This window comes from Streptomyces sp. NPDC002520 (genome assembly GCF_053595235.1).
In genome coordinates this window covers 62,658-104,941 of the sequence record NZ_JBSFXG010000031.1, presented here as the reverse complement: position 1 = coordinate 104,941, position 42,284 = coordinate 62,658, and the positions used below count along the sequence as shown (strand labels likewise).

The following is a 42,284-nucleotide window of genomic DNA, read 5'->3' as shown; positions in this document are numbered from 1 at the left end:
GTCTTGCATCCAGGGGCCAGTCCCACCTGCACATCACGCAACGTGACGAACAGTCAGCGTGCTTGACGAGACGCACCGCTCAAGTTCGAAGACCCGGTTTCGGTCGGGAGTGGGACGCGGGGCACCCGCCGGATGTGCACCCGCCGGGTGTGCGGCTCAGTCGCCCGCGGCCGCCAGCGCGGCACGCAGGTGGCCGCCGGACTCCTCCAGCAGGCGGGCGGCCGTCGGGCCGTCGACCTCGGCGAGGATGGCCAGGATCGCGTTCTTCACCTCGCCGCCCGACCCGGTGAGCGCCCTCTCGATCTCCGCGTCGGACGCCCCGGTGGCGAGGGCCACGATGCGGCGCGAACGGGCCCGCAGTTTCTCGTTGGAGGCGCGGACGTCGACCATCAGGTTCCCGTACGTCTTGCCGAGCCGGATCATCGTGATCGTCGACAGCATGTTCAGGACCAGCTTCTGGGCCGTGCCCGCCTTCAGCCGGGTGGAGCCGGTGAGCAGTTCGGGGCCGACGACGACCTCGATGCCGTGCTCGGCGGCGGCCGCGAGCGCGCTGTGCTCGTTGCAGGCCAGCCCGATGGTCAGGGCGCCCAGGGCGCGGGCGTGCTCGACCGCGCCGACGGCGTACGGGGTGCGGCCGGACGCGGAGACGCCGACGACGCTGTCGTCCGGGCCGAGCCCGAGCACGTCGAGGTCCGCGCGGGCCAGCTCCGCGGAGTCCTCCGCGCCCTCCACGGAGGTCACCATGGCCTCCCGTCCGCCCGCGATCAGGCCGACGACCTGCCCGGGGTCCGTGTTGAACGTGGGCGGACACTCGGAGGCGTCCAGCACACCGAGCCGGCCGGCGGTGCCCGCACCGGCGTAGATCAGGCGCCCGCCTCGCTCCATCCGCTCGGCGACGGCGTCGACGGCGGCGGCGATCCGGGGGAGCTGGGCGGCGACGGCGGCGGGCACGCCCGCGTCCTCGCCGTTCATCAGGCGGGCGATGTCGAGGGTGGGCAGCCGGTCGATGTCGGCGAGTTCGGGACGGAAGGCCTCGGTGGTCAGGGAGGCCAACTGGTCGCGCAGGTCTTGGGAGGTCATGGGGGGCGGCTCTCTCGGGTTCGGGTACCGGTTCGCGTGCTGTCGCTCGCCTGGAGAGGTCGGTGCGACGCCGGTGGTCACCTGGAGGTCGGTGCGATGCCGGGCGTCACCTGGGGCTGGTGCGGTGCCGGTGGGCCAGCGCCTCGTACGAAGCGGCCAGCGCGGGGGCGGCCGTCTCGTACGTCCGCTGCGCCACTCCCACGAACAGGCAGTCCACCACGAGCAGTTGACTGGTCCGCGAGGACATCGCGGCCGGGCGCAGCTCGGTCTCCCGTGAGGTGGACGTGGTCAGCACGTGGTCGGCGTACTGGGTGACCGGCGAGTCGGGCCGGCCCGTGATGGCCACGGTCGTGGCCCCGTGCTCGAAGGCGACCCGGAGCGGTTCGATGACGTCCCCCGTCGACCCGGAGTGCGTGATCGCGATCGCCACATCACCCGAACGGAGCTGCACCGCGTTGGTCACCGCGAGATGCGGATCGCTGTGCGCGTGGGCTATGAGGCCTATCCGGAGCAGCTTCTGGGTGAGGTCCTGGGCGACGAGCCCGGACGCCCCTATGCCGTACACATCGGTACGGCGGGCTCCGGCCAGCGCGGCGACGGCCGCGCCCAGTTGGGCGGTGTCGAGTCCGGCGGCCGTGTCCGCGAGCGTCTGCTGCTCCTCGTAGGCCAGCTTCGTGACGACGTCGGCGATCGGGTCGTCCACCGCGATGTCCGTCGTGATCGCGGGCGCGCGGCCCGACTCCTGCCGGGCGGCGAGGCCCGCGAGGGCGAGGCGCAGATCGCGGTAGCCGGGGTAGCCGAGCAGGCGGGCGGTGCGGACGACCGTCGCCTCGCTGGTGCCGGTGAGCTCGGCGAGGCCGGTGACCGTGAGGGCGGCGCAGCCGGCCGGGTCGTTCGCGACGGCTTCGGCGACGCGCTGCATGGACCGGGTCATGGACGGGGCGAGGGTGCGCACCTTGGCGGCGAGCGACCCGCCCGGCGTGCCGAAAATTTCCTTCACGTCCTGGGTCACATGTGAAAGATATTTTCGGTTCGGTGTCGTGGTCAAGAGTGCGCACAATGGGGGCATGGATCCCATCAGCCCTCTTGAACAGGCGTTGCACGCGGCCCGCGCCCTGGTGCTCGCCGATCTGGTCGCCGGACAGGTCGCCGAAGCCGACGTCGTCTCCCTGGTGGAGGACTCCCTCTCGCAGCGGCGCTGGTGGGTCGAACAGTGGCCGGAGGGCGTCGACTACGTGGCCGGGCTCGTCGCCCAGGACGTGCAGGACGCCCTGCTGGAGCGGTACGGCCGCTGGCCGCTGTGCCCGGTGTGCGGCTCCGGCGACCCGCACGCGCTGGACGTGGAACCGGAGCTGGGCCCCGACCCGTACTGGGTGTGCCACAAGACGGGCGTGAAGGTCGCCTCCGTGGGCGGGCTCGGGCAGGCCGCCGGCGGGATGTCGTCCTCGTGAGGCGCCCGTGACCGTGTACATCGACCCGCCCGCCTGGCCGGGCCACGGGCGCATGTGGTCGCACCTGGTCAGCGACGTGTCGTACGACGAACTGCACGCGTTCGCCGAGGGGTTGGGGGTGCCCCGTCGGGCCTTCGAACGCGACCACTACGACGTCCCGTCCCACCGGTACGCGGACGCGGTGGCCGCCGGTGCGGTGGAGGTCGGCAGCCGCGAGGTGGTGCGGCTGCTGACGGCCGCCGGCCTGCGCAGAAGGAAGGGGAGTCAGGCCCGGCGGTAGAAGAGCCGGAGCCCGCCCTCCATGCCGTGCTCCTCGTGCGCCGTGCGCTCCTCCTCCACGGTCGCCCGGGTGAATCCCGCCCGGCCGAGGACGTGCTGCGAGGGGAGGTTGGCCGACTCGACGGTCGCGATCACCGTGTCGACGTCGTCCCGGGCCAGCGCCCACTGTGTGAGGGTGCGGACGGCCTCGGTGGCATAGCCCTGGCCGCGAGCGCCCTCGACGAGGTCGTAGCCGATCTCCACGCGGCGCTCGTCGTCCGGGGCGCCGTGGAAGCCGATGCCGCCGATCGCCCGGCCGTCCTCGTGCCGGACGAGGGCGAAGACCCCGAACTCGGGCCGGTGCACGCCCGCTTCGTAGGCCTTCACCAGGAAGCCGGCGGCCTCCCGCGTCCCCTCGTACGGCCCGCCCTCGATCCAGGTGAAGCCGCCGTCGCCGCCCAGGCGCAGGTCGCGGGCGGCGGCCGGGCGGACCCCGGTGAGGGTGAAGCGTTCGGCGGGGAGGACCAGGTTGTTGGACCAGCGCCACTCGGTGACCGGGGCGCGGCCGGGCAGCTCGCCGCGGCCGGTCGCCCACAGCAGGGTCGGCCAGGGCGCGGGGCCGGGCTGGACGTGCGGGAAGAGCCAGGTCAGGACGGCCTCGGCGAGTTCCTCCGACGGCGTGTGGTCGACCCCGAGCCCCTCGGCGATGTCGTGCGTGTGCAGCAGGACCTCGGCGATCCCCATCGCCGCGAAGCCCTCGCGGTCGGCGCTGCGGAACGGGTACGGGTGGAAGGCGCGGACACCGGGCGGCGCGGTGCGCACGGCCGCGGCGAGCAGCGCGCCGGTCGTCTCGATGACGTGCACGAGGGCCGCGTTGTCGGAGCCGTCGTCGAGGGTGATGTCGAACGGAACGTACGCGTCCCGCGCACGCCCGGCCAGGTTGGCGGCGTACGCGATGAGATCCTCCGCGATGTGGAACGCCGTGGTCCGGCAGTCCCAGTCCAGCCGGCCGGCCTTGACCGCCCCCCAGTCCCGGCCCGTCACGGCCCCCAGCATCGCCGTACAACCCGCCACGGCCTCGGTCACATGGTCCCCGTCTATCGCTCGCATGGAGCGAACCCTAGGGGTGCGGGCCCTTCAGGGCGACAGCATTTCCAGCTCGGAGGCCAGGTTGTAGCGAGCCGTCGCCTCCCAGTGTTTGTGGCCGTAGGGGGTCCGGAACAGGGCCGGCAGGTCGAGGAGTTGACGCAGGATCGCGGATCGGCCTTCGCGGAAGGCCTCGTTCGGGACGAAGTGGTACTCCGCGCGGACCTCGTCGGCGTAGACGGCGTACGCCGAGGGGGGCGACGCGAGGATGGCCAGGTCGGCGTCGCAGAGGACCTGGCCGTCGGGGTCGTCGGCGGCGGGGGCGTGGGTGGTGGTGAGGCGGACCAGGCGGGCGACCTCGGCCGTCCTGGCCGCCGGGACGCCCGCCTCGGGCAGGGCGCGCTCGGCGAGGTGGGCCGAGCGTTCCTCGTTCTCGGAGCGCTCGGGGAGGTAGACCGCGTCGTGGAACCAGGCGGCCAGGCGTACGACGTCCGGGTCGGCGGCGTACGTCTCGAGGGTGTCGATGTGGTCGAGGACCGCGGTGAGGTGGGTCAGCGTGTGGTAGCGGCGCTGCGGTTCCTGCCAGCGGGTGAGGAGGCTCTCGGCGTAGGGGGCCGGGTCGGGGCCGGCGCCCGGGGCGCGGGCGCCTTCCAGGGCGCGGGCGAAGCGGAGGCGCAGGGCGTCGAGGTCGGCCGTGGGCTGCAGCATGTGCCCATTCTTCCGTGACGGGCGGAGGTGGACGAGCCGTCGCGGCCGGGCGCCGTGCGGGCCGGTGGTCCGCCCGCCCGGTACATCGGCGACGCCGCCACGCTCGTACGGCTCCACGCCGGACGGCCGCTGAACGGGGACGGGCATGAGCCGGCGGGGGTGACGGAGGGAGAGCTGAGCATCTTCGGGTGAGTGGGACCCGGGCGGGCGGGGTGCGGGCGTACTCTAAAATTGGACTAGACCTGTAGTCGCCGACGAATGCCGATGAATGCCGACGAATGGGGTGCCATGAGCAAGCGTGCAGTCCTGGAGGTGATCGCCCTCGACGCCGAGGACGCGGTCGCCGCCCAGGCCGGAGGCGCGGACCGCCTGGAGCTGGTCACCGAGATGGCGGCCGACGGGCTCACCCCGGCGCCCGCGACGGTCGCCGCGATCCGGGCCGCCGTCGACATCGACCTGCGCGTGATGCTGCGGCTGGCGGACGGATTCGCGGCCGGTGACGTGGAGCGGCTGGTGGAGGTCGCCGGCGAGCTGCGGGGCGCGGGCGCGGACCAGTTCGTGCTCGGGTTCCTCGACGCCCATGGGGGTGTCGACCTGGCCGCGGTGGAGCACGTCGTCGGCGCGCTCGGCGGCTGCCGCTGGACCTTCCACCGGGCGATCGACCGGGCCGCCGACCGCGACGCCCTGCGCAAGCAGCTGGCCGACCTGCCCGGCCTGGACACCTACCTGACCGCCGGCTCCGCCACCGGTGTGGACGAGGGCCTGTGCACCCTGGCCGCCGAGGCGGGCCGCCGGGGCGAGCCCGGCTACGGCCAGACGCTGCTGGTCGGCGGCGGCCTCCGCCTCGACCACGTCCCCGCCCTGCGCCGCGCCGGCATCGACGCCTTCCACATCGGCGGCGCGGCCCGGCCCGGGGGCTGGGAGGGGCCGGTCTCGGCGGAGGCGGTCGCGCGGTGGCGGGCGGTACTGGACGGCGGGACAGAGTAGAGCCCGCCGCGCCTTACCGCGCGAGCTGCGCGGGCAACGGCGCCGCGTGCGTGACGATCAGGCCCGACACCGCTCGGGTCAGGGCGACGTACAGGCGGCGCAGGCCCGTCCGTTCGTCGGGTTCGCCGTCGACCACCGCCTGCGGCTCGTCCAGGACCACGTAGTCGTACTCCAGACCCTTGGCGAGGGAGGCCGGGACCAGGGTCAGCCGGGTCTCGCGGGTGGTCTCCTCGCCCGGGGCCAGGTAGGGGATCCCGGCCGCGGTCAGCGCCTCGGTGAGGGCCGGAATGCGCGCGTCGGCCGCGATCAGACCGGTCGAGCCCTCGTTGTCCAGCAACTCCTCGCAGGCGGCGATCACTTCGGCCGTCTGTGTCGCGGTACGGACGTCGAAGAAGCCGGGGTTCTCACGGACGGAGGCGACCGGGGTGAGGCCGGGTGCGATGTGGGGGAGGAGACGGGAGGCGTACGTGATCACGTCCGTGGGGACGCGGAAACCGGCCGTCAGCTCCTCGACGACCCCGTCGCGCTTGCCGAGATGGGCCAGCGCCTCGTCCCAACTCCGCGTCGCCCAGGGCGTGGTGCCCTGCGCGAGGTCGCCGAGGACGGTGGCGCTTCCGGTGGTGCAGCGGCGGCCGACGGCCCGGTACTGCATGGGGGACAGGTCCTGAGCCTCGTCCAGGACGACATGGCCGAGCGAGTGCGTGCGCTGGATCAGGTCGGCCGCCTCGTCGATCAGCACCGCGTCCGCCGCCGACCACTTGGCCGACTTCACGCTGCGCACGGGCTTCGCCCACAGGATCGTCTTCTGCTCGTCCTCGTCCAGGATCCCTCCGGCGTGCTCGGCGAGGAAGTCCGCGTCGGTCAGCAGCCGCAGCACCAGCTTCGCCGGGTCGACCGCCGGCCAGCACACCTTGACGGCCGCCTTCACCGCGGTGTTGCGGGCGACGGCGTCCTGCACGCGGTCGTCCGGCGCCTCGCCCGCCCGCTCCATCTGCACCAGCACCGCGTGCGCGATCCGCTGCGGCAGGGCCTCGCGGGCGGCGCCGTAACGGATGTCCCGCTCCAGCAACTCGCTGACGAGCTCCTCCAGTTCGTAAGCGGGCACTCGCCAGCGCCGCGAGCCGCGCACCACGACGACCGGCTCGGTGGGCGGGGCCACGTGGGAGTACAGGGCCCGGCGCAGCACCTCGGCCATCCGGGCGTCGCCCTTGACGATCGCGGCGGCCGCGTCGTCCGCGCCGCGCGCCTCCACGTGGGCGACCAGGTCGTCCACCGTCGCCTGCCGCACGCTCAACTCGCCGAGCGCAGGGAGGACCTGCTCGATGTAGTGGAGGAAGGACCGGTTCGGCCCGATGACGAGCGTGCCGGTGCGGGCGAGCCGTTCCCGGTGGGCGTACAGCAGATAGGCGACCCGGTGCAGGCCTACGGCGGTCTTGCCGGTGCCGGGGCCTCCCTGGACGCAGACCGTGCCGGAGAGCCCGGAGCGGACGATCTCGTCCTGCTCGGGCTGGATGGTGGCGACGATGTCCCGCATGGGGCCGACGCGCGGCCGCTCGATCTCCTGCTGGAGCAGCTTGCTCGTGGCCGCCGCCCCCGACGAGTCAGCGGGGTCGGAGAGGTGCTCGTCCTCGTACGCGGTCAGGTCTCCGCCGGTGTAGCCGAACCGGCGGCGCAGCCCGACGTCCATCGGGTCCTTCTTCGAGGCCCGGTAGAACGGCTGGGAGACCGGGGCGCGCCAGTCGATGACCATGGGGTCGCCGTCCGCGTCGTGCACGTGCCGTCGCCCGATGTAGAACTGCTCGCCCTCGGCCCCTTCGGCCCGCTCGGCGCCCGGGGCGTGCAGGTAGTCGAGCCGCCCGAAGAAGAGGGGGGTGTCGCTGAGGTCGGCCAGCGCCTTGATGCGCTCGTCGATCTGGTGGGCGAGCGCGGCGGCGTTGACCCAGTTCGCGGTGACGTCCTTGATGTCCAGCGCCTCGACGTCCTCGCGCATCGCGCGCAGGGCGGCGCGGGAGCCGGCGAGGTGGGAGCGCTCTCGCGCGAGCGGGTCGCTCACGGGGGCGTCGGATCGGTCGCCGAGGGGGTCGCTCGCGGGGACGTCGAGTGGGTCGCCGAGAGGGTCGCCGAGGGGGTCGCGGGCGGGCGTGGACAAGGGAGTGCCTCCGGGTGGGCCTGATACGTGCGATACGCGGCTACGACGAGCGCCGTCCGTTTCCGGTACGACGCGTGCCGCCCGGTTTCCGGCCGGACGACGGCACTCCGCGAGGGAGGCGGGCAAGAGCGGAGATTCTAGGCGGGCGACGGTCACAGGGCCAATGGATTTTCCTGCCGCCTTTTCCACCCCGGATTTCCCCGCCCGCGTCTTTGCCCGCCCCCCGGGGCTTTCCGCGCCTTTCCGCGTCCTTCCGGCCCCTAGGGGACGGAACCCGTCCGGCGTAGGGGCGGCGTCCACCCGGGGGGCTACGAGGAGGCCTCCGGGATTGGACCCGGAGACCGATGCCGGATCGATGCGCGAAGTTCCACTATGGAGACATGAGCGCAGCAACCATCTCTCCAGCCCCATCCCGACCACCGACCGGTGCCACGGCCATGGACGGCCCTCGGCACCACCCGCTGGGCAACGCCCTGCGTGCGATCAAGGTCTACGCGGAAGCCGCGTTCGGTGTCGTGATCCTCGGCGAGTACGGCGAGGAGGCGGGCATACATCACAAGTGACCGCATAGGGTCGTCTCCGTGCCGAAACGGTCGGTGGTGTCCCTCCTCTTCCTCGCGGTCTCCCTCTGTTCCTTCGCCGCCCTGTGCGTGCTGCAGCGGGCCCCGATGGCCGACCTGCTGGTCTACCGGGCCGAGGGCACCGCGGTGTCCCACGGCGACGACCTGTACGGCTTCACGGTCACCGAGTGGCGACTGCCGGCGACCTACCCGCCCTTCGCGGCGGCTTTGTTCGTTCCCACGACCTGGATCCCGGTCCCGGCCCTGAAAGCGGCGTTCCTCGCGGTCAACGCACTCCTGCTCACCGGCCTCGTCGCCCTCTCCGCGCGCCTGGCCTCCCGCGCCGCCCCGCCCCTCCCCCTCCCCGCGCCCCTCCCCCTGCCCGTCCTCTGCACGGCCACGGCCCTCGCCGTCTGGCTCGAGCCGGTCTTCCAGACGCTCCTGTTCGGCCAGATCAATCTCGCCGTCACCTGCCTGGTCCTGTGGGACCTGACCCGGCCGCCCCGCACCCGCGCGACAGATCCGGCGATGGGCCGCGCCACGGGCCTGGCCCTCGGCCTGGCGACGGGGATCAAGCTCACGCCGGCGGTCTTCATCGCCTACCTGTTCCTGCGCGGACGCGGAAGGGAGGCGGCCACCGCGACGGCCGCCTTCATCGGCACGGTCCTGCTCGGCGCCGTGCTGCTGCCCTCCGCCAGCGCCGAGTTCTGGACCCGACGCCTCTACGACACCGGAAGGGTGGGCAAGGCATGGATCGTGGACAACCAGTCCCTGCAGGGCATGATCGCCCGTGCGCTGCACGACCCGTCACCGGGCCTCGCCTGGGCGTTGCCGGCGGCGGCCGTGGGCACGGCGGGCCTGTGGCTGGCGGTCCGCGTGGGCGCCCGCGAGGAACGGTACGGCGTCCTCCTGGCCGCCCTCACCGCCCTGCTGATCTCCCCGATCAGCTGGTCCCACCACTGGGTGTGGTGCGTGCCGCTGCTCGCCGTGCTTCTGGCCGAGGGCCGCGTCCGCCTCGCGGTCCTGACGGCGGTCCTCTTCACCGCCCGCACCCTGTGGCTGGTCCCGCACGCGGGCGACCGGGACCTGCGGCTGCCCTGGTGGGAGCAGCCCCTGGCGGCGCCCTACCCGCTGCTGGGCCTGGCCCTGCTCGGCGCGGCCTTCGCCGCCCGGCTCTCCAAGAGGACCGCTCAGCCCTCGGCGAGGATCTCGTCCGCGTCCACGATCCGGTAGGCGTAGCCCTGCTCGGCCAGGAAGCGCTGACGGTGCGCGGCGAAGTCCTGGTCGATGGTGTCGCGGGCGACGACCGAGTAGAAGTGGGCCTGGTGGCCGTCGGCCTTCGGGCGCAGCACGCGGCCGAGGCGCTGGGCCTCCTCCTGGCGGGAGCCGAAGGTGCCGGAGACCTGGACGGCGACCGTGGCCTCGGGCAGGTCGATGGAGAAGTTGGCGACCTTGGAGACGACCAGCACGCTGATCTCGCCCTCGCGGAAGGCGTCGAAGAGCTTCTCGCGCTGGGCGTTGGAGGTCTCGCCCTTGATGACGGGGGCGTTCAGATGCTCGCCCAGCTCGTCCAGCTGGTCGATGTACTGGCCGATGACCAGGATCTGCTGCCCCGCGAACCGGCGGACGATCGCCTCCGTGACCTTCCGCTTGGTGTCGGTGGTGGCGCAGAAGCGGTACTTCTCCTCCGTCTCGGCGGTGGCGTACGCCAGCCGCTCGGAGTCCGTGAGGTTGACGCGGACCTCGACGCAGTCCGCGGGCGCGATGTAGCCCTGCGCCTCGATCTCCTTCCAGGGCGCGTCGAACCGCTTCGGCCCGATCAGCGAGAACACGTCCGACTCGCGGCCGTCCTCGCGAACCAGGGTCGCGGTCAGCCCCAGCCGGCGCCGCGCCTGGAGATCGGCCGTGAACTTGAAGACGGGGGCCGGCAGCAGGTGCACCTCGTCGTAGACGATCAGGCCCCAGTCCCGGGAGTCGAAGAGTTCGAGGTGCGGGTAGACGCCCTTCCGCCTGGTCGTCAGCACCTGGTAGGTGGCGATCGTGACCGGGCGGATCTCCTTCCGCGTGCCGCTGTACTCGCCGATCTCGTCCTCGGTCAGCGAGGTCCGCTTCACCAGCTCGTGCTTCCACTGCCGGGCCGAGACGGTGTTGGTGACGAGGATCAGGGTGGTGGACTTGGCCTGCGCCATGGACCCGGCGCCGACCAGCGTCTTGCCCGCACCGCACGGCAGGACGACGACACCGCTGCCGCCGTGCCAGAAGTTCTCGACGGCCTGCTTCTGGTACGGGCGCAGCGTCCAGCCGTCCTCGAGCAGCTCGATCGGGTGCGCCTCGCCGTCCACGTACCCGGCGAGGTCCTCGGCCGGCCAGCCCAGCTTCAGCAGGGTCTGCTTGATCTGCCCGCGCTCGGAGGGGTGCACGACCACGGTGTCCTGGTCGATGCGCGCCCCGACCAGCGGGGCGATCCGCTTGGACTTCAGCACCTCCTCCAGCACGGGCCGGTCGGTGGTGGTGAGGACGAGCCCGTGCGCCGGGTGCTTGCTGAGGGTCAGCCGCCCGTAGCGGTCCATCGTCTCGGCGATGTCGACCAGCAGCGCGTGCGGCACCGGATACCGGCTGTACTGCACCAGCGCGTCGACGACCTGCTCGGCGTCGTGCCCCGCCGCCCGCGCGTTCCACAGGCCGAGCGGGGTGACCCGGTAGGTGTGGATGTGCTCGGGCGCCCGCTCCAGCTCGGCGAAGGGCGCGATGGCCCGACGGCAGTCGTCCGCCTGCTCGTGGTCCACCTCGAGCAGCAGAGTCTTGTCGGATTGGACGATCAGCGGTCCGTTCACCTACGTACTTCCCTTCCGCACGGCCAAACATCCAGTGTGCCCCACCGGCGGATGATCAGGGCGGGGCGCGACAGCCGGCCGGGCCGTGACCGACGGGCCATGCGGGTCCGGCTAGCCCTCCGCCAGTTCGGCGACTCCGGTGATCCGGTGCAGGGGGTAGGTGCGCACCTCGTCGGCGGTGTGGTCGTACGCCGTCACGAAGCCGCCCTCGACGCGGATCGGGGCGATGACGCGCTGGCTGGCGGAGCCCTCGGCGTTGACGTAGCCGACCCACAGGGACTCGCCGGTCAGGACGGCGGTCTGCACGGTGGCCAGGGTCTCGGCGGAACTGGTGCGGGGCAGCTCGCCGCCGGCCGGCGCGGTGCCGGCGGACTTGCGCGGGGTGGTGGCGGCCAGGTCGCCGGCCCGGATCGCGCGGATCGCGGCGGCGAGAAGCGTGGCGTCGGGCGGCGGCGGGCCGTCCGGCACCGGCTCGGGTGCGGTGCGCGGCAGGGTGCGGTGGGCGTCGGGGCGGGTGATCAGGACGTCGCCCTCGGCGGACTCCGCGGCCGGCGCGTAACCCATCGCGCGCAGGCCCTCCAGCAGGGTGCCCGGGTCGGCCTGGGCGGCCAGCACCGTCGGGGCGAGGCGGCGCAGGCGCAGAGCGGCCGCGCGCTTGTCGGCGAGGATCTCGTTCAGCAGGGCGTCGTCGTCGCAGCGCACGTACGCCGAGGCGGCGCCGACCCGCAGATGGCCGTGCTTACGGGCCACGTCGTCGATCAGATAGGCGAGCGGCTGCGGGACCGGGGTGCGGGAGTGCGAGGTGAGGAAGGCGTGCAGGTCGGCGGCGGTCCGGCCGGCGTCCAGGGCACGCCGGACGGAAGCCGGTGTGAAGCGGTACACGGTCGCGCCGCCCTTGGACTCGACGTCCGCGAGCACCCCGAGCATCTCCGCGAGCGGCCGTTGCAGCGGGCCGGGGGCGACCGCGGTCAGGTCGGCCTGGAGGAGGACGTGGTCCAGGGGCGCGGGCAGCAGCGGAGCCAGCAGCCGCACCGCCGCGGCGGTGGCCGTGGCCTGTGCGGCGGGCGCGAGGGGTTCCACGGGGGCGGGGTGGTGGTGATGGTGGACGGGCAGCTTGTCGCCGGGACCGGAGGGCGGCGGGGTGTCGGCGGGGGCCGGTGCGGGTGCGGGGGCGCCCAGCAGCTCCCTGCCCTGCGCGGACAGCGCCCCGCGCCCGGTGACACCCAGCAGCTCCGCCTCCGACAGGGTCCAGCGGGCCAGACGCGAGCGCAGATCCTCCTCGCCCTCGGGCCGCGGGCCGCGCAGCGGCCGCTCCCAGCGCAGCCGGGCCAGCACCGACTCGGCCGTGGGCGCGGCGCCCGCCGGGAGCCCCGCGAGCAGGGTCAGCACCCGGCGCCGGACCTCCGGCGCGGCCGACCGGTCGAGTCCCGGGCCCAGCGCGGACAGCGAGCGGTCCTTCGCGTCCCGCCCACCGACCACCCCCGAAGTGCGGGTGGCCGTCAGCCAGGCCTCGACGAGGTGGCCCCAGCGTTCGGCGGCGGGCCGCTCCAGCCACGCGTCGTAGGCGGGGGTCGCCGCGTACCGCTCGTCGGCCTCGCCGTCGGAGGCGAGCAGGCCGGCCGCGTAGGCCAGCTCGACCCAGAACGCGGCGACCGGTTCGGACACGTCCAGGGCGACGGCGGTCCGCTTCAGGTCCCGCACGCTCAGGCCGCCGGCCCGCAGCACGGCCGGCCCGCCCTCGTCCCAGTCCTTCAGCAGCTCCTCGACGGTGGCGAGGGCGGTGTAGGCCTGCCCGGCCGCCGTCGCGTCCACCATCCGCGCCCCGTGCACCGCGGCCGGCTCGACGGCGGGCGGCAGCGGCTCGGGCGTCCGGTGCGCGCGGCCCTCGCGCAGGTGCAGGGCGACCTCGCGGGGCAGGACGACGGTGCCCGGCGCGGTCGGCAGCAGCAGGCCGCGGTCCAGCAGCCAGCGCAGATGGGCCGCCGGTTCCGCGGTGACCTGCCCGTACGGCGGCCCCCACACCAGCCGGGACAGCACCTCCCGGGAGGCCTCCGGGGCCTTGGCGAGCAGGGCCGCCATCCGCTTGCGGTCGGTGAACAGCCCGGTGAGCGCGGCCACGGCGGAGACCGAGTCGTGGGTCGAGGGCAGCCCGGCGGTGGCGACGATCTCCTGCATCCGTCCCGGGGACATGCCCGAGGTGGCCTCCTGCACGCTCGGTCCCAGGCCGGTCGGGGAGGGGTGCTGCGGGGACGGCGCGAGCAGTTCGCGTGCGGTGCGCACCAGCCGCAGCCGGTCGTCGTCGCCCCACACCAGCGCCTGTTCGCGCAGGGTGGCGACGGCGCGGGGCAGCGCGGCGGTGACGGTCTCGTCCCGGGCGTCCCCGGCCAGCAGGCCGAGCACGGTGTCGTACGACGCCGGGTCCGGGGCGACGGCCAGGGTCTCCGCCGTCTGCAGGGCGAACCGGTCCAGCCGTTCCAGGGCGCGCAGGACGGAGGCGCGGGTGCCGGCCCGGGTGGCCAGTTGGGTGAGGTCGGTGGGGACCGGGGTGATGAGATCGGGTCGGCTGCGCAGGAGCGCGGCCAGCGAGGCGTCGTCCCGTGCGCGGAGTGCTTCCGCGAGGGACCGGGGGGCCGCCGGCTTCTCCTCGGTGCTCATCTGACTCACGTTAGCGGTTGCCGTCCGCGAGGGCTGCGCCCGCGCACCCTTCACCCGCGCCGCACTCGCCGCGCGCGGTTCGGCGGCGCCGGACTGCGCTACCTTCCTCACGGGGTTGTGCCGCCGTCGCCCCGGAGGGGTTCCGTTGGGGATCGAAAGCGACCAGGTCGTCTACGAGTATCTGAGCCGTGTCGGGGACATCGCTCAGCAGCGGCAGTTGCCGTCGGCCACGCGGATGCGGCTGGTGTCGGAGCTGCGGAACGAGATCGACCGGCACCGGGCCAAGGCGACCGTGGACAGTCCCGCCGCCGTCCGCCGCATCCTGGACCGCCTGGGCTCCCCGGACGAGGTGGTGGAGGCCGCGGGTGGCTCAGCCGGCGGCACCGGTGCCACGCGGGTGCCTCAGCCGCCGTCCGCCGCGGTGCCTGCGCAGCCGGTGCCGCGAGAGCGGGAGCCGAAAGCGGCGCGGAAGTCCGGGTCGATGTCCGCGGCGGAGTCGGATTCGGAGGCTGATCTGGGGGAGAAGCGCAAGGGGCTGCGCAGGGTGGTCCCGCGTCCCCGCCCCGCCGAGCCGGCGCCGCCCGCCCCGGCCGGCGGCGCGTCCCCGCCGCATCTCGCCCCGGCGCACGAACTCGGGGACAGCGTCACCGAGCCCGACTGGTGGCGGGTGGAGAACAGCCCGTTCGGTTCGGCGGGCGGCGACCATGTGCCGGGGTTCGTCGGCGGTGTGGAGATCCCGGACCTGCTCAAGCGTCCACCGACGGAGGAGGAGAAGGCGGCCGAGAAGGAGAAGGAGGCGGAACCGGAGCCCGGTGCGGCGAAGCGGGCGGCCCCCGACCCCGCCGCCCCCCGCCGTGCCCGCCTTCTGCTGCCCCGCCCCGCGGCCGGCTGGACCAACCCCCTCCTGCTGCTGGCCGCCGCCGCGCTGGTCGTCGGTGCCGTGCTCGGCAACTGGTTCGCGCTGATCCTCGGCTGGCTGATCGCGTACGGCTCCCGCCGGCTGTCCCCCGCCGAGTCCAAGTGGGCCGTCATGGTCATCCCCGGCCTCTCCGTCGCCTCCGGCTTCCTCTGGCTGTGGGGCCGCGACAGCGGCCGCTGGGGCGCCCCGATCGCGCAGGGCCACATGAGTGACGCTCTCGCTGAGACGTGGCCGTGGGTGGTCCGGGGAGCGGCGGTGGCGTCGGCACTGTTCCTCTTGTGGCGCTCCCAGCGAAAGAAGTAACCGATGGGGCCCCGCCGTTGGGGTTCCTGTTCGTCTCCCGGGTGCGGGTCCGTCGTGGTCGTTCGCGCAGTTCCCCGCGCCCCTGGGCAGGTGCGCCCAAGCGAGCCGCAGGGGCGCCGGTGCCGATCGCGCCCGACGGCCCCGCAACTCCCTGGGGGCGCCGGTGTCCCTCGCGACCGACGGTCCTGCAACTCCCCAGGGGCGCGGGGAACTGCGCGACCAGCCCCCGCGCACCCGCACCCGGCACTCCACAGGCACCCCCCTCCACGCATCCCCGTCGGCCGAGCCCCCGGAGGGAACCGGCACAATGGCGGGCATGACCCTTACCGTCGGCTTCGATCTGGACATGACCCTCATTGACTCTCGCCCGGGGATCAGAGCGTGCTACCTCGCGTTGGCGGAGCGCACGGGGACGTACATCGACGCCGATCTCGCGGTGACCCGGCTGGGGCCGCCGCTGGCGGAGGAGTTGGTGAACTGGTTCCCGGAGCACGAGGTCCCGGCGGTGGCGGACCTGTACCGGGAGATGTACCCGTCGATCGCCATAGCCGCGACCCCCGCCATGCAGGGCGCCCGGGAGGCGGTGGGCGCCGTGCGTGAGGCCGGTGGCCGGACGATGGTGGTCACGGCGAAGTACGAGCCGAACGCGAAGCTGCACCTGGACCACCTCGGCATCGAGCCCGACGTGGTCGTGGGCGACCTGTGGGCCGAGCAGAAGGCGGCGGCGCTGCGCGAGCACGGCGCGGCCGTGTACGTCGGCGACCACGTCGGCGACGTGCGCGGAGCGCGCATGGCGGGGGCGCTCTCGGTCGCCGTGGTGACGGGGCCGTGCGACGCAGACGAACTGCGCGCCGCCGGAGCGGACGTCGTGCTCGACGACCTCTCCGCGTTCCCGGCCTGGCTGGCGGGCTACCGCGTGGCGCCCCGCGCCTGACGCCGGCCGGCCGCGACCGACCGCAGCACACCCGCACCGGCGACGAGGAAGCCGACGGCCATGAGCATGCTCATACCGAACATGTAGGTCGGAAAAGGCTTCGCGCCGAGGAGCAGCGGGGCCACTGTGACGAGTGTGGCCACGGCCCCGACGAAGAAGACGATGACTCCGGCGCGGATCAGTCGGTCACCGGGCCCGGCGGAATTCGTTTGGGTTTTGTCACGCACCGGACCAGGGTAGTTCCCAGCCCGAGAGAACGACCGGGGGACGTCTTGTCACCCGCCCGAAGAGCATTAGCCTTGACAGCGCTTGGTATCGGCGGGTCGTGGTCGACCCGCTCTCGTGCTATCAAGAGCCGTTTCCGAAGTAGTTTTCCCGACGAGTACGAGGACGAGGACAGACGGTGCCCACCGGCAAGGTCAAGTGGTTCAACAGTGAGAAGGGCTTCGGCTTTCTCTCCCGCGACGACGGCGGTGACGTCTTCGTCCATTCCTCGGTTCTCCCCGACGGAGTCGATGTGCTCAAGCCGGGACAGCGCGTGGAGTTCGGCGTCGTCGCCGGTCAGCGCGGTGACCAGGCGCTCTCCGTGACCGTGCTCGAGCCCGCGCCCTCGGTCGCGGCCGCACAGCGCAAGAAGCCGGACGAGCTGGCCTCGATCGTGCAGGACCTGACGACCCTTCTCGAGAACATCACGCCGCAGCTGGAGAGGGGCCGGTACCCGGAGAAGGCCGCCGGAAAGAAGATCGCCGGCCTTCTGCGAGCCGTCGCCGACCAGCTGGACGTCTGAGAAGCGTCAGGGAAAAGCGAGCGCATCCGGGCCGAGGGGCAGGAAAAGCCCCTCGGCCACCGGGCGCGTCAGGGGAACAGGAGCGCCTCGGGTCCGAGCGCGGGTACCAGCCCCTCGGCCGCCGCGCGCGTGAGCAGGCCGCGGATCGCGGCGTAGCCGTCCTCGCCGAGGGCGGAGGTGAACTCGTTGACGTACAGGCCGATGTGCTGGTCGGCGACCGCGGGGTCCATCTCCTGCGCGTGTTCCATGACGTAGGGGCGGGAGGCCTCGGGGTCGTCCCAGGCCGCGTGCACCGACGTGTGGATGGCCTCGGCCAGCCGCTTCAGCGTGTCCGCGCCCAGCGAGCGCTTGGCGATGATCGCGCCCAGCGGGATCGGCAGCCCGGTCGTGCGCTCCCAGTGCTCGCCCATGTCGGCGAGCTTGTGCAGCCCGTAGTTCTGGTAGGTGAAGCGGGCCTCGTGGATGACGAGTCCGGCGTCCACCTTGCCGTCCCGCACGGCCGGCATGATCTCGTGGAACGGCATGACGACGATCTCGCCGACCCCGCCGGGCAGGGTGTCGGCGGCCCACAGGCGGAACAGCAGGTACGCGGTCGACTTCTCGCTCGGCACCGCCACCGTGCGCCCCGTGAGGTCGGCCCCCGGCTCGCGCGTGAGCACGAGCGGCCCGCAGCCGCGGCCCAGCGCCCCGCCGCACGGCAGCAGCGCGTACTCGTCCAGGACGTACGGCAGGACGGCGTACGACACCTTCAGCACGTCGAACTCGCCGCGCTCGGCCATCCCGTTGGTGATGTCGATGTCGGCGAAGGTCACGTCCAGCTTCGGGGCGCCGGGGACGCGGCCGTGGGCGAGGGCGTCGAAGACGAAGGTGTCGTTGGGGCAGGGCGAGTAAGCGATCTGCAGGGACTGCTGCGGGGACTGGTCAGGGGACTGGTCAGTGGTCGTCATGCGGGTTCCAACTCTCCAATGCGGGCGCGAGCTTCCCGAAGCCCTCGGTGAGGGCGGCGAGAGCGTCGCCGATGCGCCAGGCGGCGCGGTCGCGCGGTCCGACCGGGTTGGACACCGCGCGGATCTCCAGCACGGGCACCCCGTGCGCGGCGGCCGCCTCGGCGACCCCGAACCCCTCCATGCCCTCGGCGAGGGCTCTCGGGTGGCGGGCGCGCAGTGCGGCGGCGCGTTCGGCGGTGCCGGTCACGGTGGAGACGGTCAGGACGGTGCCGGGGCGCGCTCCGACGGCCTCGGACACACCTCGTACGAGTGATTCCGGCGCCGTATGGGTGATGGTTCCGAAGCCGAGGTCGGTGACCGGGAGGAACCCTTCGGCGGTCTCGGCGCCCAGATCGGCCGCGGTGATCGTGTCGGCGACGACGAGCGAGCCGAGCGGTGCCTCGGGCTGGAAGCCGCCACCGATGCCGGCCGAGACGACGAGGCCGTACGGGGTGCCGGCGAGCGCGGCGGCGGTGAGGGCGGCCGCGGTGGAGGCGGCGGCCAGGGCGGGGCCCACACCGGCGGCCAGGAGGTCGTACCGGGTGTGCCCGGCGGCCGTGCGGTGCAGGGACGCGCCCGGCAGCCGTATCTCCTCGGCCGGCGCCGAGAACGCCCGTGCCACCGCGTCCCGTTCGGCGGGGACCGCGGTGGCCACGAGGATGTTCATGCGGACGTCAGCCGTGTTCAGGCCTTCTTGAGCTTGAAGGTCCACAGGCCCTTGGCCACCTTCTCACCCATCTGGATCGAGACCGTGTTGGTGTCGCCCTGGGTGCCGTACTGGGCGTTGAAGAAGGCGCTGCCGGGGATCGTGCGGTACGTCTTCTTGCTGGCGTCGGTGAACTGACGGCCGTTCACCAGGAGGACCCAGCCCTCGTCGGCGATCTTCGGGTCGACGCCGAAGCGGACCGTCTCGTCCTGGTCCACCTTGAGCGACTTGATGTCGCCGGTCTTCTTGACGCACTTGGCCAGCGACGCGGCGTCCAGGGCGTTGCCGTCGTTGTAGCAGAGGGCCTCGGAGTTGACCGAGCTATCCCCGATGGTGACCGTCGCGACGGGCGACGGCTTCTCACAGGCGGACAGGAGGAGCAGTCCGGCGGAAACGGCGCCGGCGACAGCGACGGCGCGGCGGCGTCGCGAGGCGGATTGCAGCGAGGTCATGGCGGAAGGCTATCGGGCACCCGGAGGCGTCCGCCCATGTGGGGTGCGGCGTGCCCGGTTCGTTACGCCACTCGCGCCCGTGGCCTGCCGCCCTGCCGGGCGGAGGCGAGCAGCCCACGCAGGGTGGTCAGCCAGCCGGCGGCCACGAGGGCGGCGGCGACCACGAGGCCGAGGGTGCCGTTGAGCGGCATCACGATGCCGATCGCGCCGCCGAACACCCACGCCATCTGCAGGAGCGTCTCGGACCGCGCGAACGCCGAGGTGCGCACCGCTTCCGGCACGTCCCGCTGGATCAGGGCGTCCAGGGACAGCTTGGCCAGCGCCTGCGCGAAGCCCGCGACCGCGGCGAGACATGCCACGAGCAGGGCGCCGAAGAACAGGGCGGCCACGATCGCCGTACCGAGCACCACGGCGACGACCGTCACGATGATGATCTCCGGCGCCCTCGACTTCAGCCAGGCGCCCACGGCCGTGCCGAGGGCGTTGCCCGTGCCCGCCGCCACGCCGACTATCCCCAGCGACACGGCCGCGCTCTGTCCGGTCAGCGGCTGCTCGCGCAGCAGGAAGGCGAGGAAGAAGATCAGGAAGCCGGACAGGCAGCGCAGGGCGGCGTTGGCGCCGAGCGCGTGGGTCACGGCGGGCCCGACCGTCCCCAGCCCGGGGCGCCGGCCGTTCAGCCGCTTGAGCTGCGGCCCGTGCAGGTGCTGCTCGTCGGCGGCGAGCAGGGCCACGTACTCGCCCTTGGCGGAGTCCACCTTCGGCGGCAGCGAGAAGGACAGGAACATCCCCGCGATGAAGATCACGAAGGCGCCGTACAGCGGCCAGGGATCCCCGACGGCGTGCAGCCCCGCCGCGATCGGCGCGGCGACACCGGTGGCCAGGAGCCCGGCCAGGGTGACCCGGGAGTTGGCCTTGACCAGCGAGAACGCGGGCGGCAGCAGCCGCGGTACGACGGCACTGCGCACCACGCCGTAGGCCTTGGAGGCGACCAGCACCCCCAGGGCCGCGGGATACAGCTGGAGACTCCCGCTCGCCACGGCTCCCGAGATGACCAGCGCGAGCAGCGCGCGGGCCAGCATGGCCGCGGCCATGGCGGCGCGGCGGCCGTGCGGCAGCCGGTCGAGCAGGGGGCCGATGACGGGGGCGAGGACGGTGAAGGGCGCCATGGTGATGGCGAGGTACAGGGCGACCCGCCCGCGCGCCTCGTCCGTGGGCACGGCGAAGAACACGGTCGCCGCCAGCGCGACGGTGATCATGACGTCGCCGGCGCCGTTGACCGCGTGCAGCTCGATCAGCTTGCCGAGACCCGATTCGCCCGCGCCGTGCGCGTGCGTCGCCTTCCGGATCCCGCGCACCGTCCCGGTCACCGGGAGGTGCAGGGCACGCCCGACCGAGCGGACGGCACCGCCGACCCGGCCCGAACCGCCTCCGCTCCCCCTGTCCGCGGCTGCCACGTCGTTCATAGTGCCCCGAGGAACCGCCCAATAGTGCGGTTTGCGTCCACGCGAGTCGGCCCACCACCGACACCGGTCCCTGTGAACCGCCCCGCCCCACGCTGTCTTCCCGCCCACCCGAGTCACGCTCGAGGCCCGGCTTCCCGCCCACCTGAGCCCCCGGAACACGCTCGCCCGGCACCTGCCGGAGACGGTCCGGAGGGCGGGAAGGGGCGCCGGACTGTCCCCCACCACCGCCAACGGGGTAGCGTTCGTATCTCAGCCATAAAGCAGAATGGATGGCAGAGGTGCGCCCGAGCGCGATCGGACGCGGACGTCGATGCGGCCCACAGGTCCGCTCCGTCCGCTGAGCCGCTTCACCGCCGGAGGCATCCGCACTTTGAGACGGCGTAGGAGAGAAGCGATACCTGTGAGCGCAGCGACAACGCGAAGCCGCACCCCCGACCGTCTGTGCGCCGAGGCCGTCGACCTCGCCCGCGCCGCAGCCGAGGAGGTCGCCGCGCCCGGAGTGGTCGGAGAGCATGTCGGCCTGGTGTCCGAGGGCGACCGTGTTGTCACGCACTTCTTCGAGTGCAAGGAGCTCGGCTACCGGGGCTGGCGCTGGGCGGCGACGGTGGCCCGCGCCAGCCGCGCCAAGATCGTGACCCTGGACGAGGTCGTACTGCTCCCCGGCTCCGACGCCCTCCTCGCCCCCGAGTGGGTCCCGTGGAGCGAGCGACTGCGCCCCGGCGACCTCGGCCCCGGCGACCTGCTCCCCACCGACCAGGAGGACCTGCGCCTGGAGCCCGGCTACTCGGGCGAGGAGGAGCCGGCGCCGAACTCCGTCGTCTCCGAGGGCATGGCCGAGCTGGCGGAGGCGGAGGACGCCGACGTCACCCCCGGCGCGCCCGCCGTCCAGCCGACGGCCCCCGCCCGTGGTTCGATCGCGGCGGTCGCCGAGGAGCTCGGCATGCGCCGCGCCCGCGTCCTGTCCCGCTACGGCCTGCACGTGGCGGCCGACCGCTGGGAGGAGGCCTTCGGTCCCAAGACGGCGATGGCCCAGGCTGCCCCCGCCACTTGTTCGACCTGTGGTTTCCTCAACCCCATCGGCGGCTCGCTCGGCCAGGCCTTCGGCGTGTGCGCGAACGAGTTCTCCCCGGCCGACGGCCGCGTGGTCTCCTTCGCCTACGGCTGCGGCGCCCACTCCGAGGCCGCCGTCATGCCCAAGCCGCCCCAGCCGGCCGCGCCGGTCATCGACGAGATGAAGGTCGACGTCTTCCCCCTCCGCCCCGCCCGCGACTCGGGCTCGGTCCCGGAGGCGGGCGACGAGGAGACGGCGGAGCTCGGTCACTCGTAGAGCGGCAGCCCGTCCGTCGGGATCGTCCAGTCGCCGATGGTGACGTCCTCGCCGTACACGAAGTCCTTGGCCCGGTACCGATGAGACGCGCCCTGCGAGTCGTCCATGCTAGGCGGCCTCCAAGAGATCCGTTCGGCAGTCGCGGCAGTGTCCTGGCGTCGGTGAGCGGAAGGCTCGGTCGCAGGATTCGCAGGTCTGGAGGGGGTGCCGGACCGGCGGTGGCGGCTCCCGGGCCCGGAACGGGGGCGGTGGGGGCAGCTGGGCGGCAAGTCGGTGGGCCAGCAGCGCCGCCGGGCGGCACAGGGGCTCAGGTGGCAGACCTACGGTCAGCGCGTCCCGTACGGCCGTTGGACTCACGTCCCGTTCCAGCCAGGCGGCGACGCCGGGGGCCAGGTGTTCCGTGTCGCGCTCGGAGAGCAGCAGGCGCCGGTCGACCCGGTGCAGGTCCGCGACGAGGTCCACCGCCCGCTGGACGAGCGCGGGGGAGGGGCAGGCAGGGCGTGGCACGGGCGGCAGCGCTTTGCGCGGTGCCTGCTTCTTACGGGGCGGGGCCGCCTTGGGCGGTGCGTGGTCGTGGCTGTCCTCACGGCGCCCCGGCTGCTGGTCGTCCTTACGGCGCCCCGGCTGGTTGCAGAAGACCGTCACGGTGACGATACGGCCGTCCGGCAGGCGTACCCGCTTGCGCCGCAGATACCGCTCGGCCTCCAGCTCCCGCAGCGCGCGGGCGACGCGGATGGCCCCCTCGGGGAAGCGGACGGCGAGAGTCTTGATGTCGACCTGAGACCCGGTCGGGAGCGACTGGATGTGGATGCCGATGCCGATGGCCAGCCCCGAGAGGGTCGGATGCTGGGCCAAGTGGTTCCCGACCACCGTGAAGTTGGCGGTGTGACGCGTGTTCTCGTGGATCAGCCCACCGGCCCGGTGCCGCTGAATCGGGTGCTTCTTGGCGCCAACGCGGGACTGGGCATGCGGGGGCGCGCTAGGGTTTTCGGTATCCATCGGGAAGCGTTCTCTTCCTTGGTGGTCAGGCCCTCGATCGGGATCGCTAGTCCCGGCCGGGGGCCGACGTATTTCTGTGGTGGCAGTGCTCTTGCGCTGAGAGTAGGGCGCACAACGGTGCGCCACGCCAGCCCAGTTGGTGATGTTCACCCTCCTGAGTGAGTTTGCGCCGTGGGCGGGAGGGGTGGGGCTTGGTGGGGTCCTTTCACCCTGGTTGTTCCTTGGGAAGAGCGCCCCTCGCACCGGAGCACGGGTTCCCGTGTCACGGCTCCCCGGGCGGTCGTGGGCGTACGGCGACTGTCCGGAGTTTGTCCGGTCGTGTCCGGGGTGTCCGGTGGCGCGCCAAGGGTAGGGCGAGGTCGGCTAGACGGCTGTACGACACGGAGGGGCGCGGAATGACAGCGGAAGCGGCAGCGGTACGACTCAAGACCGAGGAAGACGAGCCGGGTTGGGAGGTGGACCCGGACGACGACTGGGGCGTGGCCGTCATCGCGACCGTCGGCCGACAGCTGAGGCTGCGCCGCGAGGCGGTGGGTATGCGCGCCGCGGATTTCGGCCGGGCGGTCGGCTATGGCGAGGACATGGTCTACAAGATCGAGGCGGGCAAGCGGATCCCCCGCCCCGAGTACCTGGACAAGGCGGACGCGGTGCTGGACGCGGGCGGGTTACTCGCCGCGATGAAGGAGGACGTGGCGAAGGTCCGGTACCCCAAGAAGGTGCGGGACTTGGCGCAGATGGAGGCCAGGGCGGTCGAGCTTCAGCTCTACGACCCGTTGAACATCCATGGACTTCTGCAGACGCCGGAGTACGCGCGGGCGTTGCTGCAGATGCGTCGGCCTGCCTATACGGAGGACGTAGTGGAGCGGGGTGTCGCCGCCCGAGTCGCCCGGAAGGCCATCTTCGAGCGGGATGCCGTGCCGGAGATCAGCTTCATCCAGGACGAGTGGTCGCTCCGGCGCCCCCTCGGAGGCAGGGCGGTGCTGCGCCGACAGCTCGAACACCTGCTGGAGGTCAGTACGTTGCGGAACATCGAGCTCCAGGTGATGCCGATGGACCGCGAGGAGCACGCAGGGGTGGACGGCGGCATTGAGGTGCTGAAGTTCGACGACGGCTCGGCGGTGGGGCGTTCGCCCGCCGTGGCCAGCGGGCGGCCGGTATCGGACCCGAGGCAACTCCGTATCCTGGAACTGCGGTATGGCATCATCCGCGCCCAGGCTCTCACCCCACGTGAGTCGACGGCCTACATCGAGCACCTGCTGGGGGACACATGATCCGCACTTCCGACCTGGCGTGGTTCAAGAGCAGCTACAGCAGCGGGGCCGAAGCCGACTCCTGCGTCGAAGTCGCCCTCGACTGGTTCAAGAGCAGCTACAGCAGCGGCAGCGAAGGCGACTCCTGCGTCGAGATCGCCCCCACCCCCGACACCATCCACATCCGCGACTCCAAGCAGACCGACGGCCCCCTCCTCACGGTCGCCCCCACCACCTGGGCGAGCTTCGTCTCGTACGCCTCCGAGGGCTGACCTCGCGGCCGTACCCGCCTGGAGCGGTACCTTCTCCTCACGCCCGAGAGGTCAGAGGAGAGCGAACGTGAGCAAGTACGTGCGGCCGGCAGTCGAGGGGGCAGACCCGTTCGGGACGGCCCGGCTGCGGCGCGGTGTCCTCGACGCCTGGGCGACCAGCCCCGCCCGGTTCCGGGAGGACGCCAACGCCGAGGAGGACCTGGTCCTCGGCGGGTACCGGGACCGGCTCGTCGTGGAGCTGGCGCAGAACGCCGCCGACGCCGCCGCGCGCGCGGCCACGCCGGGGCGGCTGCGGCTCACCCTCCGCGACAACGTGCTCGTCGCCGCGAACACCGGCGCCCCGCTGGACGCGACCGGTGTCGAGTCGCTGTCCACGCTGCGGGCCTCGGCCAAGCGGGGCGAGCAGGACACCCAGGGCGCGGTCGGGCGGTTCGGTGTCGGCTTCGCGGCCGTACTCTCCGTCACGGACGAGCCCGCGATCGTCGGGCGTCACGGCGGGGTCCGCTGGTCGCTGGCCGAGGCGCGCGAGCTGGCCGCCGACACCGCCCGGCACAGCCCGGGGCTGGGGGACGAGGTCCGCCGGCGTGACGGGCACGTGCCGCTGCTGCGGCTGCCCTTCGCCGCCGAGGGCACCGCTCCCGATCCGTACGACACCGCCGTCATCCTGCCGCTGCGCGACAGCGCCGCCGCCGATCTCGCCGAGCGGCTCCTGGACGCCGTGGACGACGCGCTGCTCCTCGCCCTGCCGGGTCTTGAGGAGGTCGTGATCGAGGTGGGTGACGCGGCTCCCCGTACGCTGCGCCGCCGTACCGAGGGCGCATTCACGGTCGTGGAGGACTCGCGGGAGGGGGCGACCCGCTGGCGCACCGTGTCCGCGCACGGGCCGCTCACCCCGGACCTGCTCGCCGACCGCCCGGTGGAGGAGCGGCTGCGCCCGCACTGGTCGGTGACCTGGGCCGTACCGGCCGACGACGAGGGGCGGCCGGTGCGCCCCCGCACCAGCCCCGTCGTGCACGCCCCGACCCCCAGTGACGAGGCCCTCGGCGTGCCCGCCCTGCTCATCGCCTCGTTCCCGCTGGACACCACTCGGCGGCACGCGGCCCCGGGCCCGCTGACCGATTTTTTGGTGGAGCGGGCGGCGGACGCGTACGCCGAGCTGCTCGCGGACTGGCGCCCGGTGACCGAGGGCGCCATCGATCTCGTGCCCGGTCCGCTGGGCAAGGGCGAGCTGGACGGCGCGCTGCGCCAGGCCGTCCTGGAGCGGCTGCCGCGCACGGCGTTCCTGCCCCCGGCCGTCGCGCCGGAGGGCGAGGGCGCGGACGAGCTGCCGGAGGCCCTGCGGCCGCGTGACGCCGAGGTCGTGGAGGGCGCGGGCGCGGAGACCGTACGGGTGCTCGCAGAGGTGCTGCCCACCCTGCTCCCGGGCGGTCTTGAACGCCGTGCCGAGCTGCGGACGCTCGGCGTCGCCCGGATCCCGCTCGCCGACGCCGTCGACCGGCTCGCCGGGCTGGAGAAGGACCCGGAGTGGTGGTGGCGGCTGTACGACAGCCTCGCCGGGGTGGATCCCGACCGGCTCTCCGGGCTGCCGGTGCCGCTCGCGGACGGCAGGACGACGATCGGGCCCCGGCAGGTGCTGCTGCCCACCGCCGACGCCACCGTCCTCGACCCGGACATCCTGGGCCGGCTGGGGCTCAAGGTCGCCCACGAGGACGCCTCGCACCCGCTGCTGGAGAAGCTGGGCGCGCTGCCCGCGACCCCGCGCGCGGTGCTGACCACCCCGCAGGTGCGGGCCGCCGTGGCCAACTCCCTGGAGGACGACGGCGGGGCGCTGTGGGAGGAGGACGCGCCGGACGCCGAGGAGCTGGCCGACACCGTTCTCGCGCTGGTGCGCGACGCGGGGCTTGAGCCCGGGGACGAGCCGTGGCTGGGCGCGCTGGCCCTGCCCGACGAGGACGGGGAACTCGCCCCGGCGGGCGAACTGGTCTTCCCCGGCAGCGACTTCGCCCGTGTGATCCGCGAGGGCGAACTCGCGGCCGTGGACGCCGAGCTGGCGGGCAAGTGGGGCGAGCAGCCGCTGACCGCCTGCGGGGTGCTCGCGGACTTCGCGCTGGTCCGCGCCACCGACGTCGTCCTCGACCCGGACGAACTGGAGCCCCGCGAGGGCGACTTCGCCGAGCCCGACGACGCCGGGCTGCTCGACGCGGTGGACGTGTGGTGCGAGGACATCCTCGACCGCTTCCCCGACAGCCCCGTACCCCCGGTCGCCACCGAGCTGGTCGCCGTGCGCGACCTGGACCTCGTGGACGAGGACCACTGGCCCGAGGCCCTCGCCCTGCTCGCCCGGCCGCCGCTGCGCGACGCCCTCACCCAGCCGGTGCGCGTCCTGCTGCCCGACGGCACGCACGAGGTCGTACGGCCGTACACGGCCTGGTGGCTGCGCGGGAACCCGGTGCTCGACGGCCGCCGTCCGGCGGGCCTGCTCGCGGCCGGCGGCGACCCGCTGCTGCGCGGTCTGTACGACGAGGCCGACGCCACCGGGTTCGAGGACGAGCAGGTGCTGCGCGCCCTCGGGGTGCGGACCTCGGTGGCCTCCCTGCTGGACGAGCCCGGCGGCGCGGCCGAGCTGCTGGACCGGCTCGCCGACCCGGAGCGGACCGTCACCCCGGCCCAACTGCACGGTCTGTACGGTGCGTTGGCGGAGCTGGATCCGGAGCAGGTGACGCTGCCGGACGAGCTGCGGGCCGTGGTGGACGGGCGGGTGGAGGTCGTGGACGCCGCCGACGCGGTGGTCGTCGACTCGCCCGACCTGCTGCCGTTCACCTCCGGGGTCCCGCTGCTGCCGGTGCGCCCGTCCCGGGCCGCCGAGCTGGCCGAGCTGTTCCAGGTGCGGCGGCTGAGCGAGTCCGTCACCGGCGAGGTGCACTCGCAGGGCGCCGAGCACGATGTGCCGGATCCGGTGCGGGTGCTGCTCGGACCGCGGACGCCCGGCACCTACGTCGAGCACGAGGAACTCGTCGTGGACGGCGTCGAGATCGACTGGTGGCTGACCGACGACGGCGTGCTGCACGCGGCCACCCTGGAGGGCGTCGCCGCGGGCCTCGCCTGGGCGGCCGGTCAGTGGCCGCGCCGCTTCGAGGTCGCCGCCCTGCTGGAGGACCCGTCCCGGACGGCGGAGTTGGCGCGGGACCGCTGGTTCGACTGACTCCGACAATTTCCACGCGAAATTGCCATCGGCAGTACAACCTCTCGTGATTCTCGCGGGTCTGGTCGGTTGAGTCCGGGCAACGGGCTCAACCGATCATCTGGACCTCGGTCCAGGCTGCTCCACAACAGGGGAACGCATGCGCATTCGTGCCACCGTGGCCGCCGTCACCGGCGCCCTGGCCCTTTCCGCCTTCGTCGTGCCGGCCGCGCACGCCGCCGGGACGGCGAAGGTGCCCGCGGATACCGCCGCCGCGAGCAAGGCCGCCCACTCCGCCCACTCCGCCACGGGCAAGTCGGCCTTCGCCGCCACCGCGGACGGGACGCCGTACGTCCTGAACGCGACCTTCTCCAACGTCAAGGTGAACAGCGGCAAGAACATCGCCGTCGGCACCACCAACGTCGTCAAGGTGCCCGTCTCCTTCACGCTGACGCACGGCGCGGACGTGAACATCCACGCCGCCGACTTCGTCTCGGGCGTCGAGCTGTACCGCGGTACCTCCTTCGACGAGGCGATCTTCTTCTTCGACAGCAACCCGGCGGCCTGCACGGACACCTCCGCCACCGTCGCGAGCTGCAAGGCCACCGTCGCGATCGACCCGTACGAGCTGCTGAACGAGGACGCGGGCTCCTGGAAGGCCGCCGCCTTCGCCGTCGCCTTCAACGGCCAGGACCCGGAGAATCCGGCCGACCCGAGCCAGATCGGTGTTGCCGTCAAGGACAACGCCGCGGCCTTCAAGCTGCAGCGCTACTCCAAGCTGACGGTCAACGCCGCGCCGGAGCCGGTGAAGAAGGGCAAGACCGTCACGGTCACCGGCAAGCTGTCCCGCGCCAACTGGGACGACGGCCTGTACCACGGCTACACCAACCAGTACGTGAAGCTCCAGTTCCGCAAGAAGACCTCCACCACCTACACCACGCTGAAGACCATCAAGTCGGACTCCACGGGCAACCTGAAGACGACGACGACCGCCACGGTCGACGGCTACTACCGCTACTCCTTCGCGGGCACCACGACCACCCCGGCGGTCAACGCCACGGGTGACTTCGTCGACGTGCAGTAAGCGGTCCTGACGTAAGCAGGACGATGTCCGGCCCCGGAGGCAGCCTGCTTCCGGGGCCGGAACGTTTTCTTTCGCTTGCTTCATGGGCCGGCAATCAGCCGACAAAGAATGGCCGGGAAGCGTTCTTGGAGTACAACCTTCCGGTTCCCCCGCGGATCTGATCGCGCGAGTCGACCGACTCCTCGCAAACTTCTCCCACCGGGGAAACTCCATGCGCATTCGTGCCACCCTGGCCGCCGTCACCGGCGCCCTGGCCCTGTCCGCCCTCGCCCTGCCGACCGCGCAGGCGGCTGAGACCAGCGGCACGCCCTACACGCTGAACGTCAGCTTCTCGAACGTCACGATCGCCAAGGCGATCAAGGTCGGCACCACCAACAAGGTCTCCACCAAGTACACCTACACCCTGACCCACGGCGCGGACGTCAACGTCAAGGCGAGCGACTTCTACACGGACGCCTACCTGTACAAGGGCACCTTCGGCGGCGACACGACCCCCGAGCTGTACGGCGACAACCCGGCGACCTGCACCACCGTCTCGTCGACCACCGAGTCCTGCACCGGCACCGTCGACATCTACCCGGCCTACGGCGACCTGAAGAACGCCTGGGCGGGCAGCTGGAGCGTGGGCGTCGAGGCCTTCGCCTTCAACGGCCAGTCCGAGTCCAACCCCGACCTGAGCAAGGTCGGCTTCGCGGACAAGGGCGGCGCCGGCACCACCCTGGTGCAGCGCTACTCCAAGCTCACCGCCGACGCCACGCCCGAGCCCGTCAAGAAGGGCGCCACGCTCACCGTCACCGGCAAGCTGACGCGCGCCGACTGGGAGCACGGCACCTACAACGCCGTGGGCGGCTGGTCCGTCAACCTCCAGTACCGCAAGGCGGGCTCCACCACCTACACCACGGTCAAGACCGTCAAGACGTCCTCCACGGGCGCCCTGAAGACCACGGTGACGGCCTCCGCCGACGGTTACTACCGCTACAGCTTCCCGGGCAGCTCGACCACCGCGGCGGTCAGCGCCACGGGTGACTACGTCGACGTGCGCTGACGGCCTGCGGTCCCCGCGCCCCGAAAGGGGCGCGGGGAACCGCGTGCTCAGTGGCTAGGCCGGGAAACGGCGGTCGACCCATCCCCACAGCAGCTCCAGGGCGGCCGCCGCCAACACCGCCACCCCCACCGCCGTCCACGGCATCGCCAGGCCCACCAGCTTCAGCGCGAAGAAGCCCTGCAGGGCCGGTACCGCGAGGACGAACAGGAACGCCACCCCCATCGCGGCCACCAGGGCGACCCGCCACCAGGTGTAGGGACGGGCGATGATCGCCAGGACCCACATGGAGATCAGGAACAGGGTCAGCGTGGCCGCGCTCGTCTCGGCGCCCAGCGCGTCCGTGCCCGAGTAGTGGTGCCGGGCGACCAGGTACGTCACGAACGTCGCCGCCCCGGCCACCACCCCGCCGGGGATCGCGTAGCGCATGACCCGCCGTACGAAGTGCGGGCGCGCGCGTTCCTTGTTGGGCGCCAGGGCCAGGAAGAACGCCGGGACACCGATGGTGAGGGTGGACAGCAGGGTCAGATGCCGGGGCAGGAACGGGTACTCGACCTGCCAGCACACCACCAGCACCGCGAGCAGCACCGAGTACACGGTCTTGACCAGGAACAGGGTCGCCACCCGCGTGATGTTGCCGATGACCCGGCGCCCCTCGGCGACCACCGAGGGCAGCGTGGCGAAGCTGTTGTCGAGCAGCACGATCTGCGCGACCGCCCGGGTCGCCTCCGAACCCGAGCCCATCGAGACACCGATGTCGGCGTCCTTCAGCGCGAGCACGTCGTTCACGCCGTCACCGGTCATGGCGACCGTGTGCCCCTGGGACTGGAGCGCGCCGACCATGTCCCGCTTCTGCTGCGGGGTGACCCGCCCGAACACGGTCCCCTCGTCCAGCGCCTCGGCCATCTCCCGCCGCTCGCCGGGCAGCCGCCGGGCGTCCACGGCCGTACCGGACAGCCCCAGCTTGGCCGCGACCGCGCCGACGGACACCGCGTTGTCACCGGAGATGACCTTGGCGCGGACGTTCTGCTCGGCGAAGTAGCGCAGGGTGTCGGCGGCGTCGGGGCGCAGCCGCTGCTCCAGGACGACCAGCGCGGTGGGACGGGCGCCCTTGGCCGGTTCGGTGCCGTCCAGGTCGCTGGTGGCGCGGGCGAGCAGCAGGACCCGCAGACCCTGCTCGTTCAGCCGGGCGGTCTCGGCCAGGGCGGGGTCGTCGGCGCCCAGCAGGACGTCGGGGGCGCCGAGCAGCCAGGTGCTGGTCTCGCCGTCGCCCTCGCTGAACGCGGCGCCGCTGTACTTGCGGGCGGAGGAGAACGGCAGCGACTCCACGCAGCGCCAGTCCTCGCTGTCGGGGTAGGCGTCGATGATCGCCTGGAGGGAGGGGTTGGGCCGCGGGTCCGACTCGCCGAGGGCGCCGAGCACCTTGCGCACGTAACTCTCGTCGGCCCCGTCCAGCATCCTGAGGCCGGTGACGTCCATGCCGCCCTCGGTCAGCGTGCCGGTCTTGTCCAGGCAGACGGTGTCGACGCGGGCGAGGCCCTCGATGGCGGGCAGCTCCTGCACCAGGCACTGCTTGCGGCCCAGCCGGATGACGCCTATCGCGAAGGCCACGGAGGTCAGCAGCACCAGCCCCTCCGGGACCATCGGGACGATCCCGCCGACCGTGCGCGAGACGGCGTCCTTGAGGTCGTTGTTCTTCACCACGAGCTGGGTGACGACCAGGCCGATCGCGGCCGGGACCATCATCCAGGTCACGTACTTGAGGATGGTGGAGATGCCGGTGCGCAGCTCGGAGTGGACGAGGGTGAAGCGGGAGGCCTCCTCGGCGAGCTGGGCGGCGTAGGCCTCGCGGCCCACCTTGGCCGCCTGGAACGCGCCGCCGCCGGCGACCACGAAGCTGCCGGACATCACCGGGTCCCCGGCGTGCTTGACGACCGGGTCGGCCTCACCGGTGAGCAGGGACTCGTCGATCTCCAGCCCGTCCGCCTCGGCGCACACCCCGTCCACGACGATCTTGTCGCCGGGCCCGATCTCGATCAGGTCGCCGAGGACGATCTGGTTCGTGGGGACCTCGGTGGTTCTGCCGTCCCGGCGGACCGTCGGCCGGGACTCCCCGATCACCGCGAGCGAGTCCAGGGTCTGCTTGGCCCGCCACTCCTGGACGATGCCGATTCCGGTGTTGGCGATGATCACGAAGCCGAAGAGGCTGTCCTGGATCGGCGCGACGAACAGCGTGACCAGCCACAGCACGCCGATGATCGCGTTGAACCGGGTGAAGACGTTGGCGCGGACGATCTCGCCCAGGGAGCGGCTGCTGCGCACCGGCACGTCGTTGACCTGCCCCCGTGCGACGCGCTCGGCGACCTGCGCACTGCTCAGGCCGGGCGAGGCCGTCGCGGGGACGGTGACCGGATGGACGGGGTCGAGCATATGGCTCATGCATCCGACGGTACGTGCGGATCTGTCCACCCGCCCACCGATGTGCCAGGTCCGGAGGCCGGAAATGGACCAGGGGCCGGAAATCGGCCATGTGCCCTCCTGGCCCGACAGCACGTCCGCGGCACGTCCGACGGCGCTCCCCCGTCCGACGGCGCTCCCCCGGCCGGCGGTGCCGTCCGGCCGGCCGAGCTACTCGGCCGGTGCCGACTCCGGCGCCGCGGCCCGCTTGATCGCCGCGTCCCGCCTGCGGACGTACCAGATGCCGATCAGCCCGAGCCCGCCCCCGGCCAGGCAGGTCCACAGCCACCACAGGTGACCGTGGTCGTGGAACCAGCCGTAGAACGGCAGCTGGACCAGGAAGAGGACGAACCACACGATCGTGCCGCCGGTGATGGTGGCGACCACGGGGCCTTCCAGGGGCTCCGGCGCCTCGTGCTTGGGGGTCCACTTCGTCATGCGGGACAGCTTACGAGGCGACCGCCACCGAGCGGCAGGCCCGTCCCCTCAGGGGTCTACGCGCGGAGATAGCGGGATCCGACTCATACGTTCATACTGAAACCGTTTGTCTTTGACCACTTCTGCTCGTATGAAACTCCAACGAGGCCCGGGGGAGCCCCGCTGGTGATGAGGTCCTGCATGTCCACCTCGGCACCCGCCAAGGTCCCCGCCCCCGAACAGCCGGGCGGCGTTCCGGCCTACGGCGCACTCGACCGCTACTTCCGGATCACCGAGCGCGGCAGCACGCTGCCCCGCGAGATCCGCGGCGGCCTCGCGACGTTCTTCGCGATGGCGTACATCATCGTGCTGAACCCGATCATCCTCAGCAGCGCGAAGGACATGTACGGGCACCACCTGAACGGCGGCCAGCTGGTCACGGCGACCGCGCTGACGGCGGCGTTCAGCACCCTCCTCATGGGCGTCATCGGCAACGTCCCGATCGCGATGGCCGCCGGCCTCGGCGTGAACTCGGTCGTCGCGCTCCAGCTCGCACCCCGGATGACCTGGCCGGACGCCATGGGCATGGTCGTGTGGGCCGGTTTCGTGGTCATGGCGCTGGTCGCCACGGGTCTGCGCGAGCGCGTGATGAACGCCGTGCCGTTCGGCCTGCGCAAGGCCATCTCCATCGGTATCGGCCTGTTCATCATGCTGATCGGCCTGGTCGACTCCGGCTTCGTCACCCGTATGCCGGACGTCGCCGACACCACCGTGCCGCTCCAGCTCGGCGTCGGCGGCCACCTGAACGGCTGGCCGGTGCTGATCTTCATCCTGGGCGTGCTGCTCACCTTCGCCCTCATCGTGCGCAAGGTGCCGGGCGCGATCCTGATCTCGATCGTCGGCATGACCGTCCTCGCGGTGGTCATCAACGCCGTCGCCAAGATCCCGGCCTGGGGTCTGACCGTCCCGAAGTGGCCGGGCAACCCGGTGGCCACCCCCGACTTCGGTCTGATCGGTCACTTCAGCCTCTTCGGCGGCTTCTCCAAGGTCGGCGTGCTGACCGGCGTCCTCTTCGTCTTCACCGTCCTGCTGTCCTGCTTCTTCGACGCCATGGGCACGATCATGGGCGTCAGCGACGAGGCCAAGCTGACCGACGCCCAGGGCTACATGCCGGGCATCAACAAGGTCCTCTTCGTGGACGGTCTCGCGGTCGCGGCGGGCGGCGCCAGCTCCTCCTCGGCCACCACGGCGTTCGTGGAGTCCACGGCGGGTGTCGGCGAGGGCGCGCGCACCGGCTTCGCGAACGTCGTCACGGGCGGCCTGTTCGCCCTGTCGCTCTTCCTCACGCCGGTCGCCACGATGGTCCCCTCCCAGGCGGCCACCCCGGCCCTGGTCGCGGTGGGCTTCCTGATCCTGTCGAACTCCGTCAAGGAGATCGACTGGGCGGACTACACGATCGCCATCCCGGCCTTCGTGACGATGCTGATGATGCCGTTCACCTACTCGATCACCAACGGCATCGGCATGGGCTTCATCACCTTCGTGGTGCTGCGCCTGGTGGCCGGCCGCGCGAAGGAGATCCCGGCGGCGATGTACGTCGTCTCGGCGGTCTTCGCCTTCTACTACCTGATGCCGGCGCTGGGTCTGACCTGACCTGGCCTGGCCTGACCTGACCTGGCCTGATCCAGCCTTCCCCGCCGGTCTGATTCGGCGGGGCCCGGTGTCCCGGGGCCCGGTGTCCCGGGGCCCGGTGTCCCGTGGGCAGGTGTCCCGGGGTCAGGTGACTCCGTAGAACCTCTCCGTCTCCTCGACGGCGGTCTGGAACCGCTCGTCGAAGTCGTCCCGAATGAGCGTGCGGACCACATAGTCCTGCACGCTCATTCCTCTTCTGGCCGCGTGGTGGCGGAGCCTCTCGAGCAGCTCCCCGTCCATACGCAGGCTGAGCACACTGGTCCCCATGCGTACGAGGGTCGCCACATCCGGCCACCCGGCGCGTCACTTTCTGGAACCGTCTCACTCATATGGGTGATCGAGAGGTTCAGTGTCCGGAGTCACGGGCATTCGGGCGCGCCGCGGTGGTCTTTAGTCAGAGTAATGAGTTATGCTAAAGAACATGCCGGACCTCACCCATGGCGACGACGTTGCCGCCGTGAACTCCCTCCGCTCCGCAGTGATGCGGTTGTCCCGTCGGCTCAAGCACCAGCGGGTCGACGAGTCGCTGAGCCCCACCGAGATGTCGGTGCTCGGCACCCTGTCCCGGTGCGGCCAGGCCACACCGGGCGAGCTCGCCCGTAAGGAGCACGTCCAGCCGCCGTCGATGACCCGCATCGTCGCGCTGCTCGAGGCCAAGGGACTGGTCCGTCTGGAGCCGCACCCCGAGGACCGGCGCCAGAAGGTCGTCACCAGGACCGAGCAGGCCGAGACGATGCTCGAGGAGAGCCGTCGCAAGCGCAACGCGTTCCTGGCCGGCCTGGTCGACGGCCTCGACGAGGACGAGTGGGCCAAGCTGCGTGCCGCCGCCCCCGTTCTGGAGAAGCTCGCGCATCTGTAAGCCAGTCACCCGGAGGAGGCGAACCCTTTTGAGTACGGGATCCGGAATACCTTCCGCCCCCGCACCGAAGACCACCCACAACCCCTCGATCCAGAACAGACGCGCGTCCTCGATGTTCAGCTCGCTGAAGATCCGGAACTACCGTCTGTTCTTCATCGGCCAGGTCGTCTCCAACACGGGCACCTGGATGCAGCGCATCGCCCAGGACTGGCTCGTCCTCAGCCTCACCGGCTCCTCCGCAGCCGTGGGCATCACGACGGCCCTGCAGTTCCTCCCGATGCTCCTGTTCGGCCTCTACGGCGGCGTCCTCGTGGACCGTCTGCCCAAGCGGCCCGCGCTGCTGGTCACCCAGTCGGCCATGGCGGTCACCGGCCTCGTGCTCGCCTTCCTGACCCTCTCCGGACATGTCCAGGTCTGGCACGTCTACCTCGCCGCCTTCGCGGTCGGCCTCGCCACGGTCGTCGACAACCCGGCCCGGCAGTCCTTCGTCTCCGAGATGGTCGGCCCCGAGCAGCTGCAGAACGCGGTCAGCCTGAACTCCGCGAACTTCCAGTCCGCCCGCCTGATCGGCCCGGCCGTCGCCGGCCTCATGATCACCGGCGTGGGCACCGGCTGGGCGTTCCTCTTCAACGGCCTGTCCTTCGTCGCGCCCATCGCCGGCCTGCTGCTCATGCGGGCCCGCGAACTGCACGTGGTCGAGCCGACCCCGCGCGGCAAGGGCCAGCTGCGGGAGGGCCTGCGCTATGTCGCCGGCCGCCCCGACCTGATGTGGCCGATCGTGCTGGTGGGCTTCATCGGCACCTTCGGCTTCAACTTCCCGGTGTGGCTGTCGGCCTACGCCGACGACGTCTTCCACGCGGGCGCCGGCTCCTACAGCCTCTTCAACACGCTGATGGCCGTCGGCTCCCTCGGCGGCGCCCTGCTGGCCGCCCGGCGCGGCACGGCCCGGCTGCGGGTCATGGCCGGCGCCGCACTGGCCTTCGGCGCGCTGGAGATCGTGGCCGCGCTGACGCCGTCGTACTGGCTGTTCGCGCTGCTCATGGTCCCGATCGGGATCTTCGGCCTGACGGTCAACGTCACCACGAACACCGCCGTGCAGATGGGCACCGACCCGGCCATGCGCGGCCGGGTGATGTCCCTGTTCATGATGGTGTTCATGGGCGGCACGCCGCTGGGCGCGCCGGTCGTCGGCTGGATCACCGACACTTACGGCTCCCGGGTCGGCTTCGCCCTCGGCGGCGCCGTCTCGGCCCTCGCGGCCGCCGTGGTCGGGCTGATCCTGGCCCGCGCCGGTGGCCTGCGCCTGGCGGTGGGCTGGCATCGCGGCCACCCGCGGGTGCGGGTGGTCTCCCGGGAGCCGGAACTGGCGACCGCCGCGTGAGCGGCTCGACGTCCTGACGGGGGCCGGTTCGGCGAGGGCCGGTTCGACGGGGGCCGGTTCGGCGAGGGCCGGTTCGGCGAGGGCCGGTTCGACGGGGGCCGGTTAGGCGAGGGCCGGTTCGACGGGGGCCGGTCGCTCCCGCGCCCGGCGCGCGGTGGGCAGACTGGTCCCATGAGACTCTTCGCCGCCGTCGTGCCCCCGCCGGACGTGACGGACGGGCTCGCCGCCGAGGTGGACCTGCTGCGTTCGCTGCCGGGCGCCGGCGGGCTGCGCTGGACCGGCCGCCCCGGCTGGCACTTCACCCTGGCGTTCTACGGCGAGGTCGACGACGCGCTCGTACCGGACCTGTCGGACCGGCTGGCGCGCGCCGCGCACCGCACCGCGCCCTTCCCGCTGGCCCTCCGCGGCGGCGGCCAGTTCGGGCACGGGCGGGCCCTGTGGGCGGGCGCGTCCGGCGACCTGGAGACCCTGGGCCTGCTCGCCGACCGCGCGGAGGCGGCGGCCCGGAAGGCGGGCGTGCCGATGGGGGAGCACCGGCGGTACAAGGCCCACCTGACGGTGGCCCGCAGCCGGGACTCGGTGGACGTACGCCCCTACGTCGCCGCCCTCGCCGAGTTCGCCAGCCCCACCTGGACCGTCGCCGAGCTGGCCCTGGTCCGCAGCAACCTGCCGAGGTCCGGGGTGCGCGGCGAGCGGCCCCGGTACGAGACGGTCGCCCGCTGGCCGCTGAGCGGCGCCGGTTAGGCTCGTTCACGTGGACCCGAAAACCCGGAACCGGATCATGGCCGGTGCGCTTGTTCTCCTGATGGTGGTCGTCGCTGTGGCGGCGGCTGTCCGGTAGCGGGTGCCCGGGGAACTGCGCGTAGCCGTCCGGCCGCGGGCCGGCGGGGTCCGGCCGCGCAGTTCCCCGTGCCCCTCGCGGGGCGCCGCCCCTCAGGGCGTCGCCGAAGCGACCGGGACTACCAGGCGAAGGCCTCCGGCGAGGGGCCGGGGCCCGGGAAGATCTCGTCGAGGGCGGCGAGCAGCTCCTCGCTCAGCTTCAGCTCCACGGCCCGCAGGGCGGACTCCAGCTGCTCGGCGGTGCGGGGGCCGACGATCGGACCGGTCACCTGGGGCCGGGTCAGCAGCCACGCCAGGGCCACCTCGCCCGGCTCCAGACCGTGCTTGTCCAGCAGGTCCTCGTACGCCTGGTACCGAGGGCGGGCGGCCGGGTCGGCCAGGGCCTCCGCGGCCCGCCCGGAGGTACGGCGCCCGCCCTGCACCTCCTTCTTGATCACTCCGCCGAGCAGACCGCCGTGCAGCGGCGACCAGGGGATGACCCCGAGGCCGTACTCCTGCGCGGCCGGGAGGACCTCCATCTCCGCGCGGCGCTCGGCCAGGTTGTACAGGCACTGCTCGCTCACGAGACCGATCGTGCCGCCGCGCCGTGCGGCGGTCTCGTTCGCCTGGGCGATCTTGTAGCCGGGGAAGTTGGAGGAGCCGGCGTAGAGGATCTTGCCCTGCTGCACGAGGACGTCGACGGCCTGCCAGATCTCGTCGAACGGCGTGTTCCGGTCGATGTGGTGGAACTGGTAGAGGTCGATGTAGTCCGTCCGCAGCCGCTTCAGGCTGGCGTCCACGGCGCGCCGGATGTTCAGCGCGGAGAGCTTGTCGAAGTTGGGCCAGGTGTCGCCCTCGCGGCTCATGCTGCCGTACACCTTGGTGGCGAGCACGACCTTCTCGCGCCGCTCGCCGCCCTTGGCGAACCAGTTCCCGATGATCTCCTCGGTACGGCCCTTGTTCTCACCCCAGCCGTACACGTTGGCCGTGTCGAAGAAGTTGATGCCCGCGTCCAGCGCCGCGTCCATGATCGCGTGCGAGTCGGCCTCGTCCGTCTGCGGGCCGAAGTTCATGGTGCCGAGGACGAGTCGGCTGACCTTGAGTCCGGTGCGTCCTAGCTGCGTGTACTCCATGACTGCCTAGCCAACGGCTTGAAGTGCGCTCTAGGCAAGCAGGTTCGTGCGAGTCGGGGGAGCTGGACCAGAACTAGTCGCGGGGGAAGCCGTCGGTCTTCAGGACGAGGTCGACCACCGTGCCGGTCAGGTCGATGTCGGTGCCGAAGTCGACCGTCGTCCTAGTGATGTAGTCCCCTTCCTTGGGCTGCGTGTAGACGTAGCACGTGCCCTTGTAAGGGTCGGCGATGACGTACACGGGGACTTCGGCCGTGGCGTAGGCGGTCTTCTTGGGGCCGTAGTCGTTGGCCGCGGTGCCCTTGGAGATGACTTCGGCGACGAACGTGACGTCCTCGCAGCGCCAGAGGCCCTTCTCCGTCTTGGCCGCGCCCTCCTTGACGAGCGTCACGTCGGTGGCGAAGCCGTTGAGGTGGCCCGGGTAGTCGATCCGGACGTCGGACTTCACCCGCTTCCGGGGGTACTTGGTCCGCAGCTGCTCGACGATGTCCAGGATGATCTCCCAGTGGGTGTCCCGCTGCGGCGACATGTAGACGGTCCCCTCGACGATCTCGACCTTGTATCCCTCGGGGACGGGCATCTTCTCGAGCCGGTCGAACATCTCGTCGAGCGTGCTCTCGTTGTCGCACTCGGCCATCGCGATCCTGTCTTCAAGGACGGTCATCGTGGCGCTCCTCCCCGGCTGTCCCACGAACAGGTGCAGCCGCGCGGTACAACGATACGCACCGTAGTCAGGAGACGGCGGAAATCGGTCAGCTCGTTCCGGCCGCGTACGGATGTCCGACGTCCCACGCTTCCCACATCGCCCCGGCGAACGCCGCCGCGATCCGGTGTTCCCCGCTCGAGTTGGGATGCGTGCCGTCGTAGGTGTCGCGGTGGATGTCGTACGCCTCGGGCGTCGACGCGAGCAGGATCGGTGAGCGGGGCTCGTCGAGGTCGGCGACCGTCTTGGCGAGCAGGACGTTGAAGAGGGCCACCTGCTCGGCGAAGGACGGGTCCGCCTCGGCGCGGACGTTCGGGATCACCGGCAGCAGGACCATGCGGATGCGCGGGTTGGCCGCACGGGCGGCGGTGACGAAGGCGCGTACGTTCTCCGCCGTCTGCTCGGCGTTGGTGTAGAAGCCGAGGTCGATCAGGCCGAGGGAGACGAGCAGGACGTCGGCGCGGCTCTCCCGTATCGCCTCGCCGATCAGCGGCGCCATGTGCAGCCAGCCCTCGCCCCAGCCGGCCAGGTGGGCGCGGGGGAAGTCGGGGTCGGCGTACTCGTACGACGTCGGGGTGTCGGTCGCCTTGTCGTACAGCGTCTCGCGCGGGCCGACGATCCGGAACGGGCCGTCGTACGTCTCCCGCAGGTGCCGCCACATCCGGTAGCGCCACGTGTGTTCGCCCGCGCTCCCGATCGTCATGGAGTCACCGACGGGCATGAACCTGAGCATCCGCTCATGATGGACGATCCCGGAGCCGGGTGGGGTGCGCGGGGATGTGAGGCCCACCACGCCGCCGTGAACACCCGCACGGGATGGCAGGCTTGGTCCATGCGCCGACCGTTCGCCCTGCTCGCCGGGGTCCTGCTCGCGGGTGCCTGTGCACTGCCCGCTTCCGCGCTGCCCGCTTCCGCGCCGGCCGCTTCCGCGCCGGCCGCTTCCGTGCTGGCCGCTTCCGCCGCCGACGGTGACAGCCCCGGTGACCAGGGGTTCACGATCAAGGACCCGAGGATCACCGAGTCCAGCGGCCTGGCAGCCTCCCGTCAGCACCCGGGCATCTACTGGACGCACAACGACAGCGACGACGGGCCGTACATCTACGCCGTGGACAGCGCGACCGGGAAGACCGTCGCCACGCTGACCCTGCGCGGCATCGGGGCCCCGCGCGACGTGGAGGCCATCTCCATCGGCCCGGACAACCAGATCTACGTCGGCGACATCGGCGACAACCTCGGCGGCAAGTGGCCCTACGTGTGGATCTACCGGCTGCCCGAGCCGAAGGTGCTCGCGGACGCGACGGTCAGGGCCACGCAGTACGTGGTCAAGTACTCCGACGGGCCCCGGAACGCCGAGTCGCTGATCGTGCACCCGAAGACCGGGCGCGTGTACATCATCGACAAGAACGAGAACGGTGGGCATCTCTTCGAGGGACCCGCGCGGTTGTCCCCCTCCGGGACGAACATCTTCCGGCCCGTCGCCACCGTCGACCTCTGGGCCACCGACGCCGCCTTCTCACCGAACGGCCGACAGCTCGCCGTCCGCGGCTACTTCGGCGGCATCTACTACGACTGGAACGGCGGCGGCATCGAGCGGCGCGGGCGCCTTGAGGTGCCGCTCCAGGGGCAGGGGGAGTCCGTCTCGTACTCCGCCGACGGCTCCAAGCTGATGTACGGCAGTGAAGGGGCCGACAGTTCGGTGGAGGCGAAGGACGCGCCCGGGGGTGCGTCCAGCGGCACGTCGCCCTCCGGCGACGGGAGTTCGGCCTCCGCGGCGGGAGAGGGCACCGGCGTGGGCGGGAGCGTCAAGGTGGGGGTCGTGGTCCTCGCCGTCGGGGCGGTCGCGCTGTTCGGGATGCGGCGGAGGCGGCGGAGGGGGTAGGCGGGTGCGGTGCGCGGCCGGGTGAGAACCGGTGTGGTGTGCGGCCGGGTGAGAACCGGTGTGGTGTGCGGCCGTACGAGAAAAGGGCGCCCGGTGGTCACCGGGCGCCCCTCACTGTCCTACGCGTCGAGAGGTCAGAGCTTCTCGATCACGTAGTCGACGCACTTCGTCAGCGCCTCGACGTCCGCCGGGTCGATCGCCGGGAACATCGCGACGCGCAGCTGGTTGCGGCCGAGCTTGCGGTACGGCTCGGTGTCCACGATGCCGTTGGCGCGCAGCACCTTGGCGACGGCGGCCGCGTCGATCTCGTCGGAGAAGTCGATCGTGCCGATGACCTGCGAGCGCTTGGCCGGGTCGGTGACGAACGGGGTGGCGTACTTGGCCTCCTCCGCCCAGCTGTACAGGCGGGTCGAGGAGTCCTTGGTGCGGCCCGTGGAGAAGGCCAGACCGCCCTGGCCGTTGAGCCACTCCAGCTGCTGGTTCAGCAGGAAGAGGGTGGCGAGGGCCGGGGTGTTGTACGTCTGGTTCTTGCGGGAGTTGTCGATCGCCGTGGGGAGGCTGAAGAACTCCGGGACGTGGCGGCCGGACGCGTGGACGCGCTCGGCGCGCTCGATCGCGGCCGGCGAGAAGACGCCGATCCACAGGCCGCCGTCGGAGGCGAAGGACTTCTGCGGGGCGAAGTAGTAGACGTCGGTCTCGGCGACGTCGACCGGGAGTCCGCCCGCGCCGGAGGTGGCGTCCACGAGCACGAGCGCGCCCTCGTCGGCGCCGGCCACGCGCTTGATCGGCATGGCGACGCCGGTGGAGGTCTCGTTGTGCGTGAAGGCGTAGACGTCGACGCCCGCCTCGGCCTGCGCCTCGGGGTGGGTGCCCGGGTCGGTGGCGATGACGGTGGGCTCGGCCAGCCAGGGGGCGAGCTTGGCCGCCTTGGCGAACTTGGAGGAGAACTCACCGAAGCTGAGGTGCTGGGACTTGTTCTCGATCAGCCCGTGGGTGGCGATGTCCCAGAACGCGGTCGAGCCGCCGTTGCCGAGGACGACCTCGTAACCGTCGGGGAGGGAGAAGAGGGAGCTGATGCCTTCGCGGACCTGGCCCACCAGGTTCTTGACCGGGGCCTGGCGGTGGGAGGTGCCGAGCAGGGAGCTGCCGGTGGCGGCGAGCGCCTCCAGCGCCTCCGTGCGCACCTTGGAGGGGCCCGCGCCGAAGCGTCCGTCGGCGGGCTTGATGTCAGCGGGAATCTGGATGTCGGCCACGGGACGGAGGGTATCGGCTAGACGAAACGGGACGGAACCATGTCCGTCGGATGAGACGAGCGCGCCGAGGCGTGGACCTGAGGGTTCGACGGGGCGTGGACCTGCGGGTTTGCCGAGGTGTGGAGCTCCGGGTGCGCCGAGGTGTGGACCGGTCCGTTCACCTGGCCGTGGACTGGTGAGTTCGCCCGGCCGTGGACTGGTGAGTTCGCCCGGCCGTGGTC

40 protein-coding genes and 1 pseudogene are annotated in these 42,284 nt (G+C 72.1%); 20 read left to right on the top strand and 21 right to left on the bottom strand.

Going from position 1 to position 42,284, the window contains the following annotated elements; translation table 11 throughout:
• Positions 1-156: 156 nt before the first annotated feature.
• Entirely contained in the window at positions 157-1,080 is a 924-nt protein-coding gene (gene murQ / locus ACWD5D_RS33150) for an N-acetylmuramic acid 6-phosphate etherase (protein WP_451376488.1), read from the bottom strand.
• A 106-nt stretch (positions 1,081-1,186) separates the two neighbouring features.
• Entirely contained in the window at positions 1,187-2,092 is a 906-nt protein-coding gene (locus ACWD5D_RS33145) for a MurR/RpiR family transcriptional regulator (protein WP_451376487.1), read from the bottom strand.
• Positions 2,093-2,147: 55 nt separating this feature from the next.
• Here ACWD5D_RS33145 and ACWD5D_RS33140 point away from each other — a divergent pair, with 55 nt between their 5' ends.
• Both ACWD5D_RS33140 and ACWD5D_RS33135 read left to right on the top strand, forming a co-directional pair.
• Complete coding sequence (locus tag ACWD5D_RS33140) at positions 2,148-2,531, top strand: hypothetical protein (RefSeq protein WP_451376486.1); 384 nt, start codon at positions 2,148-2,150, stop codon at positions 2,529-2,531.
• Positions 2,532-2,538: 7 nt separating this feature from the next.
• Positions 2,539-2,811, top strand: coding sequence for a DUF4031 domain-containing protein (locus ACWD5D_RS33135; protein WP_451376485.1), 273 nt, complete (start codon positions 2,539-2,541; stop codon positions 2,809-2,811).
• On the opposite strand, the gene ACWD5D_RS33130 is transcribed toward ACWD5D_RS33135, so the two are convergent.
• Together ACWD5D_RS33130 and ACWD5D_RS33125 are read right to left on the bottom strand one after the other, a co-directional pair.
• The gene (locus ACWD5D_RS33130) at positions 2,796-3,875 is read right to left on the bottom strand and encodes a GNAT family N-acetyltransferase (protein ID WP_451376494.1); all 1,080 of its coding nucleotides are present in this window, start codon (positions 3,873-3,875) and stop codon (positions 2,796-2,798) included. The two genes, ACWD5D_RS33135 and ACWD5D_RS33130, sit on opposite strands and share 16 nt — an antisense overlap.
• Positions 3,876-3,926: 51 nt before the next feature.
• Positions 3,927-4,583 (bottom strand): HD domain-containing protein, encoded by a 657-nt coding sequence (locus ACWD5D_RS33125; protein ID WP_451376484.1) that lies wholly within the window; start codon positions 4,581-4,583, stop codon positions 3,927-3,929.
• Between the two features lie 27 nt (positions 4,584-4,610).
• On the opposite strand from ACWD5D_RS33125, the gene ACWD5D_RS33120 reads away from it, so the two are divergent.
• On the top strand, positions 4,611-4,775 hold the full coding sequence (locus ACWD5D_RS33120) for a hypothetical protein (RefSeq protein ID WP_451376483.1): 165 nt from the start codon (positions 4,611-4,613) through the stop codon (positions 4,773-4,775).
• 96 nt (positions 4,776-4,871) lie between these two features.
• Positions 4,872-5,570, top strand: a complete 699-nt coding sequence (locus ACWD5D_RS33115; protein WP_451376482.1) for a copper homeostasis protein CutC — start codon at positions 4,872-4,874, stop codon at positions 5,568-5,570.
• Positions 5,571-5,583: 13 nt separating this feature from the next.
• Here ACWD5D_RS33115 and ACWD5D_RS33110 read toward each other — a convergent pair whose 3' ends face one another.
• On the bottom strand, positions 5,584-7,719 hold the full coding sequence (locus ACWD5D_RS33110) for a HelD family protein (protein WP_451376481.1): 2,136 nt from the start codon (positions 7,717-7,719) through the stop codon (positions 5,584-5,586).
• 380 nt (positions 7,720-8,099) lie between these two features.
• Between ACWD5D_RS33110 and ACWD5D_RS33105 the strand changes: the two genes are divergently transcribed.
• Entirely contained in the window at positions 8,100-8,282 is a 183-nt protein-coding gene (locus ACWD5D_RS33105; RefSeq protein ID WP_451376480.1) for a hypothetical protein, read from the top strand.
• Between the two features lie 105 nt (positions 8,283-8,387).
• A complete protein-coding gene (locus ACWD5D_RS33100) occupies positions 8,388-9,512 on the top strand; it encodes a glycosyltransferase 87 family protein (protein ID WP_451376493.1) in 1,125 nt (374 codons plus the stop codon).
• On the opposite strand, the gene ACWD5D_RS33095 is transcribed toward ACWD5D_RS33100, so the two are convergent.
• Positions 9,470-11,113 carry a DNA repair helicase XPB gene (locus ACWD5D_RS33095; RefSeq protein WP_451376479.1) on the bottom strand — a complete coding sequence of 548 codons (1,644 nt, stop codon included), beginning with the start codon at positions 11,111-11,113 and terminating at the stop codon, positions 9,470-9,472. The two genes, ACWD5D_RS33100 and ACWD5D_RS33095, sit on opposite strands and share 43 nt — an antisense overlap.
• A gap of 111 nt (positions 11,114-11,224) precedes the next feature.
• Positions 11,225-13,768: a helicase C-terminal domain-containing protein gene (locus ACWD5D_RS33090; RefSeq protein ID WP_451376478.1), complete on the bottom strand. Its 2,544-nt coding sequence runs from the start codon at positions 13,766-13,768 to the stop codon at positions 11,225-11,227.
• Between the two features lie 145 nt (positions 13,769-13,913).
• On the opposite strand from ACWD5D_RS33090, the gene ACWD5D_RS33085 reads away from it, so the two are divergent.
• Positions 13,914-14,990 carry a hypothetical protein gene (locus ACWD5D_RS33085; protein WP_451376477.1) on the top strand — a complete coding sequence of 359 codons (1,077 nt, stop codon included), beginning with the start codon at positions 13,914-13,916 and terminating at the stop codon, positions 14,988-14,990.
• Between the two features lie 316 nt (positions 14,991-15,306).
• A complete protein-coding gene (locus ACWD5D_RS33080; protein ID WP_451376476.1) occupies positions 15,307-15,924 on the top strand; it encodes an HAD family hydrolase in 618 nt (205 codons plus the stop codon).
• On the opposite strand, the gene ACWD5D_RS33075 is transcribed toward ACWD5D_RS33080, so the two are convergent.
• Positions 15,900-16,151: a hypothetical protein gene (locus ACWD5D_RS33075; RefSeq protein WP_451376475.1), complete on the bottom strand. Its 252-nt coding sequence runs from the start codon at positions 16,149-16,151 to the stop codon at positions 15,900-15,902. The genes ACWD5D_RS33080 and ACWD5D_RS33075 overlap by 25 nt on opposite strands.
• A gap of 176 nt (positions 16,152-16,327) precedes the next feature.
• On the opposite strand from ACWD5D_RS33075, the gene ACWD5D_RS33070 reads away from it, so the two are divergent.
• Positions 16,328-16,711: a cold-shock protein gene (locus ACWD5D_RS33070; RefSeq protein ID WP_451376474.1), complete on the top strand. Its 384-nt coding sequence runs from the start codon at positions 16,328-16,330 to the stop codon at positions 16,709-16,711.
• Between the two features lie 68 nt (positions 16,712-16,779).
• Here the strand turns inward: ACWD5D_RS33070 and ACWD5D_RS33065 are convergent, their stop codons facing one another.
• The 4 genes from ACWD5D_RS33065 to ACWD5D_RS33050 all read right to left on the bottom strand — a co-directional run bounded on the left by ACWD5D_RS33065 (position 16,780) and on the right by ACWD5D_RS33050 (position 20,318).
• Positions 16,780-17,658 carry a 1,4-dihydroxy-6-naphthoate synthase gene (locus tag ACWD5D_RS33065; protein WP_451376473.1) on the bottom strand — a complete coding sequence of 293 codons (879 nt, stop codon included), beginning with the start codon at positions 17,656-17,658 and terminating at the stop codon, positions 16,780-16,782.
• Positions 17,645-18,364 carry a futalosine hydrolase gene (locus tag ACWD5D_RS33060; RefSeq protein ID WP_451376492.1) on the bottom strand — a complete coding sequence of 240 codons (720 nt, stop codon included), beginning with the start codon at positions 18,362-18,364 and terminating at the stop codon, positions 17,645-17,647. Before ACWD5D_RS33060 ends, ACWD5D_RS33065 begins: the two co-directional genes overlap by 14 nt.
• Before the next feature lie 17 nt (positions 18,365-18,381).
• A complete protein-coding gene (locus ACWD5D_RS33055; RefSeq protein WP_451376472.1) occupies positions 18,382-18,855 on the bottom strand; it encodes a DUF2771 domain-containing protein in 474 nt (157 codons plus the stop codon).
• A gap of 62 nt (positions 18,856-18,917) precedes the next feature.
• Positions 18,918-20,318, bottom strand: a complete 1,401-nt coding sequence (locus ACWD5D_RS33050) for an MFS transporter (protein WP_451376471.1) — start codon at positions 20,316-20,318, stop codon at positions 18,918-18,920.
• Between the two features lie 400 nt (positions 20,319-20,718).
• On the opposite strand from ACWD5D_RS33050, the gene ACWD5D_RS33045 reads away from it, so the two are divergent.
• Entirely contained in the window at positions 20,719-21,645 is a 927-nt protein-coding gene (locus ACWD5D_RS33045) for a DUF3027 domain-containing protein (RefSeq protein ID WP_451376470.1), read from the top strand.
• Here the strand turns inward: ACWD5D_RS33045 and ACWD5D_RS33040 are convergent.
• Positions 21,636-21,713, bottom strand: a pseudogene (locus ACWD5D_RS33040) (Uma2 family endonuclease); the annotation flags it as partial. The gene ACWD5D_RS33045 and the pseudogene ACWD5D_RS33040 overlap by 10 nt on opposite strands.
• Positions 21,714-21,753: 40 nt before the next feature.
• Positions 21,754-22,644 (bottom strand): helix-turn-helix domain-containing protein, encoded by an 891-nt coding sequence (locus ACWD5D_RS33035; RefSeq protein WP_451376469.1) that lies wholly within the window; start codon positions 22,642-22,644, stop codon positions 21,754-21,756.
• 395 nt (positions 22,645-23,039) lie between these two features.
• On the opposite strand from ACWD5D_RS33035, the gene ACWD5D_RS33030 reads away from it, so the two are divergent.
• The 5 genes from ACWD5D_RS33030 to ACWD5D_RS33010 all read left to right on the top strand — a co-directional run bounded on the left by ACWD5D_RS33030 (position 23,040) and on the right by ACWD5D_RS33010 (position 29,476).
• Complete coding sequence (locus ACWD5D_RS33030) at positions 23,040-23,915, top strand: helix-turn-helix domain-containing protein (protein WP_451376468.1); 876 nt, start codon at positions 23,040-23,042, stop codon at positions 23,913-23,915.
• On the top strand, positions 23,912-24,166 hold the full coding sequence (locus ACWD5D_RS33025) for a DUF397 domain-containing protein (protein WP_451376467.1): 255 nt from the start codon (positions 23,912-23,914) through the stop codon (positions 24,164-24,166). Before ACWD5D_RS33030 ends, ACWD5D_RS33025 begins: the two co-directional genes overlap by 4 nt.
• Positions 24,167-24,233: 67 nt before the next feature.
• Positions 24,234-27,368: a sacsin N-terminal ATP-binding-like domain-containing protein gene (locus ACWD5D_RS33020; protein WP_451376466.1), complete on the top strand. Its 3,135-nt coding sequence runs from the start codon at positions 24,234-24,236 to the stop codon at positions 27,366-27,368.
• Positions 27,369-27,507: 139 nt separating this feature from the next.
• Complete coding sequence (locus ACWD5D_RS33015; protein WP_451376465.1) at positions 27,508-28,431, top strand: hypothetical protein; 924 nt, start codon at positions 27,508-27,510, stop codon at positions 28,429-28,431.
• 211 nt (positions 28,432-28,642) lie between these two features.
• Positions 28,643-29,476, top strand: a complete 834-nt coding sequence (locus ACWD5D_RS33010) for a hypothetical protein (protein ID WP_451376464.1) — start codon at positions 28,643-28,645, stop codon at positions 29,474-29,476.
• A gap of 54 nt (positions 29,477-29,530) precedes the next feature.
• Here the strand turns inward: ACWD5D_RS33010 and ACWD5D_RS33005 are convergent, their stop codons facing one another.
• Both ACWD5D_RS33005 and ACWD5D_RS33000 read right to left on the bottom strand, forming a co-directional pair.
• The gene (locus tag ACWD5D_RS33005) at positions 29,531-31,912 is read right to left on the bottom strand and encodes an HAD-IC family P-type ATPase (protein ID WP_451376463.1); all 2,382 of its coding nucleotides are present in this window, start codon (positions 31,910-31,912) and stop codon (positions 29,531-29,533) included.
• A gap of 189 nt (positions 31,913-32,101) precedes the next feature.
• Positions 32,102-32,368: a DUF2530 domain-containing protein gene (locus tag ACWD5D_RS33000; protein WP_451376462.1), complete on the bottom strand. Its 267-nt coding sequence runs from the start codon at positions 32,366-32,368 to the stop codon at positions 32,102-32,104.
• A 180-nt stretch (positions 32,369-32,548) separates the two neighbouring features.
• Here ACWD5D_RS33000 and ACWD5D_RS32995 point away from each other — a divergent pair, with 180 nt between their 5' ends.
• Positions 32,549-34,000, top strand: a complete 1,452-nt coding sequence (locus ACWD5D_RS32995; RefSeq protein WP_451376461.1) for an NCS2 family permease — start codon at positions 32,549-32,551, stop codon at positions 33,998-34,000.
• A gap of 123 nt (positions 34,001-34,123) precedes the next feature.
• Here the strand turns inward: ACWD5D_RS32995 and ACWD5D_RS32990 are convergent, their stop codons facing one another.
• Positions 34,124-34,306, bottom strand: coding sequence for a ribbon-helix-helix protein, CopG family (locus ACWD5D_RS32990; RefSeq protein WP_451376460.1), 183 nt, complete (start codon positions 34,304-34,306; stop codon positions 34,124-34,126).
• Between the two features lie 154 nt (positions 34,307-34,460).
• On the opposite strand from ACWD5D_RS32990, the gene ACWD5D_RS32985 reads away from it, so the two are divergent.
• The 3 genes from ACWD5D_RS32985 to thpR all read left to right on the top strand — a co-directional run bounded on the left by ACWD5D_RS32985 (position 34,461) and on the right by thpR (position 37,023).
• Complete coding sequence (locus tag ACWD5D_RS32985) at positions 34,461-34,898, top strand: MarR family winged helix-turn-helix transcriptional regulator (protein WP_451376459.1); 438 nt, start codon at positions 34,461-34,463, stop codon at positions 34,896-34,898.
• Between the two features lie 28 nt (positions 34,899-34,926).
• Positions 34,927-36,279, top strand: coding sequence for an MFS transporter (locus ACWD5D_RS32980; RefSeq protein WP_451376458.1), 1,353 nt, complete (start codon positions 34,927-34,929; stop codon positions 36,277-36,279).
• 171 nt (positions 36,280-36,450) lie between these two features.
• Positions 36,451-37,023, top strand: coding sequence for an RNA 2',3'-cyclic phosphodiesterase (thpR, locus tag ACWD5D_RS32975; protein ID WP_451376457.1), 573 nt, complete (start codon positions 36,451-36,453; stop codon positions 37,021-37,023).
• 215 nt (positions 37,024-37,238) lie between these two features.
• Here the strand turns inward: thpR and ACWD5D_RS32970 are convergent, their stop codons facing one another.
• The 3 genes from ACWD5D_RS32970 to ACWD5D_RS32960 form a co-directional block, all read right to left on the bottom strand.
• Positions 37,239-38,231: an aldo/keto reductase gene (locus tag ACWD5D_RS32970; protein WP_451376456.1), complete on the bottom strand. Its 993-nt coding sequence runs from the start codon at positions 38,229-38,231 to the stop codon at positions 37,239-37,241.
• 73 nt (positions 38,232-38,304) lie between these two features.
• A complete protein-coding gene (locus tag ACWD5D_RS32965) occupies positions 38,305-38,892 on the bottom strand; it encodes a Uma2 family endonuclease (RefSeq protein WP_451376455.1) in 588 nt (195 codons plus the stop codon).
• A gap of 88 nt (positions 38,893-38,980) precedes the next feature.
• Positions 38,981-39,664: a GDSL-type esterase/lipase family protein gene (locus ACWD5D_RS32960; protein ID WP_451376454.1), complete on the bottom strand. Its 684-nt coding sequence runs from the start codon at positions 39,662-39,664 to the stop codon at positions 38,981-38,983.
• 99 nt (positions 39,665-39,763) lie between these two features.
• Between ACWD5D_RS32960 and ACWD5D_RS32955 the strand changes: the two genes are divergently transcribed.
• A complete protein-coding gene (locus tag ACWD5D_RS32955) occupies positions 39,764-40,810 on the top strand; it encodes a WD40 repeat domain-containing protein (RefSeq protein ID WP_451376453.1) in 1,047 nt (348 codons plus the stop codon).
• Between the two features lie 134 nt (positions 40,811-40,944).
• Here the strand turns inward: ACWD5D_RS32955 and serC are convergent, their stop codons facing one another.
• Positions 40,945-42,063: a phosphoserine transaminase gene (gene serC, locus ACWD5D_RS32950; protein ID WP_451376452.1), complete on the bottom strand. Its 1,119-nt coding sequence runs from the start codon at positions 42,061-42,063 to the stop codon at positions 40,945-40,947.
• Positions 42,064-42,284 lie beyond the last annotated feature (221 nt).

Excerpts from the sequence above, each read along its gene's own strand:
- murQ (WP_451376488.1), bottom strand. The coding sequence starts at position 1,080 with ATGACCTCCCAAGACCTGCGCGACCAGTTGGCCTCCCTGACCACCGAG.
- ACWD5D_RS33140 (WP_451376486.1), top strand. The coding sequence starts at position 2,148 with ATGGATCCCATCAGCCCTCTTGAACAGGCGTTGCACGCGGCCCGCGCC.
- ACWD5D_RS33125 (WP_451376484.1), bottom strand. The coding sequence starts at position 4,583 with ATGCTGCAGCCCACGGCCGACCTCGACGCCCTGCGCCTCCGCTTCGCC.
- ACWD5D_RS33115 (WP_451376482.1), top strand. The coding sequence starts at position 4,872 with ATGAGCAAGCGTGCAGTCCTGGAGGTGATCGCCCTCGACGCCGAGGAC.
- ACWD5D_RS33105 (WP_451376480.1), top strand. The coding sequence starts at position 8,100 with ATGAGCGCAGCAACCATCTCTCCAGCCCCATCCCGACCACCGACCGGT.
- ACWD5D_RS33100 (WP_451376493.1), top strand. The coding sequence starts at position 8,388 with ATGGCCGACCTGCTGGTCTACCGGGCCGAGGGCACCGCGGTGTCCCAC.
- ACWD5D_RS33090 (WP_451376478.1), bottom strand. The coding sequence starts at position 13,768 with ATGAGCACCGAGGAGAAGCCGGCGGCCCCCCGGTCCCTCGCGGAAGCA.
- ACWD5D_RS33080 (WP_451376476.1), top strand. The coding sequence starts at position 15,307 with ATGACCCTTACCGTCGGCTTCGATCTGGACATGACCCTCATTGACTCT.
- ACWD5D_RS33065 (WP_451376473.1), bottom strand. The coding sequence starts at position 17,658 with ATGACGACCACTGACCAGTCCCCTGACCAGTCCCCGCAGCAGTCCCTG.
- ACWD5D_RS33060 (WP_451376492.1), bottom strand. The coding sequence starts at position 18,364 with ATGAACATCCTCGTGGCCACCGCGGTCCCCGCCGAACGGGACGCGGTG.
- ACWD5D_RS33055 (WP_451376472.1), bottom strand. The coding sequence starts at position 18,855 with ATGACCTCGCTGCAATCCGCCTCGCGACGCCGCCGCGCCGTCGCTGTC.
- ACWD5D_RS33050 (WP_451376471.1), bottom strand. The coding sequence starts at position 20,318 with ATGAACGACGTGGCAGCCGCGGACAGGGGGAGCGGAGGCGGTTCGGGC.
- ACWD5D_RS33035 (WP_451376469.1), bottom strand. The coding sequence starts at position 22,644 with ATGGATACCGAAAACCCTAGCGCGCCCCCGCATGCCCAGTCCCGCGTT.
- ACWD5D_RS33030 (WP_451376468.1), top strand. The coding sequence starts at position 23,040 with ATGACAGCGGAAGCGGCAGCGGTACGACTCAAGACCGAGGAAGACGAG.
- ACWD5D_RS33025 (WP_451376467.1), top strand. The coding sequence starts at position 23,912 with ATGATCCGCACTTCCGACCTGGCGTGGTTCAAGAGCAGCTACAGCAGC.
- ACWD5D_RS33015 (WP_451376465.1), top strand. The coding sequence starts at position 27,508 with ATGCGCATTCGTGCCACCGTGGCCGCCGTCACCGGCGCCCTGGCCCTT.
- ACWD5D_RS33010 (WP_451376464.1), top strand. The coding sequence starts at position 28,643 with ATGCGCATTCGTGCCACCCTGGCCGCCGTCACCGGCGCCCTGGCCCTG.
- ACWD5D_RS33005 (WP_451376463.1), bottom strand. The coding sequence starts at position 31,912 with ATGAGCCATATGCTCGACCCCGTCCATCCGGTCACCGTCCCCGCGACG.
- ACWD5D_RS33000 (WP_451376462.1), bottom strand. The coding sequence starts at position 32,368 with ATGACGAAGTGGACCCCCAAGCACGAGGCGCCGGAGCCCCTGGAAGGC.
- ACWD5D_RS32995 (WP_451376461.1), top strand. The coding sequence starts at position 32,549 with ATGTCCACCTCGGCACCCGCCAAGGTCCCCGCCCCCGAACAGCCGGGC.
- ACWD5D_RS32990 (WP_451376460.1), bottom strand. The coding sequence starts at position 34,306 with ATGGGGACCAGTGTGCTCAGCCTGCGTATGGACGGGGAGCTGCTCGAG.
- ACWD5D_RS32985 (WP_451376459.1), top strand. The coding sequence starts at position 34,461 with ATGCCGGACCTCACCCATGGCGACGACGTTGCCGCCGTGAACTCCCTC.
- thpR (WP_451376457.1), top strand. The coding sequence starts at position 36,451 with ATGAGACTCTTCGCCGCCGTCGTGCCCCCGCCGGACGTGACGGACGGG.
- ACWD5D_RS32970 (WP_451376456.1), bottom strand. The coding sequence starts at position 38,231 with ATGGAGTACACGCAGCTAGGACGCACCGGACTCAAGGTCAGCCGACTC.
- ACWD5D_RS32965 (WP_451376455.1), bottom strand. The coding sequence starts at position 38,892 with ATGACCGTCCTTGAAGACAGGATCGCGATGGCCGAGTGCGACAACGAG.
- ACWD5D_RS32960 (WP_451376454.1), bottom strand. The coding sequence starts at position 39,664 with ATGCTCAGGTTCATGCCCGTCGGTGACTCCATGACGATCGGGAGCGCG.
- ACWD5D_RS32955 (WP_451376453.1), top strand. The coding sequence starts at position 39,764 with ATGCGCCGACCGTTCGCCCTGCTCGCCGGGGTCCTGCTCGCGGGTGCC.